57 protein-coding genes and 2 tRNA genes (2 of these 59 cut by a window edge) are annotated in these 57671 nt (G+C 68.9%); 38 read left to right on the top strand and 21 right to left on the bottom strand.

Annotated features, from left to right (window positions below):
• On the bottom strand, positions 1-1005 hold the 5' portion of the coding sequence (locus H5411_RS02895) for a sensor histidine kinase (protein WP_101436726.1). Its footprint begins 321 nt before the window's first position; only the first 1005 of its 1326 coding nucleotides appear in the window; it begins with the start codon at positions 1003-1005; its stop codon lies beyond the left edge, outside the window.
• 119 nt (positions 1006-1124) lie between these two features.
• The gene (locus H5411_RS02890; protein WP_101436725.1) at positions 1125-2582 is read right to left on the bottom strand and encodes a CCA tRNA nucleotidyltransferase; all 1458 of its coding nucleotides are present in this window, start codon (positions 2580-2582) and stop codon (positions 1125-1127) included.
• A 101-nt stretch (positions 2583-2683) separates the two neighbouring features.
• Here H5411_RS02890 and H5411_RS02885 point away from each other — a divergent pair, with 101 nt between their 5' ends.
• The 9 genes from H5411_RS02885 (at position 2684) to H5411_RS02845 (ending at position 13834) form a co-directional block, all read left to right on the top strand.
• On the top strand, positions 2684-3190 hold the full coding sequence (locus H5411_RS02885) for an NUDIX hydrolase (RefSeq protein WP_101436724.1): 507 nt from the start codon (positions 2684-2686) through the stop codon (positions 3188-3190).
• Positions 3191-3204: 14 nt separating this feature from the next.
• A complete protein-coding gene (locus H5411_RS02880; protein ID WP_101436723.1) occupies positions 3205-5364 on the top strand; it encodes a DUF6049 family protein in 2160 nt (719 codons plus the stop codon).
• 638 nt (positions 5365-6002) lie between these two features.
• Entirely contained in the window at positions 6003-7805 is a 1803-nt protein-coding gene (murJ, locus tag H5411_RS02875) for a murein biosynthesis integral membrane protein MurJ (protein WP_460431617.1), read from the top strand.
• A 79-nt stretch (positions 7806-7884) separates the two neighbouring features.
• A complete protein-coding gene (locus tag H5411_RS02870) occupies positions 7885-9486 on the top strand; it encodes a protein kinase family protein (RefSeq protein ID WP_101436722.1) in 1602 nt (533 codons plus the stop codon).
• A 31-nt stretch (positions 9487-9517) separates the two neighbouring features.
• The gene (gene sigM / locus H5411_RS02865; RefSeq protein WP_101436721.1) at positions 9518-10183 is read left to right on the top strand and encodes an RNA polymerase sigma factor SigM; all 666 of its coding nucleotides are present in this window, start codon (positions 9518-9520) and stop codon (positions 10181-10183) included.
• Positions 10180-10977 (top strand): hypothetical protein, encoded by a 798-nt coding sequence (locus H5411_RS02860; protein WP_101436720.1) that lies wholly within the window; start codon positions 10180-10182, stop codon positions 10975-10977. Before sigM ends, H5411_RS02860 begins: the two co-directional genes overlap by 4 nt.
• A gap of 95 nt (positions 10978-11072) precedes the next feature.
• A complete protein-coding gene (gene trxB / locus H5411_RS02855) occupies positions 11073-12065 on the top strand; it encodes a thioredoxin-disulfide reductase (RefSeq protein WP_101436719.1) in 993 nt (330 codons plus the stop codon).
• Between the two features lie 28 nt (positions 12066-12093).
• Complete coding sequence (gene trxA / locus H5411_RS02850) at positions 12094-12417, top strand: thioredoxin (RefSeq protein WP_009085330.1); 324 nt, start codon at positions 12094-12096, stop codon at positions 12415-12417.
• A gap of 268 nt (positions 12418-12685) precedes the next feature.
• Positions 12686-13834: an N-acetylmuramoyl-L-alanine amidase gene (locus H5411_RS02845; RefSeq protein ID WP_009085332.1), complete on the top strand. Its 1149-nt coding sequence runs from the start codon at positions 12686-12688 to the stop codon at positions 13832-13834.
• Positions 13835-14655: 821 nt separating this feature from the next.
• Here H5411_RS02845 and H5411_RS02840 read toward each other — a convergent pair.
• Positions 14656-15300 carry a GNAT family N-acetyltransferase gene (locus H5411_RS02840; RefSeq protein ID WP_101436718.1) on the bottom strand — a complete coding sequence of 215 codons (645 nt, stop codon included), beginning with the start codon at positions 15298-15300 and terminating at the stop codon, positions 14656-14658.
• Positions 15301-15483: 183 nt separating this feature from the next.
• Here H5411_RS02840 and H5411_RS02835 point away from each other — a divergent pair, with 183 nt between their 5' ends.
• Both H5411_RS02835 and H5411_RS02830 read left to right on the top strand, forming a co-directional pair.
• Complete coding sequence (locus H5411_RS02835) at positions 15484-16803, top strand: aminotransferase-like domain-containing protein (protein WP_101436717.1); 1320 nt, start codon at positions 15484-15486, stop codon at positions 16801-16803.
• Positions 16804-16833: 30 nt separating this feature from the next.
• On the top strand, positions 16834-17784 hold the full coding sequence (locus H5411_RS02830) for a D-alanine--D-alanine ligase family protein (RefSeq protein WP_101436716.1): 951 nt from the start codon (positions 16834-16836) through the stop codon (positions 17782-17784).
• Between the two features lie 130 nt (positions 17785-17914).
• Here the strand turns inward: H5411_RS02830 and H5411_RS02825 are convergent, their stop codons facing one another.
• The 8 genes from H5411_RS02825 to rpmH all read right to left on the bottom strand — a co-directional run bounded on the left by H5411_RS02825 (position 17915) and on the right by rpmH (position 23826).
• Positions 17915-18931, bottom strand: a complete 1017-nt coding sequence (locus H5411_RS02825; protein WP_101436715.1) for a ParB/RepB/Spo0J family partition protein — start codon at positions 18929-18931, stop codon at positions 17915-17917.
• Complete coding sequence (locus H5411_RS02820) at positions 18928-19851, bottom strand: ParA family protein (protein WP_101436714.1); 924 nt, start codon at positions 19849-19851, stop codon at positions 18928-18930. Before H5411_RS02820 ends, H5411_RS02825 begins: the two co-directional genes overlap by 4 nt.
• Before the next feature lie 86 nt (positions 19852-19937).
• On the bottom strand, positions 19938-20618 hold the full coding sequence (gene rsmG / locus H5411_RS02815; protein WP_101436713.1) for a 16S rRNA (guanine(527)-N(7))-methyltransferase RsmG: 681 nt from the start codon (positions 20616-20618) through the stop codon (positions 19938-19940).
• 538 nt (positions 20619-21156) lie between these two features.
• On the bottom strand, positions 21157-21696 hold the full coding sequence (locus H5411_RS02810) for a Jag family protein (RefSeq protein WP_101436712.1): 540 nt from the start codon (positions 21694-21696) through the stop codon (positions 21157-21159).
• 28 nt (positions 21697-21724) lie between these two features.
• Entirely contained in the window at positions 21725-22891 is a 1167-nt protein-coding gene (gene yidC, locus H5411_RS02805; RefSeq protein WP_101436711.1) for a membrane protein insertase YidC, read from the bottom strand.
• A gap of 4 nt (positions 22892-22895) precedes the next feature.
• Entirely contained in the window at positions 22896-23222 is a 327-nt protein-coding gene (gene yidD / locus H5411_RS02800) for a membrane protein insertion efficiency factor YidD (RefSeq protein ID WP_101436710.1), read from the bottom strand.
• A 6-nt stretch (positions 23223-23228) separates the two neighbouring features.
• Positions 23229-23660 (bottom strand): ribonuclease P protein component, encoded by a 432-nt coding sequence (gene rnpA / locus H5411_RS02795; RefSeq protein ID WP_101436709.1) that lies wholly within the window; start codon positions 23658-23660, stop codon positions 23229-23231.
• A 22-nt stretch (positions 23661-23682) separates the two neighbouring features.
• Positions 23683-23826 (bottom strand): 50S ribosomal protein L34, encoded by a 144-nt coding sequence (rpmH, locus tag H5411_RS02790; protein WP_037363527.1) that lies wholly within the window; start codon positions 23824-23826, stop codon positions 23683-23685.
• A 601-nt stretch (positions 23827-24427) separates the two neighbouring features.
• On the opposite strand from rpmH, the gene dnaA reads away from it, so the two are divergent.
• The 18 genes from dnaA to H5411_RS02700 all read left to right on the top strand — a co-directional run bounded on the left by dnaA (position 24428) and on the right by H5411_RS02700 (position 42265).
• Positions 24428-26107 (top strand): chromosomal replication initiator protein DnaA, encoded by a 1680-nt coding sequence (dnaA, locus tag H5411_RS02785; RefSeq protein ID WP_101436708.1) that lies wholly within the window; start codon positions 24428-24430, stop codon positions 26105-26107.
• 911 nt (positions 26108-27018) lie between these two features.
• The gene (gene dnaN, locus H5411_RS02780) at positions 27019-28152 is read left to right on the top strand and encodes a DNA polymerase III subunit beta (RefSeq protein ID WP_101436707.1); all 1134 of its coding nucleotides are present in this window, start codon (positions 27019-27021) and stop codon (positions 28150-28152) included.
• Positions 28153-28201: 49 nt separating this feature from the next.
• Positions 28202-29092: a phosphogluconate dehydrogenase (NAD(+)-dependent, decarboxylating) gene (gene gnd, locus H5411_RS02775; protein WP_101436706.1), complete on the top strand. Its 891-nt coding sequence runs from the start codon at positions 28202-28204 to the stop codon at positions 29090-29092.
• A 19-nt stretch (positions 29093-29111) separates the two neighbouring features.
• On the top strand, positions 29112-30266 hold the full coding sequence (gene recF / locus H5411_RS02770) for a DNA replication/repair protein RecF (RefSeq protein WP_183122848.1): 1155 nt from the start codon (positions 29112-29114) through the stop codon (positions 30264-30266).
• 109 nt (positions 30267-30375) lie between these two features.
• Positions 30376-31011, top strand: coding sequence for a DciA family protein (locus tag H5411_RS02765; protein ID WP_183122847.1), 636 nt, complete (start codon positions 30376-30378; stop codon positions 31009-31011).
• 197 nt (positions 31012-31208) lie between these two features.
• The gene (gene gyrB / locus H5411_RS02760; RefSeq protein ID WP_101436703.1) at positions 31209-33176 is read left to right on the top strand and encodes a DNA topoisomerase (ATP-hydrolyzing) subunit B; all 1968 of its coding nucleotides are present in this window, start codon (positions 31209-31211) and stop codon (positions 33174-33176) included.
• A 50-nt stretch (positions 33177-33226) separates the two neighbouring features.
• Positions 33227-35845 (top strand): DNA gyrase subunit A, encoded by a 2619-nt coding sequence (gyrA, locus tag H5411_RS02755; protein ID WP_101436702.1) that lies wholly within the window; start codon positions 33227-33229, stop codon positions 35843-35845.
• Between the two features lie 35 nt (positions 35846-35880).
• Complete coding sequence (locus tag H5411_RS02750; protein WP_101436701.1) at positions 35881-36531, top strand: DUF3566 domain-containing protein; 651 nt, start codon at positions 35881-35883, stop codon at positions 36529-36531.
• 50 nt (positions 36532-36581) lie between these two features.
• A tRNA-Ile gene (locus tag H5411_RS02745) sits at positions 36582-36655 on the top strand.
• Positions 36656-36747: 92 nt separating this feature from the next.
• Positions 36748-38139, top strand: a complete 1392-nt coding sequence (locus H5411_RS02740) for a hypothetical protein (RefSeq protein ID WP_101436700.1) — start codon at positions 36748-36750, stop codon at positions 38137-38139.
• A 42-nt stretch (positions 38140-38181) separates the two neighbouring features.
• Positions 38182-38325: a hypothetical protein gene (locus tag H5411_RS02735; RefSeq protein WP_158242482.1), complete on the top strand. Its 144-nt coding sequence runs from the start codon at positions 38182-38184 to the stop codon at positions 38323-38325.
• 158 nt (positions 38326-38483) lie between these two features.
• Positions 38484-38654, top strand: coding sequence for a DLW-39 family protein (locus H5411_RS02730; protein ID WP_101436699.1), 171 nt, complete (start codon positions 38484-38486; stop codon positions 38652-38654).
• Positions 38655-38684: 30 nt separating this feature from the next.
• Positions 38685-38757: transfer RNA gene (locus tag H5411_RS02725), tRNA-Ala, on the top strand.
• 385 nt (positions 38758-39142) lie between these two features.
• Positions 39143-39655: a MarR family winged helix-turn-helix transcriptional regulator gene (locus H5411_RS02720; protein WP_183122846.1), complete on the top strand. Its 513-nt coding sequence runs from the start codon at positions 39143-39145 to the stop codon at positions 39653-39655.
• Between the two features lie 2 nt (positions 39656-39657).
• Positions 39658-40119: a hypothetical protein gene (locus H5411_RS02715; protein ID WP_101436697.1), complete on the top strand. Its 462-nt coding sequence runs from the start codon at positions 39658-39660 to the stop codon at positions 40117-40119.
• A 540-nt stretch (positions 40120-40659) separates the two neighbouring features.
• The gene (locus tag H5411_RS02710) at positions 40660-41355 is read left to right on the top strand and encodes an antibiotic biosynthesis monooxygenase (protein ID WP_220816372.1); all 696 of its coding nucleotides are present in this window, start codon (positions 40660-40662) and stop codon (positions 41353-41355) included.
• Between the two features lie 61 nt (positions 41356-41416).
• Positions 41417-42016 (top strand): GntR family transcriptional regulator, encoded by a 600-nt coding sequence (locus H5411_RS02705; protein WP_376772082.1) that lies wholly within the window; start codon positions 41417-41419, stop codon positions 42014-42016.
• A 63-nt stretch (positions 42017-42079) separates the two neighbouring features.
• Positions 42080-42265 carry an ATP-binding domain-containing protein gene (locus tag H5411_RS02700; RefSeq protein WP_376772081.1) on the top strand — a complete coding sequence of 62 codons (186 nt, stop codon included), beginning with the start codon at positions 42080-42082 and terminating at the stop codon, positions 42263-42265.
• Here H5411_RS02700 and H5411_RS02695 read toward each other — a convergent pair.
• Positions 42247-43446: a glycosyltransferase 87 family protein gene (locus H5411_RS02695; protein WP_183122844.1), complete on the bottom strand. Its 1200-nt coding sequence runs from the start codon at positions 43444-43446 to the stop codon at positions 42247-42249. The genes H5411_RS02700 and H5411_RS02695 overlap by 19 nt on opposite strands.
• Positions 43447-43467: 21 nt before the next feature.
• The gene (locus tag H5411_RS47330) at positions 43468-44286 is read right to left on the bottom strand and encodes a helix-turn-helix domain-containing protein (RefSeq protein ID WP_183122843.1); all 819 of its coding nucleotides are present in this window, start codon (positions 44284-44286) and stop codon (positions 43468-43470) included.
• Between the two features lie 97 nt (positions 44287-44383).
• Between H5411_RS47330 and H5411_RS02685 the strand changes: the two genes are divergently transcribed.
• On the top strand, positions 44384-45790 hold the full coding sequence (locus H5411_RS02685; RefSeq protein WP_183122842.1) for an amidase: 1407 nt from the start codon (positions 44384-44386) through the stop codon (positions 45788-45790).
• Here the strand turns inward: H5411_RS02685 and H5411_RS02680 are convergent.
• Genes H5411_RS02680 through H5411_RS02670 form a run of 3 tightly spaced genes read right to left on the bottom strand, consistent with a single transcriptional unit; the run spans position 45787 to position 49074 of the window.
• Complete coding sequence (locus H5411_RS02680) at positions 45787-48165, bottom strand: ATP-binding cassette domain-containing protein (RefSeq protein WP_183122841.1); 2379 nt, start codon at positions 48163-48165, stop codon at positions 45787-45789. The genes H5411_RS02685 and H5411_RS02680 overlap by 4 nt on opposite strands.
• A 44-nt stretch (positions 48166-48209) precedes the next feature.
• A complete protein-coding gene (locus tag H5411_RS02675; RefSeq protein WP_183122840.1) occupies positions 48210-48620 on the bottom strand; it encodes a VOC family protein in 411 nt (136 codons plus the stop codon).
• A 10-nt stretch (positions 48621-48630) separates the two neighbouring features.
• Positions 48631-49074 (bottom strand): helix-turn-helix transcriptional regulator, encoded by a 444-nt coding sequence (locus H5411_RS02670; protein WP_009085513.1) that lies wholly within the window; start codon positions 49072-49074, stop codon positions 48631-48633.
• A 107-nt stretch (positions 49075-49181) separates the two neighbouring features.
• Between H5411_RS02670 and H5411_RS02665 the strand changes: the two genes are divergently transcribed.
• Entirely contained in the window at positions 49182-50066 is an 885-nt protein-coding gene (locus tag H5411_RS02665) for a hypothetical protein (RefSeq protein WP_183122839.1), read from the top strand.
• On the opposite strand, the gene H5411_RS02660 is transcribed toward H5411_RS02665, so the two are convergent.
• Together H5411_RS02660 and H5411_RS02655 are read right to left on the bottom strand one after the other, a co-directional pair.
• The gene (locus tag H5411_RS02660) at positions 50063-50701 is read right to left on the bottom strand and encodes a pyridoxine/pyridoxamine 5'-phosphate oxidase (RefSeq protein ID WP_183122838.1); all 639 of its coding nucleotides are present in this window, start codon (positions 50699-50701) and stop codon (positions 50063-50065) included. The two genes, H5411_RS02665 and H5411_RS02660, sit on opposite strands and share 4 nt — an antisense overlap.
• 1 nt (position 50702) lies before the next feature.
• On the bottom strand, positions 50703-51377 hold the full coding sequence (locus tag H5411_RS02655) for a hypothetical protein (RefSeq protein WP_101440925.1): 675 nt from the start codon (positions 51375-51377) through the stop codon (positions 50703-50705).
• A 95-nt stretch (positions 51378-51472) separates the two neighbouring features.
• On the opposite strand from H5411_RS02655, the gene H5411_RS02650 reads away from it, so the two are divergent.
• Together H5411_RS02650 and H5411_RS02645 are read left to right on the top strand one after the other, a co-directional pair.
• Entirely contained in the window at positions 51473-52003 is a 531-nt protein-coding gene (locus H5411_RS02650) for a DUF2020 domain-containing protein (RefSeq protein ID WP_101436688.1), read from the top strand.
• A gap of 141 nt (positions 52004-52144) precedes the next feature.
• On the top strand, positions 52145-52597 hold the full coding sequence (locus tag H5411_RS02645) for a DUF6918 family protein (protein ID WP_101436687.1): 453 nt from the start codon (positions 52145-52147) through the stop codon (positions 52595-52597).
• A gap of 63 nt (positions 52598-52660) precedes the next feature.
• On the opposite strand, the gene H5411_RS02640 is transcribed toward H5411_RS02645, so the two are convergent.
• Positions 52661-53293, bottom strand: a complete 633-nt coding sequence (locus H5411_RS02640; RefSeq protein ID WP_183122837.1) for a hypothetical protein — start codon at positions 53291-53293, stop codon at positions 52661-52663.
• Between the two features lie 205 nt (positions 53294-53498).
• On the opposite strand from H5411_RS02640, the gene H5411_RS02635 reads away from it, so the two are divergent.
• A complete protein-coding gene (locus tag H5411_RS02635; protein ID WP_183122836.1) occupies positions 53499-54023 on the top strand; it encodes a peptidylprolyl isomerase in 525 nt (174 codons plus the stop codon).
• Positions 54024-54066: 43 nt separating this feature from the next.
• On the top strand, positions 54067-55029 hold the full coding sequence (locus tag H5411_RS02630; RefSeq protein ID WP_101436686.1) for a rhomboid family intramembrane serine protease: 963 nt from the start codon (positions 54067-54069) through the stop codon (positions 55027-55029).
• On the opposite strand, the gene H5411_RS02625 is transcribed toward H5411_RS02630, so the two are convergent.
• Together H5411_RS02625 and crgA are read right to left on the bottom strand one after the other, a co-directional pair.
• Positions 55015-55395, bottom strand: a complete 381-nt coding sequence (locus H5411_RS02625; protein WP_312877402.1) for a PH domain-containing protein — start codon at positions 55393-55395, stop codon at positions 55015-55017. The genes H5411_RS02630 and H5411_RS02625 overlap by 15 nt on opposite strands.
• Before the next feature lie 133 nt (positions 55396-55528).
• On the bottom strand, positions 55529-55795 hold the full coding sequence (gene crgA, locus H5411_RS02620; RefSeq protein ID WP_101436684.1) for a cell division protein CrgA: 267 nt from the start codon (positions 55793-55795) through the stop codon (positions 55529-55531).
• 625 nt (positions 55796-56420) lie between these two features.
• Here crgA and H5411_RS02615 point away from each other — a divergent pair.
• The 3 genes in view from H5411_RS02615 to H5411_RS02605 are tightly spaced (each overlapping or abutting the next) and all read left to right on the top strand, a layout consistent with a single transcriptional unit that may run on beyond the window.
• Positions 56421-57374, top strand: coding sequence for a class E sortase (locus H5411_RS02615; protein WP_208637369.1), 954 nt, complete (start codon positions 56421-56423; stop codon positions 57372-57374).
• A complete protein-coding gene (locus H5411_RS02610; protein ID WP_009085537.1) occupies positions 57374-57532 on the top strand; it encodes a hypothetical protein in 159 nt (52 codons plus the stop codon). The genes H5411_RS02615 and H5411_RS02610 overlap by 1 nt, the downstream gene beginning before the upstream one ends.
• Positions 57502-57671: the beginning of an LLM class flavin-dependent oxidoreductase gene (locus tag H5411_RS02605; RefSeq protein WP_312877401.1), read on the top strand. The gene runs 826 nt beyond the window's last position; only the first 170 of its 996 coding nucleotides appear in the window; it begins with the start codon at positions 57502-57504; its stop codon lies beyond the right edge, outside the window. The genes H5411_RS02610 and H5411_RS02605 overlap by 31 nt, the downstream gene beginning before the upstream one ends.

Below are 57671 nucleotides of genomic sequence, written 5' to 3'. Positions count from 1 at the left end.
CGCACGCAGACCGTCGCGCGCCATCTCCGCGGCCAGCGCCGCGAGCTTCTCGCCAAGCGGCCGCGCACCCTCCTCGGCCCGCTGCGCCGCGGCGGTCTCGATGGTCTGCCGCAGCTCGATCGCCTGCGCGCGGGCCAGCCGCTGCACTTCGACCAGCCGCTGGTCCGGATCCCCGGGACCGCCGAGCGCGATCGCTTCCAGCGTCTGCAGCACCGTGTCGTGCAGCATCCGGTGCTGCCGCGCGCGTTCGGCGAGCCGCCCGTTGCGGATGCCGTACGCCAGCGCGAGCCGGATTCCGAGTCCGAGCAGGATCAGCGCGCCGACCGCGGTGAACAGGACGCCGAACATCGTCGGATACAGCGACGCGGCCTGCGCGAAATCGACCGTGCCGTGGTTGAGCAGGTCCGACAGCAACCGCACGGGCAGGCTGAGCGCGGCCAGGCCGATCCCGGACGGGATGCCGACGGCGAGAGTGAGCAGGGCGACGCTGCCGAGCAGGTGCTTGTCCGCGACCCCGACCGCGTCGTGGAACACCGCGGGCGAGACCGTCGCGCCCAGGAACAGCTCGAACGCGAGCGTGGCCACGAGGTCGACCAGCAACAGCCGACCCGCGAGATCGCTGCGGAACGGGGCCCGGCGCATCATCCAGAACAGGCCGAACGCGCTCAGCGCGACCGAGCACACGGTGACGATCGCGACCGACGCCAGCCCGGACGGCCCGTGCTTGACCGCATACGTCGCGAACGTCGCCGGCACCACGACCAGCCGGTAGACGAGCGGGACCAGCACCACGTACCGGGCCGCCCGCAAGAGCAATCCGTCATGGTGCCGTTCGTCGACCGGACCGGCCATCCGCGAAATCCGCTGCAGCGCGCGCACCGGGGTCGGATCGGCGATCTCGTCGGTCAACCCGGTCGTCGCCGTCGCCAGCGCGGGCGTTCCGCGCCGCAGCAAGGTGACGAGAAAGCTGGCCCCACGCCGGTCCCCGCCGTGCTGCCGCGTCATCGATCCCCCCATTCGGTTCGACACAGGGAGTATCTCGGCTGGCCGGACGATGATCCAGTGTTTGAAGGCGCCGACTTCGTCGCGGCGGGATCGCCTTTAAGTCCCGCGGTTCAGTTCAGTCAGTCCTGCGGTTGCTGGCCTGAGCCGAGGCCCTCCGCCGCCGCCCACTTCTTCAGCTCGGCGACCGCCTCGTCGTGCTCCAGCGGACCGCGGTCGAGCCGCAGCTCCTTGAGGAACTTCCAGGCCCGGCCGACCTCCGGGCCCGGCGGCAGGCCGAGCAGCCGCATGATCTCGTTGCCGTCGAGATCCGGCCGGACGCGGTCGAGGTCCTCCTGCTCCTTGATCCGCGCGATGCGGGCCTCGAGGTCGTCGTAGGTCGCCTGCAGCTGGGCTGCCTTGCGCTTGTTGCGCGTGGTCGAATCGGCGCGAACGAGCTTGTGCAGCCGGGTCAGCAGGTCGCCGGCGTCGGTGACGTAGCGGCGGACCGCCGAATCGGTCCACTCGCCGCCGCCGTACCCGTGAAACCGCAGGTGGAGGAACACGAGCTGGGAGACCTGCTCGACGATTTCCTTCGAGTATTTCAGCGCCCGCAAACGTTTGCGGGCCATCCGCGCACCGACCACCTCGTGGTGGTGGAAGCTCACGCCGCCGCCGGGCTGGAACTCGCGAGTGGCCGGCTTGCCGATGTCGTGCAGCAGCGCGGCCAGCCGCAGCACGAGGTCGGGCTCGCTGGTCGGCTCGTGCGATTTCTCGAGCGCGATCGCCTGCGCGAGGACGGTCAGCGAATGCTGGTAGACGTCCTTGTGCTGGTGGTGCTCGTCGATCGCCAGCCGCATCCCGGGCAGCTCGGGCAGCACGCGATCGGCCAGCCCGGTGTCGACCAGCAGCTCCAGGCCCGGCCGCGGATCGGGGGCCAGCATCAGCTTCGACAGCTCGGTCTGGACCCGTTCGGCGGTGATCCGGTCGATCTCCTCGGCCATCGATGTCATCGCCTCGACCACGCGCGGCGCGGCGGTGAAGCCGAGCTGCGCGGAGAACCGGGCGGCGCGCATCATCCGCAGCGGATCGTCGGCGAACGACTCCTGCGGCAGCGCCGGAGTGTCGAGCACCTTCAGCCGGAGCGCGTCGATGCCGTCGTGCGGGTCGATGAACGTCTTCCCGACCAGGTCGATCGCCATCGCGTTGACGGTGAAGTCGCGGCGAAGCAGGTCGCCCTCGATGGTGTCGCCGAAGGTGACCTCGGGATTGCGGCCGACGCGGTCGTAGCTGTCCGCGCGGAACGTGGTGATCTCCAGCGTCGTGCCGTTCTTGGTGACGCCGACGGTGCCGAACGCGATGCCGACGTCCCAGACCGCGTCGCCCCATTCGCTCACGATCTGCAGCACCCGGTCCGGGCGCGCGTCCGTGGTGAAGTCGAGGTCGTTCGACAGCCTGCCGAGCAGCGCGTCGCGCACGCTGCCGCCGACCAGGTACAAGCTGTGGCCGGCGCGCGCGAAGCGCTCGGCCAGCTCATCGGCCAGCGGGGACACTCGCATCAGTTCCGTCACCGCGTTCTGCTGGGCGACCAGGTTGTTCACTCGAATCCCACCACGAAAATGGCGCCAGTGCCGCTGGCGCCGCCGGACACGGACACGGAGAGCCAGAGTACCCGGGCGACCGTTTGCTCTAGCATCGCAGCATGTCTGGATCTGCCGGTCGCGCCGGACCGCCGACGCCGCGCCGGCGGCGACGGCGGCACCGCGGCAGGCGGCTGACCACGGTCGACGAGACCTCGGCGGGCGGACTGGTCGTCGACCCGGAGCGGGAACGCGCGGTGCTGATCGGCCGGCTCGACCGGCACGGCAGACTGCTGTGGTCGTTGCCGAAGGGCCACATCGAGGACGGGGAGACGGTGGAGCAGACCGCGGTGCGCGAGGTGAAGGAGGAAACCGGCATCTCCGCGCGCGTGCTGCAGCCGCTGGGCACCATCGACTACTGGTTCGTCGCGCAGCAGCGCCGGGTGCACAAGACCGTGCACCATTTCCTGCTCGAAGCCACCGGTGGCGAACTGTCGGACGAGGACGTCGAGGTGACCGAGGTCGCCTGGGTTCCGCTGGCCGAGCTGGAGACCACCCTCGCCTACGCGGACGAGCGCAAGCTGGTTCGCGGGGCAGCAGAACTTTTCGCGCCCGACGAGCGCGCCTGAGAGGGAGCACCCGAGTGAAGCGGCCCGCCGCCTTCTTGCTGTCCTTGCTGATCGTCGCCGCCACCGCGCTGTTCGGTGCGCCGGCGGGCGCGCAGGAGAATTCGTCCCCGGAACCGGCCCACCTGCGGCTCGACCTCGGCCAGCTGTCCCCGCGCGTGATCACCAGCACGGACCAGGCGATCACGGTGACCGGGACGGTGACCAACACCGGGTCCCGGCGGATCGTCAAGCCGATGGCCCGGCTGCAGATCGGCGAACGCCTCTCGAGCCCGCGCGCGATGGACTCGGTGCTCGCCGGGAATCCCGTGCAGGACACTCCGCTCACCGATTTCACGCTGCTCGCCGAAGAGCTGGAGCCGGGACAGAGCGCCCGGCTGAACATCACCGTGCCGCTCACCGGACCGCGCGGCGCCGGGCTGCGGCCGGGGGTCTACCCGCTGCTGGTGAACGTGAACGGCACCCCCGAGTACGGCGGTGCGGCCCGGCTCGCCGCGGTGAGCTTGCTCATGCCGGTGCTGTCGACGCCGGGGCACGCGAACAACCAGGCGACGCAGCGGCATTCGAAACTGGCGGTGCTGTGGCCGATCACCGACAGCACTCCGCACATCCAGTCCGCGCCGTTCGGCGTGCCGATGACGCTCACCGACGATTCCCTCGCCGACGAGCTGAGCCCGGGCGGACGGCTGTATTCGCTGGTCTCGGCGGCGCGGGCGGCGCAGGAGACGAATCCGAAGATCGGCGGCTCGCTGTGCTTCGCCCTCGATCCCGACCTGCTGCGCACCGTCGACGCGATGCGCGCCGGCTACCGCGTCAACGGCGGGGTGGCGGGCAAGGGCGCCGACGCCGCGTCGAACTGGCTGGCCGCGCTGCGCGCGCTGGTCACCGGGCGATGCGTGATCCCGCTGCCGTTCGCCGACGCCGACCTCACCACGCTGGGCAAGGTCCGCGGCGCCGACGGCAATCCCGACTCCGGCCTCATGACCACGGCGCTGAACGGCACCGCGACGATCCGCCAAGTGCTCGGCGTCGAGTCGAAAGCCGGCGTGCTGTGGCCGGGCGGGACGCCGGACGACAAGGCGCTGTCGGCGATTTCGCTGGGCGGCTTCCAGACCGTGCTGACCGACAGCGGCAAGCTGCGCGCGGGCGGTGACGACGAGACCGTCACCGGCGCGGCGACCCTTTCCGACGGCCTGCGCGCGCAGGCGACCAACTCGATGGCCACCGCCGGTCTCACCGGATTCACGCCGAGCGCGCAGACGCCGACCACGTACAGCGGTGCGTCGCAGCGTGCGGTCTCCACCCAGAACGGGCTCGCCGCGATCGCCTTCGAAGCCGGACTCGGCCGCACGGAGGGAGCAGACGGCGGGCCGATGCTCATCGCTCCGCCGCGGCGCTGGGACGCCACCACCGACGAGCTCAACGCCTTCCTGTCCGGGCTCGGCAAGCTCACCAACGCGGGCGTCACCGCCGGGGCGACGCTCGACGACCTGCTGGGCAGCACCCCCGAGGGCAGCGCTTCGCTGGTCGCGAGCACCCGGTCGGACGGCGGCGCGGCCGTCGCCGACCAGCTGTCCAGCCTCGACCAGGACGTCGCCGGCCTGATGTCCGCGATGCAGGTAGACCCCAGGAACCGGGTCGAACCGCAGGCGATCGTCGGCCCGGTGCGCGACGCGCTGGTCCGCGGCAGTTCGACCGCTTTCGGGCCGTCGGCGGTCGCGTCCGCCTCGGCGAACGCGACGGCCGAACTCGCCGCGATCCGCGACCAGGTGACCGTCGAACAGCCGAAGCAAACGATTGCGCTCGCGTCCGGGTCCTCGCCGCTGCCGGTGTACGTGCACAACGACCTGCCGGTCGGCGTCACCGCGCAGATCGCGCTGAGGAACACCATGGGCATCCGGCCGGAGCAGGCCAGCGACCTGCTTTTCCCGGCCAAGGGCGGGCAGACCAGGTACGTGCAGATCGAGGCGCTGCGGGCCGGTCACCTGTCGGTCGATGTGTCGTTGACCACCCCATCGGGCACAGATCTCGGCGCGACCGCGCGGTTCGAGCTGACCTCGACCGAATACGGCCCGATCACCATCATCATCACCGTCGCCGCTGGTTGCGCGCTGCTGCTGCTCGCGTCCCGGCGGATCTACCGGCGGATCAAGGAAAGCCGAGGCGGCACGCCCTGACATCCGCAAGGGGGCGGGTGCTCGCGCCCGTTCCCGATTACCCTGGGTCGGCGCTGCCACAATGGCAGGGAACCAGGGGACCGCCGAGGATTGGGCACGCGTTGGACAAAGAGCCGGGTCAACCACCCGAGCGTGCGGGTCGTCCCCGGCGGGACGACGCGGCGCCGAGGCGGAGCGACCAGCCTCGCCGCGCGGTGAGGGACGCCCGTCGCCAGCCGCCCCCTCCGCCGCCGCCCGCCGAGCGCAGGCAGCCGCCGCCCAACGGCACCCGGCGGATGCCGCTGCCCGACGAACGTCCGCCCGCTGACCGGGCCCAGCCGCGCCGGATCGACCCGCGCGGCGCCGAACCCCGCGAACCCCGGGAGCGCGCGCCGCGCCGCGTCCCGCCGCCGAACGGCCAGCCGCGTCCGGTCCCGACCAGGGCCGCGATGCCGCCGGTGCGCAAGCCGCCCCCGCCGCGGCCGTCCGGGCCGCCGTCCGGCCCGCAGCAACTCCCGCCGTCGGGTCCGCAACCGCTCCCGCCGGCGAACCAGCCGCCGAACCGCGGCCAGCTTCCGCAGCCGACGCCGCCGCCCGCCAACGTGCCGGGCCCGCAGCCGCCGGTGCATCGCGGCCGCGGCCCGCGTCCCGGCACGCCGATCCGGCCGTGGCAGGAAGAGGCGATGCGGGACCCGGACGCCACCCGGTTCATCCCGCGCACCGCCGGCGTCCCGCTGGCGGCCCCCTCGCGCTGGCCGACCGCCGACCCGGACGTCCTGCGCCCGTACGACGCGCTGGCCACCCAGGTCATGCCGCGGGTCAAGGACGCACCGCTCGCGCGTCCGGCCGAGGCTCCCGAGCAGCCCAAGGACGAGGGCCCCTCGGTCGCCAAGGCCTCCGGGCGGATGGCGATCGCGTCGCTGATCAGCCGGATCACCGGCTTCCTGTGGAAGGTGCTGCTGGTCGCGGCGATCGGTTCCGGGGTCGCGACCGACTCGTTCAACGTCGCGAACACGATGCCGAACATCATCTTCGAGCTGCTTCTCGGCGGCGTGCTCACCAGCGTGGTGGTGCCGCTGCTGGTGCGTTCGCAGGACGATCCGGACCACGGCCAGGCCTACGCGCAACGGCTGCTGACCACCGGCGTCACCGTGCTGTTCATCGGCACCGTGATAGCGGTGATCGCGGCACCCGCGTTCACCTCGCTGTACATCGATTCGTCCGGGCAGGCGAGCGCGGGCCTGACCACGGCGTTCGCCTATCTGCTACTGCCGGAGATCTTCTTCTACGGTGTGTTCGCGCTGGTCTCGGCGATGCTGAACGCCAAGCACGTGTTCGGGCCGACCGCGTGGGCGCCGGTGATCAACAACCTGGTGGTCATCTTCACCATCCTCGTGGTGTGGCTGATGCCCGGATCGATCGACGTCGACCACCCCGCGATCACCGATCCGAAGGTGCTCACCCTCGGCCTCGGCGTCACCGGCGGCATCGCCGCCCAGGCGCTCATGCTGATCCCGCCGCTGCTGCGGTCGGGCTTCCGCCCGCGCTGGCGCTGGGGCCTGGACAGCCGGATGAAGGAGTTCGGCGGGCTGGCGCTGTGGGTCGTCGGCTACGTCGCGGTCAGCCAGATCGGCCTCACGATCACCACCCGGGTGCTCACCAAGGGCACCTCGGGCGGGGTCACCGCCTACAACTACGCGTGGCTGCTGTTCCAGCTGCCCTACGGCGTGCTCGGGGTCTCGCTGCTGACCGCGATCATGCCGCGGTTGAGCCGCGCCGCCGCCGACGGCGACACGAAGAAGCTGGTCAGCGATCTGTCATACGCCTCGCGGATCTCCACGGTCACGCTCGTGCCGATCTCCGCGGTGATGACGATCGTCGGCACCTCGATGGGCGTCGCGCTGTTCGCGATCGGCAAGGGACCGCTGGGGAACGCCGAGCGGATGGGCCAGGCGCTGGCCATCACCGCGTTCGCGCTGCTGCCGTACGCGCTGGTGATGCTCCAGATGCGGGTGTTCTACGCGATGAAGGACGCCCGCACGCCGACGTTGATCATGATCGTGATGACCGTGGTCAAGGTGCCGCTGCTGTTCTTGTGCCCGGTGCTGCTGAACCCGGAGAACATCGTGCTCGGCGTGATGATGGTGAACGCGCTGACCTACGTGATCGGCGCGATGCTCGGCCAGGTGTGGCTGTGGGTGACGCTCGGCAACCTGCGCAGCAAGCGGGTGATCGGGGTGATCCTGTTCACGGTCGTGGCGAGCGTTCTGGGGGTCGGGGCCGCGTGGGTCGTCGGGCTGATCGTGCCCTCGTCGCTCGGCCCGGTTCCGCACGCCTGGATCGAGCTCATCCTGCAGGGAATCGTCGGGATCGCGGTCTCGTTCGGGGTGCTCATGGCGCTGAAGGTCGAGGAGCTGAAGCCCGTAACATCGAGATTCACCCGATTGATCAAGCGCGGGTAACGATTGATTCACGACTCACGACGCTTCTACGGCTGATGATCCGGGTACCCTCGGTGCCGGGAGCGAAGCGGGAGAGAGCGTGGACACGAGACGAAGCGAGCAGGCGGGGGACGCCGCGGGCATTCGCGCCCGGGGCGGATCGCTCGCGCCCGGACGCGTCGTAGGGGACGGCCGGTATCGCCTGCTTGCCCAGTTCGGCGTAGACGAGCGGGCCGCCGCGCACCTCTGGCGCGCGCGGGACGGGCAGCTCAAACGGGACGTCGCACTGACGCTGCTGGTCGGCGATCCGGCCGATCCGGAAGCGGCGCGGCAGGCCCGGCGCACCCTGGAACGGGCCGCGCACGCGTCCAAGTTCGGGCACGGCGGCGTCGCGCGGGTGCTGGACGTGCTCAGTCTCGGCAGCGGCGTCACCTCCAGCGAGGGACTGCTCGGTGTCGTGGTGGCGGAGTGGACCAAGGGCAGTGACCTGGTGGACCTGGTCGCGCAGCGGCCGGTGGCCCCTGCCGCGGCCGCGCGGATGGTGCAGGCGCTCGCGGAAGCCGTCGACCACGCCCACCAGAACGGCCTCGTCCTCGGCCTCGACCACCCGCAGCGGCTGCGGCTCACCCCGGGCGGCGCGCTCAAGCTCGCCTTCCCCGGCCCGTTGCCGGAAGCCACGCTCCGCGATGACGTCAAGGCGCTCGGCGCGGTGCTGTACCTGCTGCTCACCGGACGCTGGGCGCTGCCGGGCGGACCGCCCGCGATCCCCGCGGCCCCGCTCACCCCGCAGGGGCACGTGGTGCCGCCGCGGTCGCTGGTGCCCGCGGTGCCGCCGGAGCTGTCCTCGCTGGCCGTGCGCACGATCGAGGACGGCGGCAGCGGCGGGATCCGCACCAGCTCGGCCATCCTGCGCGTGCTCGGCCAGGTCGCCGAGCACGAGGAACGCACCCAGCTGATCAACGCGGTCGGCAAGGACGAAGCGGCGGCGGATCCCGACGGCACGATCTGGACCACGAAGAAGCCGGTGAAGGACGTCGCGCGGCGGCGGAAGCTGGCCTTCGGCGTCACCGTGCTGGTGGTGGCCACCGTGGTGATCCTCGCGTGGGGCGGGCTGATGCTGATCAACCTGTTCCAGGGCGACGGCAAGCCGACCGGTCCCACGATCAACGTCGCGGCCCCGCCCGGCAGTTCGGCCCCGGCCAAACCGGGCAACCAGGCCCCGCCGCCGGCGAACCAGCAGCCGGCGAGCCCGAAGGTCGGCGATCCGGTGGCTCCGAAGTCGGCCTCGCTGTACAACCCGGAGGGCTCGGGCGACAACCCGGGCCGGGTGAAGAACACGATTGACGGCGACCCGGGCACGATCTGGAAAACCGACCAGTACCAGCAGCAGCTGCCCGCGCTGAAGCCCGGCGTCGGCATCGCGGTCTCGTTCGACAACCCGGTGAACCTCGCGCAGGTGAAGATCAGCGCGGACAGCCCGGGCACGAAGGTCGAGATCCGGTCGGCGGACAGCAAGAACCCGCAGCTCGACGACACCAAGGTGGTCGGAAGCGGCGACCTGAACGGGCCGGACACCACGATCACCCTGCAGCAGCCGACGCAAAGCCAGTACTTCATCGTCTGGATCACCCAGCTGGGCGACAACGGCGGCAACGGCTTCGAGAGCCAGATCGGAGAACTGAGCTTCCTGCCTGCGGCGTGAGCTGCGCGCACGACTCAGTAGGCTCTGCCGGGTGACGGCTGCAGCTCCCACGGATGCGGATCTGATCGCGGCACACGCCGCGGGCGATCCGCATGCGTTCAGTGAACTGGTCCGGCGGCATCGAGACCGCATGTGGGCGGTAGCGCTGCGCACGCTGCGCGATCCGGAAGAGGCGTCGGACGCGCTGCAGGAGGCGTTCATCTCGGCCTTCCGCGCGGCGGGCAAGTTCCGCGCGGAGTCGCAGGTCACGACCTGGCTGCACCGGATCGTGGTGAACGCGTGCCTCGACCGGATCCGCCGCAGGCAGGCCCGGCCGACGGTGCCGTTGCCCGAGACCGGGGAGTTCAACGAACCGGCCGCGCCCGGCGATTCGATGGCGGAGAAGGAAACCAGCCTGCTGGTCCGCAAGGCGCTCGACGAGCTGCCGGAGGACCAGCGCGCGCCGATCCTGCTCGTCGACGTCGAGGGCTATTCGGTGGCCGAGACCGCGAAAATGCTCGGCATCGCCGAGGGCACGGTCAAAAGCCGGTGCGCGCGCGGGCGGGGAAAACTCGCGAAGGTTCTCGGGCATCTGCGGAACCCGGACGGCGGTGGCGGCGTCCCAACTAACGAAAGCAAACGCAAGCACGCCACTTCGGAGGGGTCCCGGAGTGCCGGGCGGGCCCAGCGCTCGCCGGGGAACGGGGAGGGACGATGACGGACGAGAGCCGGGGGGCAGGCGGAACCATCGGGCCGCCCTGGTCTGTCGACCTGCTCGCCGACCTCCACGCCGGGGTCCTCGACGACCGGGAGGCAGCTCAGCTCTGGCCGCGGGTGAACGCGGATCCGGAGGCGCGCGCGATCATCGAGGCCCTCGAGGCGACCACCGCCGACCTGTCCGCGCTCGCGGCGGAACCGGCCCCGCCGATGCCCGCCGAGTTCGCGGCCAGGCTCGACGCCGCGCTCGCCGCGGAGTCGGCGGCCCGGCAGGAGGCGACGTTTCCGGCGACCGCGCCGGGGCCTGCTGAGCACCCGGTCGCGCCGGTGGTGGACCTGTCGGCGGCGCGGAAACGGCGGAACCGGCAGCTCGGCTGGGGAGCCGGGATCCTGACCGCCGCCGCGGCCGCCGCGGTGGCCATCACGCTGTCGATTCCCGGTACGACCAAGACGGATACGCCCGGCGTGGCCGCGCCCGCACCGTCCGCGGTCGGCGGCCCGACCGTCGGCAGCGACGGCAGTGGTGCGGAAGCTCTGCTGGGCGGCGGCCTCGGCGTGCGGAACTACGGCCCGCTGCAGGACTCGAAGAGGTTCGACGCGTGCGTCGCCGCGGCCGGGATGGACCCGGCGGTGCGGCCGGAAGGCGTGCGGCCGGTGACCGTCGAGGGCAAGCCCGGCGTGGTGGCGATCTACACCACCGGCAAGCTCGCGCAGTTCCGGCTGGTCGCGTTCGGCGCGGACTGCGGACCGGGGAACCCGGACAAGCTGTTCGACAAGGTGGTCGGCAAGAAGTAGCGGCCCGGACGTAGCGGGCGTCACCGCCGGGAACACCTCCACCTACGATCGTGTTGAGCCTGGAGCACAGGTCACTACGAGCGGAGGGTTGACGGGTGGCTGCCGAGGAAATCAGGAACCTGATCGTCGTCGGGTCGGGTCCTGCCGGTTACACCGCAGCGGTCTACGCGGCTCGCGCACAGCTGGAACCGCTGGTGTTCGAGGGCACGCAGTTCGGCGGCGCGCTGATGACCACCACTGAGGTCGAGAACTTCCCGGGCTTCCGCGACGGGATCCAGGGTCCGGACCTGATGGAGGAGATGCGCAAGCAGGCCGAGCGGTTCGGGGCCGAGCTGCGCGCGGAGGACGTCGAGTCGCTTGAGCTGACCGGCGACGTGAAGTACGTCGTCGCGAACGGCAAGCGCTACGCCGCGCGCGCCGTCATCCTGGCCATGGGCGCCGCCGCGCGGTACCTGAAGGTGCCGGGCGAGCAGGAGCTGCTGGGCCGCGGCGTGTCCGCCTGTGCGACCTGTGACGGTTTCTTCTTCCGCGACCACGACATCGCGGTCGCCGGCGGCGGCGACTCGGCGATGGAGGAGGCGACGTTCCTGACGAAGTTCGCCAAGTCCGTGACGATCGTGCACCGCCGCGACGAGTTCCGGGCGTCGAAGATCATGCTCGAGCGCGCCCGTGCGAACGAGAAGATCAAGTGGCAGCTGAACTCGCAGATCACCGGCGTCGAGGGCGACGGGACGGTGTCCGGCCTGAAGGTGCGCGACACGAAGTCCGGCGAGGAGAAGACGCTCGACGTGACCGGGTTCTTCGTCGCGATCGGCCACGACCCGCGCAGCGAGCTGGTGCGCGGGCAGGTGGACCTGGACGAAGAGGGCTACGTGCTCACCCAGGGCCGCACGTCCTACACGAACCTGCCGGGCGTGTTCGCCGCTGGCGACCTGGTGGACCGCACTTACCGGCAGGCGATCACCGCGGCCGGCTCCGGCTGCAGCGCGGCGATCGACGCGGAACGATGGCTGGCGGAGCACGGCGACGCCGACGCGCACGAAGCACCGGAACTGGTCGGCGGCGGCTACGGCGCCGGCGAGCACTGACTTTCCCACCGAGTTGAAGGAGCAAGCGATGTCCGAACCCGTGAAGGTGACCGACAAGTCGTTCGTGGACGACGTCCTGACCAGCGAGAAGCCCGTTCTCGTCGACTTCTGGGCGACCTGGTGCGGGCCGTGCAAGATGGTCGCCCCGGTGCTCGAGGAGATCGCGAAGGAAAACGGCGACAAGATCACCGTCGCGAAGCTCGACATCGACGAGAACCCGAACACGGCGCGTGACTACCAGGTGATGTCGATTCCGACGCTGATCCTGTTCCAGGGCGGCAAGCCGGTGAAGCAGATCGTGGGCGCGAAGCCGAAGGCCGCGCTGCTGTCGGATCTCGCTGACGTGCTCTGAGCGGTCCACCTGCTGAGAACCCGGGCCAGCGGCGATCGACTCGCCGGTCCGGATTCTCGCACGTTCGGGAACCACCCGCACGGGGGTGTGCGCGCAGGTGCACTCGGCGTGTCTGTCCGGGGAGGAGGCACTCCTCCCGTGGCGCACCGACCGGGCCTGCGTCCTTACCGAGAGTTCACAGGGCACAATAGGTGCCTGGGTACACCCCTACCCGAGTTTCTGTTTCGCATCGAGCCGGTTTCGGTGCCTGAGGAAGAGCGAGGAGTGCATGCGGGTACTCCGCCGCGGTGACGCCGGTCCCGACGTCGCCGAGATCAGGTCGATCCTTGCCGGGATGGATCTGCTCCCGCCGGTGGCGGGGACCGAGCGGTACAACACGTTCGACGTCGCGGTGGAGCAGGCCGTGCGCGCGTTCCAGCAGCGCCGCGGGCTCATCACCGACGGCGTCGTGGGCCCTGCGACGTACCAGGCGCTCAAGGGTGCCAGCTATCACCTCGGGAGCCGCCCGCTCCAGTACCTTTTGTCGTCGCCGGTGCACGGCGACGACGTTTTCACTCTTCAGGAGCGGCTCACCGAACTGGGCTTCGACGCGGGCCGCCCGGACGGGTATTTCGGCCCGCAGACCGAACGCGCGCTGCGCACGTTCCAGCGCGACATGCGGCTGACGTCGGACGGCATCTGCGGCCCGGCCACGATCCGCGAACTGCACCGCCTGTCGTCGCCGCGCGCCCGCGGCGGCCGCCCGGTCTTCCTGCGCGAGCAGGAGCAGGTGCGCCAGGCCGGCCCGCGTCTGCGCGGCAAGCGCATCGTCATCGACCCGGGCCACGGCGGCGAGGACCTCGGTGTGGTCGCCGGCGGCCTGCGCGAAGCAGACATCGCCTGGGACCTGGCACGGCGGCTCGAAGGCCGGATGCAGGCCACCGGCATGGAGGCCCTGATCAGCCGGGGCCCGAACCACAGCCCGACGGACTTCGAACGCGCCCGGTTCGCCAACGACGCCGGCGCGGACCTGTTCCTGTCGCTGCACAGCGACGGCAACCCGTCGCCGCGCGCACAGGGCGTGGCGAGCTTCCACTTCGGCACCGGCAACGGCACGACGTCCACCGTCGGCGAGCTGCTGGCCGGCTTCATCCAGCGGGAAGTCGCCGCGCGCACCGGCCTGCTGGACTGTCGCACGCACTACAAGACGTGGGAAATCTTCACCCGCACGCGCTGCCCCGCGGTCCGCGTGGAAATCGGCTACCTGACCAACCCGGACGACGCCGCCCGCCTGGCCGACCCCGCCTTCCGCGACGTCGTGGCCGAGGGCATCCTCATCGCGGTGAAGCGCCTCTACCTCCTGGGCGAGGGCGACCAGCCGACCGGCACCTTCACCTTCGCCGACGTCCTGGCCCACGAACTGGCGAAGGCCGAATAGCCGCCCTTCTTCGTTCGGCCTCTGCTCTACCCCTAGCTGCCCCCTGATTGGCCTCTGCCCGGGACTTTCCTCCCTGAACGTCGCCAGGCTCGTTCAGCACGCCCCGAACCGGCACCGCCCTCTTCAGCCCCAGCGTGCCCAGCCGCCCGTTTAGCCGCGCTGACCAGAACTCACCCCAGCCAACCACTACCCACAGTCACGACTCGCCGCCCCACTCCCCGCGGAACCTCCCCGGCCTCCAACCCCCACCCCGGCGGCCCGCCACCCGTAGCCGCACCACCAAACAACCGGAGCACCCGCACCGCTTAACCGGCGCCACAAGAACTTGCGCCCCACTGCCGCAGCACCCACCACACCTGGGGGCAGCCCCCACCCGTCCCGGGGGGCGTCCCCAGATCCATTCTATCCATCCACAGCTTTTCCACGGCCTCTATCTGCAATCTGTGGATAACTCGGGGGTTCTTCCACAGTTGTGCACAGGTACCGGGAGTGGGTGTTTCCCGAGTGAATCCGCGGTGGTATGGGGCTCGTCGGACACGATCTCGCGACACCCGTGTTCAGGGTGGGGCGGCGGGGATCGAGTGGCCGCTGACCTCGGTCGATGCTGTTGAGAATGGGTGGTTTGCGGCACTCGCAGGGCGGATGAAGGTGCCGAGAAAACAGGGCGAGAGGCCGTGGATGCCGCAGCGGTAGATACGGAGAGTGACCAGCGAGTGGAAGCGGAGCTGGCCGTTGCCGAACTCGGCGACCTAGTCAGGCGGGTCGTTCAGGGTGGGTACCAGCCAGATCATTCTGGCTGATCTCCACAGCCCGGGAAGAAGTCAGGCTCGGCCGAGACTCGGTTCGGCGGTCGTGATCGTCACCTGGCCGAGCAGACGCTCCAGCGCGGCTTCGACGTCTTCCTTCCAGGTGATCGCCGAGCGCAGCTCCAGACGCAGCCGCGGGTACTTCCGGTGCGGGCGCACCGTTTTGAAGCCCACGCTTTGCAGGAAGGCGGCGGGCAGCACGCACGAGTGCTGGCCCAGCGGGTCCTCGTCGTCCGGGGTGGCGTCACCGAAGGCTTCGATCGCCCGGACGCCGCGTTTCGTGAGGTCTTTCGCCACGGCCTGCACCAGCATCCGGCCGAGGCCGCCGCCGCGGAATTCCGGCAGGACCTGGAAGGCGGTGAGCAGAACGGCGTCCGCGCTGGGCGGCGACGTCGGGAAGGCGAGCGAGCGGGGCACCGCGTTCGGCGGGGCGTAGAGGACGAAGCCGACCGGCAGCGTGTCGCTGTAGACGATGCGGCCGCAGGAACCCCATTCCAGCAGCACGCTGGACACCCAGGCTTCCTTCTCCACCTCGGTGGAGCCGTACTCCTCGGCCTGCGCCTTCAGATGCGGCGCGAGCTCCCAGTACACGCACTGGCGGCAGCTCTTGGGCAGGTGCTCGAGATTGTCCAGGGTGACGCCCACCACGCGACGTGACACCGGAAACCTCCCTGGAACCCCTCGACTCCGGCCGCGGCGCCCGCAAGAGCGCAGGCAGGACCGGAAGAACCACCCCGAGGATAGGCCGATGTGACAAGCGCCGGAAGAGCGGGGAGCTGGAAGAGGCCGCGGTTACACTCAATGGATCTACCAGCAGGTACCCGCCGAGCCCTCAGGTGTCCGATGACCGAGAACCGCCCCGCGAAGCCGCAGACCGGCCGCAACAATCTCGACCCGCATCTCGACCGGTACGCGGCGCGTACCGCCGGGATGACCGCATCCGAGATCCGCGCGCTTTTCGCAGTGGCAAGCCGGCCGGAGGTCGTCTCGCTCGCCGGCGGCATGCCGAACCTGGCCGCGCTGCCGCTCGACACCCTGTCGGCTCAGGTCGGCGAGATCATCGCCGAGGAGGGGCTCGTCGCCCTGCAGTACGGATCCGCGCACGGGATTCCCGCGCTGCGTGACCAGATCTGCGAAATCATGGCTCTCGAGGGGATCAAGGCGCACCCCGACGACGTCGTGGTCACCGTCGGTTCCCAGATGGGCCTCGACATGGTGACCCGGCTTTTCTGCGACCCGGGTGACGTCGTGATCGCCGAAGGCCCGTCGTACGTCGGTGCGCTCGGGTCGTTCTCCGCCTACCAGGCCAATGTCGTGCACGTCGCGATGGACGAGCACGGTCTCGTGCCCGAAGGACTGCGGGAAGCCTTGCGCCAGGCCGAAAAAGCCGGGCAGCGGGTCAAATTCCTTTACACTATCCCGAATTTCCACAATCCGGCTGGCGTTACCTTGTCGGTCGAACGGCGTCCGGAGATCGTCGAGATCTGCCGTGAGCACGGCGTGCTGATCATCGAGGACAACCCGTACGGGCTGCTCGGGTTCGACGGCCAGACCTACCCGGCGCTGCGCTCGCTCGACCCGGACAACGTCGTGTACCTCGGCTCGTTCTCGAAGACGTTCGCCTCCGGGCTGCGCGTCGGCTGGGTGCTCGCGCCGCACGCGGTGCGCGAAAAGCTTGTGCTGGCAGCGGAATCCGCCACGTTGTGCCCGCCGACCTTCAACCAGATGATCGTCTCGCGCTATCTCGCGACGCACGATTGGAAGGGCCAGATCAAGAAGTTCCGGGAGAACTACCGCGAACGCCGCGACGCGATGTTGTCGGCGCTGCACCAGTATCTTCCGCCCGGCTGCTCTTGGACCAACCCGGACGGCGGCTTCTACGTGTGGGTCACCGTGCCGGAAGGCGTTGACACCAAAGCGATGTTGCCGCGTGCGGTGACCGCCCGGGTGGCGTACGCGTCCGGCACCGGTTTCTACGCCGACGGTTTCGGCTCTCGCCAGATGCGGTTGTCGTACTGCTATCCGACGCCGGAACGCATCCGCGAGGGCGTGCGCCGGCTCGCCGCGGTGCTCGAGTCCGAAATGGACCTCAGCCGCACCTTCGGTAGCGTGAAGGCGCGCACCATCCCGGGGCCCGAGACCCCGTCTCCGGACACGGTCTGACCGGCCCTGCAACACTAAGGAGTTCCCACGGTGGTCGACCGTACCGTTGCCGTGCTCGCCGGCGGGCTTTCCCACGAACGCGACGTTTCGCTTCGCTCCGGGCGCAGGCTGTCCGCCGCGCTGCGGGCCGAGGGCCTCACGGTGGAGGAGTGGGACACCGACGCCGGGCTGCTGGAGCGGCTGCGCACGCAGCGTCCGGACGCGGTTGTCGTCGCGCTGCACGGCGGCGAGGGGGAGAACGGCTCGGTGCAGACCGTGCTGGAGATGCTCGACGTGCCGTTCGTCGGCACCCACTCGCAGGGCTGCCGTCGCGCCTGGGACAAGCCGACCGCGAAGGCGTTCGTGCAGCAGGCCGGGTTCTCGACGCCGGACTGGATTGTGTTGCCGCACAGCACTTTTCGCGAGCTGGGGGCCCAATCGGTCCTCGACGCGATGGTCGAGCGGCTCGGCCTGCCGCTGATCCTCAAGCCGGATCAGGGCGGGTCGGCGCTCGGCACCCAGGTGGTCCGGGAGGCGGCGGAGCTGCCCGCGGCGATGGTCGGCTGCTTCGCCTATGGCGACACCGTGCTCGCGGAACGGTTCGTGGACGGCGTTGAAGTGGCCGTCACGGTCATCGAAGGGGAGAACGGGCCCGAGGCCCTGCCCGCGGTCGAGATCGTGCCGGAGAACGGCGTCTACGACTACACCGCGCGCTACACCGCGGGTCTCACCGATTTCTTCACCCCGGCCCGGATTTCCGACGAAGCCGCGAAGGCGGTCGGTGAACTCGCCGTCGGCGCGCACCGGTGGCTCGGGCTGCGCGACATCTCGCGCACCGACGCGGTGATCACTCCGGACGGGGGAGTCCACTTCCTCGAAGTGAACCTTTCGCCGGGCCTCACCGAAACGTCGACGGTGCCGATGGCAGTCGAGGCCGCCGGCACCACACTCGGTTCGGTTTTCGCGGATCTCGTCGCGCGCGCCGTCGCTCGCGCGAACTGAAACCAGGCGGACGGGGCGGGCGGCGGTCTGCCGCCCTTCCCCGCGCCGGTCGATTCCGGCGGCCACTCCGGGTAACCGCAGCCGCCTCGAACCGCAATCATCACCGTGACGAAACGACCCTGGGTGATCCCTAATCGGTTTCGTCGCTCTGATTCGCCGATTTTTCCCCGGAATTCGCGTCGATGATCCCGACGATGCGCTCAAGATCATCCACCGACCCGAACTCGAGAACGATGCGTCCCTTGCGCCGGCCGAGGTCGACCTTCACCCGGGTGTCGAACCGGTCGGACAGCCGGTTCGCGAGTTCCTGCAATCCGGGTGCCTGAATCTGTTTGCGAGGAGCGGCCTTCGGCTTCGCCGGCTTCTCGTTCTTCTTCAGCGTGACGGCTTCCTCGGTGGCGCGCACCGACATGCCCTCCGCGACGATCCGCGCCGCCAGCTCCTCCTGGCTGTCCGGATCCTCCAGCGAAAGCAGCGCCCGCGCGTGCCCGGCGGAGAGAACCCCGGCGGCCACCCGTCGCTGCACGGGGAGGGGGAGTTTGAGCAACCGGATGGTGTTCGTGATGACCGGACGGCTGCGGCCGATCCGACCGGCCAGCTCCTCATGCGTCACCGCGAACTCGTCGAGCAGCTGCTGATAAGCCGCCGCCTCTTCGAGCGGGTTCAGCTGCACGCGGTGGATGTTCTCCAGCAGCGCGTCGCGCAGCATCGACTCGTCGGCGGTCTGCCGCACGATCGCGGGGATCGCCTCGAGCTCCGCCTGCTGCGAGGCCCGCAGCCGGCGCTCGCCCATGACGAGCTCGTACTGATCGTCGCCGAGTTCACGGACGACGATCGGCTGCATGAGCCCGAACTCGCGGATCGAATGTTCGAGTTCGGCGAGCGCTTCCTCGTCGAAAACCTGGCGAGGCTGCTTCGGGTTCGGCTTGACCGAGCTGACCGGGATCTCGCGGTACACCGCACCGGCGACCTCGCCGCCCGCGATCGGCTGGCCCGCGGCACCGTTCGCCGCGAACCAGCCTTTGTCCTCGCGCACCGCTTTCTCGGCAGCCGTGCTGCTTTCGGTCGCGGCCGGCGGAGGCGTTGCCGGGCCGGTCGGGATCAGGGCCGCCAGTCCGCGGCCGAGCCCTCCTCTGCGCTCAGTCATGTGGTGCTGCTCCTCTCGTTCACACCCCGCTCGGCGATTTCCTTCGCCGCGTCGAGATAGCTCATGGCACCACGTGAACCGGGGTCGTAGGAGAGCACGGTCTGGCCGTAGCCGGGTGCCTCGGACACCTTCACGCTGCGCGGGATGACGGTCTTCAGCACGGTGTCGCCGAAGTGATTGCGGACCTCATTGGTCACCTGGTCGGCCAGTTTGGTGCGACCGTCGTACATGGTGAGCAGAATCGTCGACACGCTCAGTTCGCGGTTGAGGTGCTGCTGCACGAGTTCGATGTTGCTGAGGAGCTGCCCGAGACCTTCCAGTGCGTAGTACTCGCACTGGATCGGGATGAGCACTTCCTGCGCCGCCACCATCGCGTTGACCGTGAGGAGACCGAGCGACGGCGGGCAGTCGATGAAGACGTAGTCGACGCCGATCTCGTCGAGCGCGCCGGACGACAGCGCCTCCTTGAGCCGCGTCTCACGGTTCGCCATGGAGACGAGTTCGATTTCGGCACCAGCGAGGTCGATCGTCGCGGGCACGCAGTAGAGGTTGGGGGACTGCTCGCTCTGCGCCGCGGCCTCGGCAATCGAGACCTCGCCGATGAGCACCTCGTAGATCGAGGGGGTCCCGGAGCGGTGGTCGATGTCGAGCGCGGTGCTGGCGTTGCCCTGCGGATCGAGGTCGATCACCAACGTCTTCAACCCGTGCACGGCGAGCGCCGCGGCCAGGTTGACGGTGCTCGTCGTCTTGCCGACCCCGCCCTTCTGGTTGGCGACGGTGAGCACGCGCCGGCGATCCGGTCGGGGGAGTACCCCTTCCTTGGGGTGGAGCACGCTCGCGGCGCGAACGGCTTCTTCAGCGATCGGCGTCCAGCCCATCTCCTGGCTGGCCTCCGCGGAGTCGGACGGCGGGGGATTCACCGGTCTCGACACCTCCTCCTGGTAGACGATTCGGGGACGTTCACGCCGCGTTGTTTCACGTGGAACGGCGCGGCTGTTGTCATGCGCTAGCTCCGTCTGCCGCGTGGCCGGTTCGGCTTCGGCGGCAGGCGACGGATCAGGACCACCGTGCTGGGGACTTCGAGTACCGCCTTCCCGCATTCCGCGACCTGTGGTTCGGCACCACCGGCCTTGCGCACCGCGTCGCGGTCACGGGAGATCTCTTCGGCGGCGCTGGCGCCTTTGAGGGCAACCAGTCGACCTTCGGGACGAACCAGGGGAAGGCACCAGCCCGCGAGCCGAGCAAGAGGGGCGACCGCGCGTGCGGTGACGACGTCTGCGCCACTCAGCTGCTCGCGTACGGACCGCTCCTCGGCGCGTCCACGGACGATGGTGATCGGGAGTTCCAGCTTCTCGGCGACCTCGGCCAACCAGTCAACCCGGCGAGCCATGGGTTCCAAGAGCACGATATCGAGGTCCGGTCGAGCGATCGCCAGCGGTACTCCCGGAAGCCCCGCACCGGACCCGACGTCGACCACGCGCGCCCCGGACGGGATCTGCTCGCCGATCACCGCGGAGTTCAGGACGTGCCGTTCCCACAGTCGGTCCACCTCACGCGGTCCGATCAACCCTCGCTCGACCCCATGGGTCGCCAGCAGCTCCACGTACCCGGCGGCTTGCTCGACGCGCTCCCCGAACACCTCCACCGCCGCGGTCCGGACCGTCCCGGTGGCGCCGTCCAAGCTCACTACTTCCACTCCTCGCTCCGCGCGTTTCACGTGAAACGCGCTCGGTTGATTGTCCCTGATGCCGACGGCAAATCGAGCCGACAGACCGCAACTGTGGACAAGTCCACTCGAGTCGCCGAGCGATCCACATGTCGTTTCACGTGAAACGCAGTCACCCGGGTGAGACGGCGGGCGAGTTTCACGTGAAACGCCACGCTTGTAATTCGCGCGGTCGCGCCACCCGCCGCGCCATTCCGAACGGAGAGCGCACCGTCCGACGAACAGGGGAGGACGCCGACCGAGTACGCACCTAACAGTGGAGCGGCACGCCGTCGCCAACGGGCGCCAGATGTCGTCGCTACATCCGGAGGTCCGTAACACCGGACGACGGCGCGACCCTGTTCGGCAAAGTGCCGTGAGCGCTCATCGAGATCGCGGCAGCGAAGGAGCCGGAGCGACCTGTCGGCGACACCCGCCCCAGCGGCAGACATAAAAGAAGCGGCCCACCGGAATCACTCCGGTGGGCCGCTTCGGCTCAGTGCTTTCCGCGTCCGAGGGCTCAGTCCTCGGGGAAGATCACCACGCGGCGCTTCGGGTCCTCGCCCTCGCTCTCGCTCGTGACGCCCTTGACCGTCGCGACCGCGTCGTGGACGACCTTGCGCTCGAACGGGCTCATCGGCTGAAGCCGAACCCGCTCGCCGCTCGCCAGGACCGACTCCGCGGTGGACCGGCCGAGCTCGCGGAGCTCCTCGCGGCGGTCCGCGCGCCAGCCGGCGATGTCCAGCATCAGCCGGCTGCGCGAGCCGGTCTCCTGCTGGACCGCGAGGCGGGTCAGCTCCTGCAGCGCTTCGAGCACCGTGCCGCGGGGGCCGACCAGCTTCTCCAAGTCGTCGCCGCCGTCGATGCTGACGATCGCGCGGCCGGCTTCGACGTCCAGATCGATGTCGCCGTCGTAGTCGAGCAGGTCCAGCAGACGCTCGAGGTAGTCGCCGGCGATGTCGCCCTCTTGCACGAGAGCGTCGTCACCGCCCGCCTTCTGCTCGGCCGGTGCGCTCGTCTCTTCCTGATCGGCGTCGATCGTGTCGACCGTCTCCGACATCTTCAGTCTCCTCTCCGAACCCGAAGCGTCAGCGACGCTTCCGGCCCGACTTCCTGTTCGAGTCCTTGAGGAGTCCGGGCACCCCGGTGCCGTTCTCCTTCGATCCGTTCTGGTTCGACGTCTGCTCCGGAGCGCTCTCCGCGCTGTTCCCGGATTCGGCTGCCTTCGCTTCGGACGACGTGCCGCCGTCGGACTTCGCGTTGCCGGACTTGCCGTCGGACGCGGTCTGCGCGAAACCGTGCGCGGAACCCGCCTTGGCCACCTTGCTCTGCTGACCCTGCTGGTTCTTCTTCTGCTGCACCGGCTTCTGCCCGACCTTCGGCGCGGTCGGCTTCTGGCCCGGCTTCGGGCCGAGCGACGCGCGCTTCTCGGCGGCCTCCGCCTTGCGAGCGGCCTCTTCCTTGTCGATCTTCGTGTAGACGAGGCGCTGCTGCATGAGCGTCCAGCCGTTGTTCGCCAGCCAGTAGAAGAGCAGGCCGAGCGGGAAGAAGGCACCGAACACGAGCACACCGAGCGGGAAGATGTACATGGTGAGCTTGTTCATGATCGCGGTCTGCGGGGTGCCCGCGGCCGACGCGTTCTGCCGGGAGACCGAGTGCCGCGCGGTGAGGTGCGTGGCGATCGAGGCGATGATCATCAACGGCAGCGCGACCGGGAGGACCTCCCAGTGCCAGCCGCCGTTCGCGACGTGGCCGGCGACGGCGCCGACGCCGTTGTTGACCGCCTCGCCCATGTTGACGCCGAAGAGCTTGGCGCTGACGTACGAGTTGACGTCGTGCTGGTTGAAGAAGTAGTTCTCGGTCTTCGGACCGCCGCCGGCCGGCGGCATGGTGAACGCGCGGAGCACGTGGTTCAGGCCGATGAAGACCGGGATCTGAAGGACCATCGGAAGGCAGCTGCCGAGCGGGTTGACGCCGTGCTCGCGCTGGAGCTTCTGCATCTCCTGCGCCTGGCGCTGCCGGTCGTTCGCGTACTTCTTCTGGATCTTCTTCATTTCCGGCGCGAAGTCTTGCATCTTCTTCATCGACCGGACCTGGTTCACGAACGGCTTGAACATGATGCCGCGGACGGTGAACGTCAGGAAGATGATGCCGAGGATCCACGAGATCGCGGTCGCTTCGCCGAAGACGAACCCGAAGACCTTGTGCCAACACCACAAGATGAAGGACACGGGGTAGTAGATGAAATCGAGCACTGAGCTACTCCTCGATCGGTGTTTCAGGCGTGCGGTGCCGCCACGAGAACTTCTCGGGCACCGGGTCGCGGCCGGGCGGGGTCCAGGGACCGCAGCGAAGCAGCCGGCGCAGCGCGAGGTAGGAGCCCTTGGCCGCGCCGTGGCGGGTCAGGGCTTCGACTGCGTACGCGCTGCAGCTCGGGTAGAACCGGCAGGCCGGAGGAAGAAAGGGCGATATCGCCTTGCGGTAGAACCGCACGGGAAGGAGCAGCACCCACGCGACCGGACCCGGCCGGGGCGGCGACTCACCCTCGGGTACTTCGGTGGCGCTGTGTTCGGAGGTGGCGTCCATGGCCGTTTACACCGCTGATCCGTGGTCGGGTGCCGCGCCCTGCTGACGCGGCTGCCGGGGAGCATCGGCCCCGGCCGGGCGGCCGGACGGCAGGAGGCCGAGCCGGCGCAGTGCGGCGTCGAGATCCGCGCCGAGCTCAGCACTCGACGCGGACGCTGCCGGAGGCAATGCCCGTACCACCAACGAGCTGCCCGCGGGCAGTGTTCCGAGACGTGCGAAAACCAGGTGCCGCAACCGCCGGGTCACCCGGTGGCGCACCACCGAGTTGCCGACGGCCTTGCTCACCACAAAACCCGCCCTGGCCGCGAACGAGGCGGCCACGGACGGGTCCGTGGTCAACGCATGGACGATGAGGCGGCGCCTGCCGGCTCGGGACCCCCGGCGGAGGACGACCCGGAAGTCCTCGCTCCGCCGCAGACGTGCGCCAGCGGGCAGCACGACGCGGTTGCGCGGAGCCGGATCAGGCGGACAGCTCGGCGCGGCCCTTGCGACGGCGCGCCGCGAGGATCGCCCGGCCCGCACGGGTCCGCATGCGCAGGCGGAAACCGTGGGTCTTCGCGCGGCGACGGTTGTTCGGCTGGAAGGTGCGCTTGCCCTTGCTCACTGCTTCTCCTGTGTCTCGGCCGTCGGGCGACGGCGGATTCCCCGGCGCCCGGCGTGTCGTGCGGGTCGCACGGAAGTTCGTGCTGTCTCCTACCACCGGGTGGCCTCGTCACGACGAGCGACGACATACGTAGGCACGCGAAACGCACCCGTCGCATACGGGAGACCTTACGAGGGTACGCACCCCGGTCGGGCAAGCCGCAGGCGCCCCTCCGCCACCCTCGGCAACCGACCCGGGAGACTGCCTTCCGGCACGGCGCGGCACCGAATGGCAACACGCCGTACACCGTGAAATGCTTGCGCAGCACCACGTCTTGTGGCAACGAGCAGGGCTTGTTAGCGTGCCTCTCTCGGCCTCCGGGCAGCACTGACGCGGCCTCGCCGGCGCCGGGGGGTGTGGAGGCGCCCGGGGAGTACGCCGAGCCCGCAGGGGGCGTGGCTGCGGACGGCCGTACATTAGTGCACAGCTGTGGACAACTTTGTGGATATCGCTGTGCCGTCGCGCGGGTGAGTCCGGACCGCGTGCTCGAGGCGAGCTTCCAGGACGTTCTCGGGGGTGGGACCGAGGCGTGCGCGCCGACGAGGGGAGGGGAGTCAGACCGGTGTCGGAGCACCAGCACAATCTGGGCGTCATCTGGGAGCAGGTGGTGCGGGAGCTGTCCGACGGCACCCTCTCCCCGCAGCAGCGGGCCTGGATGCGGGTGACCCGCCCGATCGGTCTCCTCGACGGCACCGCGCTGCTCGCCGCGCCGAGCGATTTCGCGAAAGAAGCCATCGAACGCGCGCTGCGCACCTCGATCACCGAAGCGCTGTCGCGGCGGCTCGGCCGTCCGGTGTCGCTCGCGGTGAAGGTCGACAGCGCCGAACCGGTCGCGCCGGCCCCCCGCTATGCGGCGTCACCCGCCCGGGTGGAAAACGATGTCCCGCGGCCCGAGCCGGTGCCGCCGGCGAGCCCGCACACGGAGAACGGCCAGGCCGACCACGTGCGCGCGGAGCGCCCGAAGCCGATGCCGCCGCCGCGCCGTCCGCAGGTCGAGGCGGCCGGTCTTCCGCCGGCCCGCGTCGAACCGCCGCCACCGCCTCCGCAGCAGCCGGCGCCCCCGGGTCTGGACGATGTCGAGGACCCGGACGAGGAAGTCGACGAAGAGGGCGAAGCTTTGGCGACCGCCAACGAGATCTGGCCCCGGTTCGCCGGGCAGCCGATCGCGGGACAGCCCTACACCGCGCCCGCGCAGCCGCAGACGTCGAAGACGAAGCTGAACGAGAAGTACAACTTCGACACGTTCGTGATCGGCGCGTCCAACCGCTTCGCGCACGCCGCCGCGGTCGCCGTGGCCGAGGCGCCTGCCCGTGCGTACAACCCCTTGTTCATCTGGGGCGAGTCCGGGCTCGGCAAGACGCACCTGCTGCACGCCGTCGGGCACTACGCGCAACGGCTGTTCCCCGGCATGCGGGTGCGCTACGTCTCGACCGAAGAGTTCACGAACGACTTCATCAACTCGCTGCGCGACGACCGCAAGGTCGCCTTCCAGCGGCGCTACCGCGACATCGACATCCTGCTCGTGGACGACATCCAGTTCCTGGAGGGCAAGGAAGGCACCCAGGAGGAGTTCTTCCACACCTTCAACACGCTGCACAACGCGAACAAGCAGATCGTGGTCAGCTCCGACCGGCCGCCCAAGCGGCTGGAGACGCTGGAGGACCGGCTGCGGACGCGGTTCGAATGGGGCCTGATCACCGACATCCAGCCGCCTGAGCTGGAGACCCGGATCGCGATCCTCCGGAAGAAGGCGGCCCAGGACCGGCTCGCGGTGCCCGGCGAGGTGCTGGAGTTCATCGCGTCGCGGGTCGAGGCGAACATCCGCGAACTGGAGGGCGCGCTGATCCGCGTCACCGCGTTCGCGTCGCTGAACCAGCAGCCGGTGGAAGTCGGGCTCGCCGAGATCGTGCTGCGCGACCTGATCCCGGATTCGCACACGCCGGAGATCACCGCGCCGACCATCATGGGCGTCACCGCCGAGTTCTTCGACGTGACGCTCGACGAGCTGTGCGGCCCGGGCAAGACGAAGGCGCTCGCCACGGCCCGCCAGATCGCGATGTACCTCTGCCGCGAGCTGACCGAGATGTCGCTGCCGAAGATCGGCCAGACGTTCGGCGGCCGCGACCACACGACCGTCATGCACGCGGACAAGAAGATCCGCAAGGAGATGGCCGAGCGCCGGCGGATTTACGACCAGGTGCAAGAGCTGACGTCCCGGATAAAGCAGCGCGCGCGGCAATAGCCGACCGCTGCTTCTGGACACTCGCTTGTAGACAGTCCTGCTTCGACACGAAAGGGCACCACGGACTCCCCGTGGTGCCCTTTTTGTTGCCCCGACTGGCTTCTCGCCCGTACGCAGCTGAAGCGTGCGTACGGAGCGGCGTGGGAGCGAAGCACGCGTACGTATCCACAGACATCCACAGCCTGTGTACGCAGAAATTCCGAAACTTATTGATACACAAGGGGTTTTCCCCAGGGTGTGGGCACTTTGCCCACAGTGCCAACGGATCTCGGAGCTGCGACGATCCGGATTTGATCCACATCCCGCTCACACCGAATCCACAGGTTGTCCCCAGGCTTGTCCACGCGGATTCCCCAGGTTGCCCACAGGTCATCCACACCTGTGGGTCGTCACTCACCAGGGCGATCCCGGCCGCTTCGGCTGCCCCCAGAGCCTGGGTACAACTCGGCCCCAACCTGGGGACAAGCCTGGGGACAACCAAGGCCAACTGTGGATGAATCGTGGGTGGCGCGAAACCATCCACGGATCGCCCGAACCATCCACCGATCCGCCACCAGGGCTGCCCACAGGCCGCCGCGCGCCACGACCAGCGCGAACGACCGCTGTCCACACAATCCACAGCCCCTATTACTGCTACTGGTTTTTCATCTCTTCTAAGAAAGAACAGAACAAAAACAGGCGGAGGACGAAACTGAGGACAAGCCGAGATTCGTGTCGTCTTGTCGACAAAGTGAAGGGGAGGCCGAGGTGACGGCACCCCCGGCGACGGCCTAACGTGGATGTCTGCAGCTGGTCCGTTCCCGCGCGGGGCGGACCGGACCGGCGGGGACCCGGTCGCGCGGGGTGCTCACGACTGGTGCCCGGCGACCCCTTCACGAGCCGAGGGGCTCGGCTGTCGAAAGGAAGCGCGCATGAAGATCCGCGTCGAGCGCGACGGGCTCGCCGACGCCGTCGCGTGGGTGGCCAGAAGCCTCCCCTCCCGGCCTCCGGTGCCGGTGCTGGGCGGTGTTCTCCTCGACGCGGGCGCGGACGGGGAGTCCGACGCGCTCACGGTCTCCGGCTTCGACTACGAGGTCTCGGCCACGGTCGGCGTGCCCGCGACCATCGCCGACGGCGGGCGGCTGCTCGTCTCCGGCCGTCTCCTCGCCGACATCACCAAGGCGCTCCCCGCGCAGCCGGTGGAGATCTCCGTCGACGGCGCCCGCGCCACCATCACGTGCGGCAGCGCCCGGTTCAGCCTCCCGACCATGCCGGTCGAGGACTACCCGCAGCTGCCGTCCCAGCCCGCGCACGCGGGCGAGCTCACCGGGGACGTCTTCGGCCAGGCGGTCACCCAGGTCGCCACGGCGGCCGGCAAGGACGACACGCTCCCCATGCTCACCGGCATGCGGCTGGAGATCTCCGGCGACACGCTCACCCTCGTCGCCACCGACCGGTTCCGGCTCGCCATGCGCGAGTTCACCTGGAAGCCGGCCGAGGGCATGTCCGACGCCGCGGTGCTCGTCCCGGCGCGCACGCTCGCCGAGGCCGCCAAGACGCTCGGCGGCGCGGGCACGACCGTGCAGCTCGCGCTCGCTTCCGGCGACGGGCTGCTCGGCCTGTCCGGGGCCGGTCGCTACACGACCACCCGGCTGCTCGACGCCGAGTTCCCGCCGTACCGCCAGCTGCTGCCCGCCAACCACACGTCGCGTGCGGTCATCGACGTCAGCGCGCTCACCGAGTCGATCAAGCGCGTGTCGCTGGTCGCCGAGCGCGGCACCCAGGTGCGGCTCGAGTTCAGCGACGGCTCCCTGCGGCTGTCCGCGGGCGGCGACGACGAGGGCAGCGCCGAAGAGGAACTGCAGGTCGACTACGAGGGCGAGCCGGTCACCATCGCGTTCAACCCCGGCTACCTCGTCGACGGGCTCGGCGCGCTGCACAGCGACCGGGCCGAGCTGACGTTCACCACGCCCAACCGTCCGGCGCTGATCAAGCCCGCCGACGCCGAGGGCAACGTCGTCCCCGGATATCTCTACCTGCTCATGCCGGTGCGGCTGCCGGGCTGAGCACCGCGCGTCCAACCGAGGAAAACCGATCCAATCCAAAGGGGATCTCATGGTTCAGCTGGGTCTCGTCGGCCTGGGCAAGATGGGCTTCAACATGCGCGAGCGGCTGCGTGCCGCCGGGCACGAGGTGGTCGGCTACGACCGCAACCCGGACGTCAGCGACTCGACCTCGCTCGAAGACATGGTTTCGAAGCTGTCCGGCCCGAGGATCGTGTGGATCATGGTCCCGGCCGGGGAGCCGACCAGGCAGACCGTGACCGAGCTCGGGCAGCTGCTGTCCGAGGGCGATCTGGTGATCGACGGCGGGAACTCGAAGTTCACCGACGACAAGCTGAACGCCGAGCTGCTCGCTTCGCACGGCGTCGGATACCTCGACTGCGGCGTCTCCGGCGGCGTGTGGGGCAAGGACAACGGCTACGGCCTGATGGTCGGCGGCGCGGCGTCCGACGTCCAGCGCGCGATGCCGATCTTCGACGCGCTGCGTCCGGAGGGCCCGCGCGAGGAAGGCTTCTCGCACGCTGGCTCGGTCGGCGCCGGGCACTACGCGAAGATGATCCACAACGGCATCGAGTACGGCATCATGCAGGCCTACGCCGAGGGCTTCGAGCTGCTCGAAGCCGCGAAGACCGTCGACGACGTGCCCGCCGTGATCAAGGGCTGGCAGCGCGGCACCGTGGTCCGTTCCTGGCTGCTCGACCTGCTGGTGCGCGCGCTGGACGAGGACCCGGAGCTGGACGACCTCGAGGGCTACGTCGAGGACTCCGGCGAAGGCCGCTGGACGCTGGAGGAAGCTGTCAACAACGCGGTGCCCGCCCCGGTGCTGTCGGCCGCGCTGTTCGCCCGGTTCTCCTCGCGGCAGAAGGACTCCGCCGCGATGCGCGCCGTCGCCGCGCTGCGCAACCAGTTCGGCGGCCACGCTGTGAAGAAGGCCGGGAGCTAGCTCCCGCGGTTCCCCGCCCGTGTATCTGCGACATCTCCAGGTCACCGACTTCCGGTCCTGGCCGCTGGCCGACCTCGCGCTCGAACCGGGGCCGGTCGTGCTCGTCGGCCAGAACGGCCGGGGGAAGACGAACCTGCTCGAAGCGATCGGCTACGTGGCGACCCTCGGTTCGCACCGGGTCGCCACGGACGCCCCGCTCGTCCGCCACGGCTGTGAGCGCGCGCTCATCCGGGTCGCGGTCGTCAACGAGGATCGCGAGCTGACGGTCGAACTCGAGATCACGCCCGGCCGCGCCAACCGTGCCCGCGTGAACCGCGGCGCGGTCGGCAAGCCGCGTGACGTGCTCGGCATTCTGCGTACGGTGCTGTTCTCTCCGGAGGACCTCGCGCTCGTGCGCGGCGACCCGAGCGAACGCCGTCGGTTCATGGACGAACTGCTCGTGCTTCGCGCGCCTCGGTACGCAGGCGTGCGCGCGGACTACGAGAAGGTGCTTAAGCAGCGCAACGCGCTTCTCAAGACAGCGGGCAAACGCCGTACTGGCCGGGAAGACCCGTACGCACTGTCGACGCTCGACGTGTGGGACGACCATCTGTCAGTGGCTGGCGCACAGTTGCTGGCAGCACGGTTGAACCTGATCGCGGACCTCGCGCCGTACACGGCTGACGCCTATATGGGAGTCGCGCCCGACTCTCGTCCGGCGAAGATCGCGTACAAGTCTTCGCTCGGCGAAGCGCTTCCGCCCTCGTACGGAGTGCCTGGCGGAGAGCGTGCCGAGGCAAACGTACTGCGGGAGCTGTTGCTGAAGGCGTTGGCCGACACTCGGCGGCAGGAACTGGAGCGAGGCATCAGTCTCGTCGGCCCGCACCGGGACGAGTTGGAGCTGATCCTCGGCGAAGCGCCGGCGAAGGGATACGCGAGCCACGGCGAATCGTGGTCGTTCGCGCTCGCGTTGCGGCTCGGAAGTTACGAGCTTCTGCGTGCCGAAGCGGGCGAACCGGTCTTGTTGCTGGACGATGTATTCGCCGAACTCGACCGCAAGCGCCGGGCCCGGCTGGCCGAGGTCGCCGCGGGCGCCGAGCAGGTGCTCATCACCGCGGCGGTGGCCGAGGACGTGCCCGAGGAGCTCGCCGGTGCGAGGTTCACGGTGGCCGACGGGGAGGTGAACCGTGTCTGAACAGCCGCAACGACCACGCGGGGTGACCGGGGTCACGCGGGTTGCCCACCGATCTGGGGACAAACCTGTGGACAGTGTGGATAAACCCGGAGCCGCGTTATCGCCGCGCGTGACGAACCGGCCGGATGGCGGTCTTGACACCTCGAAAGCGGACGACGCTTCCCGAAATCCCGCGCGTGGCGCCACTGAGCGTGACAGTTCCACTGGGCCGAACGAGACGTCCGCTGGGGACAAACCAAGCGGCCGCGACCTCGCGCACGCCGCTCTCGAAGCGGCGAAGGCGAAAGCCCGCGAACGCGGAGCCCCGCCGAACCTCCGGCGCGGCCGGATCACCGGGGGCGGCGGGCAGAACCGGGCGCGCCGTCGCTGGTCCGGTCCGGGCGCGGATCCGCGCGACCCGCAGCCGCTCGGCAGGCTCGTGTCGCGGCTGGTCTCCGACAGCGGCTGGCAGGACACCGTCACCAACGCGCGCGTGTTCGGGCAGTGGGCCCGTCTCGTGGGCGAGGACGTCGCCGAACACGCCCAGCCGGTGGCGCTGAAAGACGGCGAGCTGACCGTCCGCGCGAGTTCCACCGCGTGGGCGACGCAGCTGCGGTTGCTGCAGGGCAAGTTGCTGGCGAAGATCGCCGCGGGCGTCGGCAACGGCGTCGTCAAGCGGATGCGGATCCAGGGTCCGACCGCTCCGAGCTGGCGAAAAGGGCCCCGGCACGTGCCCGGCCGCGGGCCGCGTGACACGTACGGCTGACGGGGGTTGCGCTTCGGCGGGTGAGTTCCCCGAGAACCGGGCCGCGCAGGTGCAGATACGAGATGACTCAACTGAGGGTGATTTCGTCCCTCTGCGACCGGCTGAGGGGTGTCCTAGCCGCATGTGAGCGCGTGCGGCCAAGTACACTGTTGTAGTAGCGGACGTCCGCTCGGGCGAGACGAGGAGAAACAACGCCGGTGACCGAGAACAAGAGCGAGTACAACGCGTCGTCCATCACCGTGCTCGAAGGCCTCGAAGCAGTTCGCAAGCGCCCCGGCATGTACATCGGTTCCACCGGTGAGCGCGGTCTCCACCACCTGGTCCAGGAGGTGGTGGACAATTCCGTGGACGAGGCGATGGCGGGGTACGCCACCAAGGTCGAGGTTACTCTCCTCGCCGACGGCGGGGTGCGAGTAGTCGACGACGGCCGCGGCATCCCGGTCGACATGCACCCCAAGGAGAAGAAGCCGACCCTCGAGGTCGTGCTGACGATCCTGCACGCGGGCGGCAAGTTCGACAGCGATTCCTACGCGGTGTCCGGCGGTCTGCACGGCGTCGGCGTGTCCGTGGTGAACGCGCTGTCGACGAAACTGCTCGCCGAGATCAAGGTGAACGGGCGCAGCTGGCGCCAGGAGTACCTCAACCAGGTCCCGGGTCCGCTCGAGGACCTCGGCCCGGCGACCGACACCGGCACCACCATCACGTTCTGGGCCGACGACAGCATCTTCGAGACCACGACCTACAACTTCGAGACCATCTCGCGCCGCCTGCAGGAGATGGCCTTCCTCAACAAGGGCCTCACCCTGTCGCTGCGGGACGAGCGCGTCGCCGACGAGGAGACCGAAGAGGACGCCGCGGGCAAGCAGGCGCGGGTCAAGGAAGTCGTCTACTGCTACCCGGGCGGGCTCGAGGACTTCGTCAAGCACATCAACGGCAGCAAGGACCCGATCCACGAGAGCGTCATCTCCTTCGACGCCAAGGGCGCGGGCCTCGAGGTCGAGGTCGCGATGCAGTGGAACACCGGGTTCACGCCGTCGGTGTACACCTTCGCCAACACGATCAACACGCACGAGGGCGGCACGCACGAAGAGGGCTTCCGCGCCGCGCTCACCCGCGTGGTCAACGCGTACGCGCGCGAGAAGAAGCTGCTCAAGGAGAAAGACGCCAACCTGACCGGCGACGACGTGCGCGAGGGTCTCGCCGCGATCGTGTCGATCAAGCTGGCCGAACCGCAGTTCGAGGGCCAGACCAAGACCAAGCTGGGCAACAGCGAGGCCAAGACGTTCGTGCAGCAGCAGTCGAACGAATGGCTCGCCGACTGGTTCGAGCGCAATCCGAGCGAAGCCAAGACGATCATCAACAAGTCGATCTCGTCGGCGCAGGCCCGGCTCGCCGCCCGCAAGGCGCGCGATCTGGTGCGGCGCAAGGGCGCGCTGGAGATCGGCGGTCTTCCCGGCAAGCTCAAGGACTGCCGTTCGAACGACCCCGGCGAATGCGAGCTCTACATCGTGGAGGGCGACTCGGCGGGCGGTTCGGCCAAGGAAGGCCGCGACTCGATGTACCAGGCGATCCTGCCGATCCGGGGCAAGATCATCAACGTCGAGAAGGCCCGCATCGACCGCGTCCTCAAGAACACCGAGGTCCAGTCGCTGATCACCGCGCTCGGCACGGGCATCCACGACGATTTCGACATCTCGAAGCTGCGGTACCACAAGATCGTGCTGATGGCCGACGCCGACGTCGACGGCCAGCACATCACCACGCTGCTGCTCACCCTGCTGTTCCGCTTCATGACGCCGCTGATCGAGCACGGCCACGTGTTCCTGTCGCGGCCGCCGCTGTACAAGATCAAGTGGCCGCGGTCGGAGCCGGAGTACGCGTACTCGGACAGGGAACGCGACGCGGTCATCCAGGCCGGCGTCGAGGCGGGCCGCCGTCTTCCGAAGGACGACGCGATCCAGCGGTACAAGGGTCTCGGCGAGATGAACGCCGAGGAGCTGTGGGAGACCACGATGGACCCGGCGAACCGGCTGCTCGGGCAGGTCACCCTCGACGACGCCGCGCAGGCCGACGAGCTGTTCTCCGTGCTGATGGGCGAGGACGTGGAAGCGCGCCGCTCGTTCATCACGCGCAACGCCAAGGACGTGCGCTTCCTGGACGTGTAGGCGTCCCCTGCTAACCCGCTTCCCCAGGACTGCTCACCAAGAAGGACCCCATGACGGAAACCTTGCCGCCGGAACACGACCGGATCGAACCGGTCGACATCCAGCAGGAGATGCAGCGCTCCTACATCGACTACGCGATGAGCGTCATCGTGTCGCGGGCGCTGCCGGACGTGCGCGACGGCCTCAAGCCGGTGGCGCGCCGGATCCTGTACTCGATGTTCGACTCCGGGTTCCGCCCGGACCGCGGGTACAACAAATGCTCCCGCGTCGTCGGCGACGTCATGGGCAACTACCACCCGCACGGCGACTCGGCGATCTACGACGCGCTCGTGCGGCTCGCCCAGCCGTGGTCGCTGCGCTATCCGCTGATCGACGGACAGGGCAACTTCGGCTCGTCGGGCAACGACCCCGCGGCCGCCATGCGGTACACGGAGTCCCGGCTCGCGCCGCTCGCGATGCAGATGCTCGCGGACATCGAAGAGGACACCGTCGATTTCCGCGACAACTACGACGGGCGCACCCAGGAGCCCGACGTGCTGCCGTCGCGGTTCCCGAACCTGCTGGTCAACGGCGGTTCCGGGATCGCGGTCGGGATGGCGACGAACATCCCGCCGCACAACCTGCGCGAGGTCTCCGAGGGCGTCGTGTGGGCGCTGGAGAACCCGGACGCGACCGACGACGAACTGCTGGCCGCGCTGCTCGTGCGGATCAAGGGCCCGGACTTCCCGACCAAGGCGATGATCCTCGGCACGTCCGGCATCGAGGACGCCTACCGCACCGGTCGCGGTTCGATCCGGATGCGCGCGGTCGTCGAGGTCGAGGAGGACGCGAAGGGCCGCACCATCCTGGTCGTGTCCGAGCTGCCCTACCAGGTCAACCCGGACAACCTGGTGGAGAACATCGCGCACCTGGTCCGCGACGGCAAGATCACCGGGATCGCCGACATCGCGGACGAGACCAACAGCCGTTCCGGCATGCGGATCGTCGTCACGCTCAAGCGCGACGCGGTGGCGAAGGTGGTGCTGAACAACCTCTACAAGCACACCCAGCTGCAGCAGAACTTCGGCGTGAACATGCTGGCGCTGGTCGACGACGTGCCGCGCACGCTGCGGCTCGACCAGATCATCCGGCACTACGTGAAGCACCAGGTCGACGTGATCGTGCGGCGCACCAAGTACCGGCTGCGCAAGGCCGAGGAACGGGCCCACATCCTGCGCGGTCTGGTCAAGGCGCTCGACATGCTGGACGAGGTGATCGCCCTGATCCGGCGGTCGCCCTCGGCCGACGAGGCCCGGCCCGGCCTGATGTCGCTGCTCGACATCGACGAGATCCAGGCCACCGCGATCCTGGACATGCAGCTGCGCCGGCTGGCCGCGCTGGAACGGCAGCGGATCATCGACACGCTGGCCGAGATCGAGCTCGAGATCGCCGACCTCAAGGACATCCTCGAGAAGCCCGAGCGGCAGCGGTCGATCATCCGCGACGAGCTGATGGAGATCGTCGACAAGTACGGCGACGACCGGCGCACCCAGATCATCCCGTTCGACGGCGACGTGTCGGTCGAGGACCTGATCGCCCAGGAAGACGTCGTCGTCACCATCACCCGCACGGGCTACGCCAAGCGGACGAAAACTGATCTGTACCGCTCGCAGAAACGCGGCGGCAAGGGCGTGCAGGGCGCGACGCTGAAGCAGGACGACATCGTCCAGCACTTCTTCGTGTGCTCCACGCACGACTGGATCCTGTTCTTCACGAACAAGGGCCGGGTGTACCGGGCGAAGGCCTACGACCTGCCCGAGGCCAACCGCAACGCGCGCGGCCAGCACGTGGCGAACCTGCTCGCGTTCCAGCCGGACGAGCAGATCGCCCAGGTCATCGAGATCCCGAACTACGAGGTCGCGCCGTATCTGGTGCTCGCCACGCAGCGCGGCCTGGTGAAGAAGACGAAGCTCACCGACTTCGACTCCAACCGGGCGGGCGGGCTGATCGCGATCAACCTGCGCGAGGGTGACGAGCTGGTCGGCGCGGTGCTCGCCGCGGCCGAGGACGACCTGCTGCTGGTGTCCGCGGGCGGCCAGTCGATCCGCTTCCACGCGACCGACGAGGCGCTGCGCCCGATGGGCCGCCCGACCTCGGGCGTGCTGGGCATGCGGTTCAACGAGGGTGACGAGCTGCTCGGCATCAGCGTGGTCAAACCGGACAAATTTCTGCTGGTCGCCACGGACGCCGCGTATGCGAAGCGGACGCCGATCGAGGACTATCCGGTACAGGGCCGCGGCGGCAAGGGCGTGCTCACCATTCAGCACGACAGCAAACGTGGCAGGCTGGTGGGGGCACTCATCGTCGACGAGGACGACGAGCTGTTCGCCATCACGTCCAGCGGCGGGGTCATCCGCACGCCGGCGCGGGACGTGCGCAAGGCGGGCAGGCAGACCAAGGGCGTTCGGCTGATGAACCTGGGTGACGGAACCACTCTTCTCGCGGTCGCACGCAACGCGGACGAGGGGTCGGACGTCGCCAATGGTGGCGAGGACTCCGCCGAGGAAGCTCCCGAGGCTTCCGAAGCAGTGGAAGCTTCGGAGGTTTCGGCCGAGACGGTTTCGGAGGAAGCGGCCGAGGCTACGCCAGAGGAGCCCACAGCAGAAGACGGCACGGCGCCGGAGCAGTGATCGGCGCCCCACGCACGGGTAAGGACTGACTCAACGTGGCACCATCCGACAAGGCCGACGACGCGTCGGCCAACCCGCCCTGGCAGCGCACCGCCAAGGACGGCGGCGGCGACTCCGAGGCCATGGCCACGGCGCGGATCGCGACCGAGGACGTGCCCACCGCGGCTGGCGAACCGGCCGCGGCCGAGAACGACTACCCGGTGACCGGCACGGCGGCGCCCCGCATCTTCGGAGGCGAGGCACCGCCGCCGGCTGCCGACGTGCCGGCCGCGGGCCGCACCCGGCCGACGCCGAGCGCACTGCGCCGTCCCGGCCGGGGCCCGCGACGGGCGAGCCTGCAGATCAAGCGGTTCGACCCGTGGTCGGTGCTGAAGCTGGCACTGGTGCTCGGCGTCGCGATGTTCTTCGTGTGGCTGGTCGCGGTCGGCGTGCTCTACACGGTGCTCGACGGCATGGGCGTGTGGGACAAGCTGAACGGCACGTACTCGTCCCTGGTCGGCGGCGAGGGCGCGAACGCGTCCCCGGAACCGCTGATCAGCGCCGGGCGCGTGTTCGGCATCGCGGCCATCCTCGGAGCGATCAACATCGTGCTGGTGTCCGCGCTGGCCACGGTGAGCGCGTTCATCTACAACGTGTCGGCGGATCTCGCGGGAGGCCTGGAGGTCACGCTGTCGGAGCGAGAGTAACCCGGTTGCGAGAGCGGATGAGGGGTCCGGTAGAGTTCTCCTCGTTCGACGGGCCCATAGCTCAGGCGGTTAGAGCGCTTCGCTGATAACGAAGAGGTCGGAGGTTCAAGTCCTCCTGGGCCCACATTCCCCGGAAGGCCGGTTCGCAGACCCTGCGGACCGGCCTTCCGGTATTTCGGGTGACTGCCGGGTGGTGTTCTCGCCAGAATCATCCGCGTGCAGACTCCAGGGCAGATCCGTGAGCAGCTGAGCCGCGGCGCGGCCAACCGGCGTTTTCAGTCTGGCTTGGCCGAGATCGAAGCCTGGCTCGCCGCGGCGAGCGCGCGCGAGATGCTGCGGATCGACTACTACGCCCGCCAGGCGCGTTATCCGGTGCCGGTGCTGGGACGGGCGAAGGAATGGAAGCTGAAGAACGCTACGCCGGTTGTCGCGGCGTTGGCTTCGATGCACCCGGACGGCCGTCTCCGGGAGCAGGCGGTTCGCGTGTTGTGCGCTTCGGCAGGTGCGGTGAGCGATCGGGCGTTGGCGGTCCGGGTTACCGACCATGTCGAGGTGGTCCGCGAACTCGCCGAAGGAGAGGTGCTGCGGCGTACGACATTGGCGCAGGCTGAGCAGATCGTGCCGTTGTTGCAGCGGATTTCGCGGCGCGGGCGCGGTTCGGGTGTTCTTGCGCGCTACCTGCGTGCGGTGGTCGCCGCGCAGGACGAGGCGTCGGTGTGGGAGACCTTGCGAAGTTCTGGTGACTTCGACTTACGGCGGACCGCGTTCCGGCGCAGTTTCGAATCCGGACTGCTCGGCTTGCCGGACGCGGTCCGGTTGCTGCCTCGGGAACGGGACCAGGTCGTACGGCGGCTGTTGATCGGGGTCATCGCTGATTCGGCGACGCCGGACGTCATCGCGGAGCAGTTGCTTCGAGGGCGGTCCGCGGAGAGCCGGGTGCTGGGATTGGTGAAGCTGACCGCGGCACAGCTCGATCCCGTTGAGGTGGAACAACTTCTGCTCGACCGGTCGGTGCTCGTGCGGCTGTGGGCACGGCTGCGCTGGCAAGAAATGGGACGGGATCCGGTGGAGGTTTATGCCGCGGTCGCACGTTCTTCTGCCACGCTGATGGTGCGGGCTCGGGCGTACGCCGGGCTTACGGAGAGCGGGACCGAGATTGACCGTGCGGAGATCGTCGAGCTTGCGCAGAGTTCGGATTTGGCCTTGAAAAAGACTGGATTGTCATTGCTCCGCGGCAAGGCTGTTGCTGAGGAAGTTCCTTGGCTGCTCACGGAAATGACCGGCGAGCACTCCCGGGTGGCCCGCTTGGCGGGCGAGGTGCTCAGCAGCAGTCCGCAGCTGTGGTCGGTAGAGGATTTGGCTGTGCTGAAGGATTCCGCGGACCCGGCGCTTCAGCTTCGGGGATGGTGGCTGCACCGTAGCCTCGGCGGATGGGAGGCGGTTATCGCCGACCTCGAGTCCGGGGTCCTTCGGGGCCGGCTGGTGCTGCCGATGTATTTCCAGCCGACTGCCGCGCAGCAGCAACGGATCTCGGATCTGCTCGACACGCTTTCCCTTGGCCGGAACCAGGTTTCGGAGATCATGTTCGCTGCCGGGCTCGCGAGGTGATCAGCGGGTCTGCCGTTACAGGTCGCGCAGCAGGGTTTTGGCATGGGTGACCGCGGAGCCGTTGCCGCTGTCCAGAAATGGGTCGGTGTGGCGGTTCGCGGGGCGGGTGCGGGCGAAGCCGAACTGGTCGAGCGGCGGCCCAAGACGAGTCAGCCCTGCCGGGAAGAGAAGGACCGGCAGGGCTGAGTGTTGCGCGGCCGCTCGGGGCCGTTTGATTCAACGGACCGCTCGCTCCGGATATTCCCGGTGTTCCACGTGGAACGAGAGACGGAACCGCTGGACGGGACGTGCGGCGGGTCCGGTAGCATCGTGGGGTAGCGCAAGCACTGAGAAGGGGGCTTCAGGTGAAGAAGCTGTTGGCACTCGCGGTCGTCGCGGGCGGCGTCCTGTTCGTCGTCAAGCGGAACAAGGCGGCCAAGGCCGAGGCTGACCTGTGGCGCGAAGCCACCACGCCTGCCGCCCCGTCGGCGAACGGCAGCACGCCGGCCAAGGCCGCGGACGCGTCGCGCAACTGACGTAATGCTTCGCGGACCTCGGTCCGCACCGGGCCTGTAGCTCAATTGGTAGAGCACCGCCTTTGCAAGGCGGGGGTCAGGGGTTCGATTCCCCTCAGGTCCACCCAGCAGGGGACGTGACAAAGGCCAGGTCAGCGGCTTATTGCCGGACCTGGCCTTCGTCGTTTCAGGCGGCCGTGTTCCCTCCCGTGCCCTTCCGCTTGGAAACGGGCCCATGTGCGGACCGGCCAGCGGGCCTACGCGATGTTGCCGCTCATCCCGGCCGCGAGCTCGCCTGCCGAAGGGTGCCGTGAGGGCCTGAGTATCGGGCCTGCCACCGGCCGGAGCGGAGCTGGCAGATACGGCCCTAGTCGCGGTATTTCTTTGCCCTCAGGCAGCCCTCCCCAGAGTCGATCCACTGTGGACGGTGTTCGCGCGGATGTAGTGGGCGAAAGGGGGTCACCGGTCGGGTGTGGCGACACGGAGACCCAATCTGCTAGCTTCGTTTCATGTCGCAACGAAATGACCGGCTGGAACTGGCCCGTTCGGTCATGGAACTCATCGACCAGGGACACCGCGGGATTTCCCGACGCCTGGACCTGACCCGGGTGCGGGTGTTGGGGACCATCGCCGCGCTCGGGCCGGTCCGCCCGAGGACGATCGCCGCCGAACTGGGTCTCACCGCGTCCGCGACCAGCCGGCACCTCGCCGCCCTGGAGCGCGCGGGGCACCTCGCGGTGGAACCTGATCCGGAGGACTCCCGGACGTTCCTCGCGCGGCTGACCGAAGAGGGTCATGCGGAGATCGACACCACGATCCAGGCTGGAGCGGCCGTGTTCGCTGACGTCATCTCCGACTGGCCGGACGAGGACGTGTCCACCGCGCTGACTCTGATCACCCGGCTCAACCAGGCCTGGAAACAACACGGCGACACATCCGGGGCCAAGTCCCGGACCGGCACCAGGCCCCGGTGGCTCCGAGCGCGAGGTCAAGTGAAACCCGGGGAAGCGGCGGAGGACTAGACATGCGACAACCTGTACAGGTCACGGCATCGCGGACCCCGACGCCCGTTCAGACGGCGCGGATACTGCTGACCGCCGTAGCGATCAGCCACCTGGTCGTGCCCTTGGTGATGGAGCTCAACCGCAGCACCTTGCGCGACCAGATCGCAGCTCAGCATCCCGAGTTCGGCGCGGCCGAGGTCGGCCGGTCAACCACCATCGCCGTGACTTCCGGAGCCGCCTTCCACGGCATCCTCCTGGTGCTTTGCGCACTCCTGGTATGGAAGCTGGCCACCGGGCGGCCGTGGACCCGTCGTCTCACCACGGTGTCCCAGCTGCTGTCCGTGGTGTTCAGCGTGGTGTCCTGGTCTTCCTCGCCGATGTTCCACACAACGATCCCGATCATCAGCGCCGCGCAGATCCTCACCGTCGTCCTGCTCTGGTTTCCTCCGACCGCCCGGGAGTTCTTCGCCAACCGCTCCTGAACAGCGGGGATCGTGCGTTCAGGGTCCTACGGGAGCTGCTTCAACCGGTCGATGATCTTCAGGACGACATCGAGCGCGGGCGGCTGGTAGTCCTCGCTGCGGAAAGCCGACATGGTGACCAGGTGGCGGCCCACCTTGAAGGACAGATCCGCGTGGCCGGGGTCATCGGAACCCAGCAGACGTCGCCGTCGCCCACCTTTTGTTGGAGGTGGCTTCCCTGGGCTGACCGCCTGGGCGGGCGACGCGCGGGTGGCAGGTCGCGTGGTTGGCGTAGATCGCGCCGTCCAGGCTGTCGTACGTCTCGACGCGGACCGTCAATCCGTCCAGTTTGCTTATGTCACCGGTGTTCGCGCGTTCGGCATGTTCCAGGGCGGCCCGAACCGGAAGTTGGACAGCCCGCCTGGTCGGGTCCGGCCGCCAGCAGCGCTGCCGGCGCGAAACAGCGCACAATCCTTGCCTGGTTGGAAACCATCAAGACCCCTGCCCTCGTGACAGTCAGAGTAGCGAGGGTCACGGCTGCTGGCTTGACTTCAACTTCCCTTGAAGTTCCATCCTTCGAGAGTCAGCACTGATTTCGAAGGGATATTCATGACTGTCAACCAGGTTGTGCGACCTGACTTCGCTCGCACGGACGTCGATGTTGAGCTAGTCGCCGAGACGACCGTCGGCGCGGCGGAGGTGCTTGCCCGGCTGGAGAAAGAGCCGTGGCCCACGGGGCTGATGTCGTTCAACGCATTGGCGAGTACCGACGGAGAGACGTCGCTGGTCTACACCCAATGGGCGGAGGGAGCGGCTGATCCCGGGCTTGTGCGCCGGGTTTCCGGGAGTGATCCGGTGGAATACCGGTTGTACCGCAGCGGAAACCGGGATAACTCGGCGATTCCGGGATGCATTGTCGTGGTGAGCGTCGAGTTCGACGGTGCGGATCCGCAGCGGCAGCGGCGCTGGGTGGACACCGTGTTCGATGCGTTGGCGAGCGAGAAAAAGCCCGCGCCGGGCGGGATATCCGGGCATTTCCATGTCAGCACCGACGGGACTCGCGTGCTCAACTATGCGGAGTGGACGGACGAACAGTCCCATCGCGACGCGCTGGCGCGGTCCGGACGAGGCACGGTCGGAGTGTCTGACGAATGGCGGAAGGTGCAGGAATTTCCGGGAGTTCGAGGCAGCGGGTTCCGACGGTATCGGATGGTGCGCGGCCTTTCGCTTGGCTTGTCCGCAAAGGAATCGGCGTAATTCCTCAGTTGGCTGGAGGAATCGCAACCGGTGCTGTAGTTCGATAAGCGTCTGTCGGGGCGTGGCCCTTTCACGGAGTGGACATCGAGGCGAAGATGGGTGCATGGTCGATTTCGTCGAGCCCGCGAGCAACATCCAGCGCAGCTCCCAAGCCAGACTGTCGCGCGCAGCCCGAGCGGAGAACCGGGCGGCGTTTCTCGCGGACGCCGGAGCCAACGGATTCGTTCCCTCCGCTTCCGTGGAAGTGCGGTTCGAGCAGGCAGATGCCGGTGTGGCGCAGCATCTCGCAATTGCCGAAGGTGCCGAAGTCACGGTGCGGGAGCGGGTTCTGCGAGCGGACGGGCAGGCGGTTCAGCTTTCGGTGTCACGCCTCTCGCGCGAGCTGACGCGCGGCACGGCGATCGAGGACGTCGAAACTGGCCCTGGCGGAACCTACGCGAGGCTCGAAGAGGCTGGTCATCGGCTTGGATCGTTCGTTGAGCACGTCGGCGCGCGGCTGCCGACCCCGGCGGAGGCGGCACTTCTGCACCTCTCCGAAGGAACGCCGGTCCTGACGGTGACCCGGGTCGCCCACGGTGAGGACGGTTCCCCGCTGGAAATCAACGACATGGTCCTTGCCGCTGACCGGTATCAGCTGTCTTATGCATGGCCGGCGGACTGAGTCACAGCACCGAAGACAGCCCATCCCGCAACATCCGATAAGCCGCCTCCGCTCGCGCCACCGGTGAGTTTGGCGAAGGGACTGGAGTACGACGCAGTCCTGGTGGTCGAACCGGCGCGCATCGTGGCGGCGGAAGAGCGTGGGCTGCAACGGTTGTACGTCGCGCTCACCCGAGCGGTCAGCACGCTGCACCTCCTGCATGCGGATCCGTTGCCGGAGCCGTTGCAGGCTCAGACCGCGGCGGTTTGACGGCGCGTCGAGTAGAACTGCCAGCCCAGAAAGCCCAGCGCCAGCAGCAAATAACTGTTGCCGACCACGTGCTCGACCGGGCCCCAGGACAGCTCCAGGTACCCGTTCTTCGGCAGCCACGAATGCGGTGCGATCACGAAAATCGCCGCTACGGCGGCCAATCCGGCGACGGCGAGCCGGGTGTGTGCGCGACCGGCGAACAGCACGATCGCGGGCACGATCCACACCCAGTGGTGCGACCACGAAATCGGCGAACACACCAGGATCGCCGCCGCGTTGAGCAGGAACGCCATCGGCGGGTCGGCGCGCAGCATCGCGGGAATGGTCAGCGCGAGCGCGGCCAGGGTCAGTACTGCGACCAGGATCAGCGTCGGGGTGTCCGGAAGCCCGAACCGGTGCACCGCACCCTGAATGGTCTGGTTGGTCGCGAAAATCGATCCGCTCATGCCGGACGCGCCGGTCAATCCGCCGCCGAACCAGTACTTCGTCGACGCTTCCGGCGCGACCACGAATCCGGCCACGCCGGCGAGCAGGAAGGTGACCACCGTGGTCACGGCCGCGCGGAAGTCCTTTTTCAGCAAGAAGAACAGCAGGAATCCGGCCGGGGTGATCTTCATGGCGGCGGCGAGACCCAGCAGGACGCCGCGGGGCAGCCGGGTGCGCGGGCCGAGGCAGTCGAGCACCACGAGCGCCATCAGCAGCAGGTTGATTTGCCCGAACCACAACGTTTCGCGGACCGGTTCGAAGGCCAGCGAGCCAGCACCGATCAGCAGAGCGGCCAGCAACGCGGTGCGCCGTTCGGTGCGCGGCCGGACCACGACGTAGACGGTTCCGCAGAGGCACGCGAGCGAGACGGCGAGCATCACCATCGCGCCCAGCGGCAGCGGCATCGCGGCGAACACCAGGAACACGACGGCCGCGAACGGCGGGTAGATGAACGGGAGGATCAGTCCGGTGCGGGTTGGCGGGAGCGGGCCGTAGACATCGTCGCCCTGCGCCAGCGCCCGCGCGCCGGAGCGGTAGATCTCCAGGTCGAGCGGCCACATCGTGCAGACGAGCCAGAGAATCGTCGCTGCCACCACGACCGCGGCGAGGACCAGTGCGAACACCGTCCGCCGCCGGGTGGCGGCGTCGTCTAGCCACCGGCGCAGCGCGACAGCAGGGGGCCGGATGGAAGTCACTCCGCGATCATGCCGGTGCGATCACCCGTTCGCGCAGCGGGGGCGAGACCAGGCAACCTCGTCGACCGCCAGCCACTGTGCGTCCGCAGCGGCCGCGGGGGTGACCCCGGTGAAGGCTTTGACCTCGTGGTGCAGGTGCGACTGGTCGACATATCCGCTCTCCGCCGCCACCGTAGCCGGGCTTTCGCCCGCGGCGAGCCGATGCACCGCGTGATCGAACCGGACCAGTTGCGCGGCACGTTTCGGACTGAGCCCGAGCTGCCCCCGGAACCGGGACCACAGCCGTTTCCGGCTCCATCCGGTCTCGTCGGCCAGCTGCTCGACCCGCACCTGACCACGCCGCGCGTCCATCCGCTGCCAGGCGAAGGCGACCTCCGGATCCACCAGACGGCCGGCTTCGTACCGTTTGCCTAACGCGGCTTCTACCAGGGCAAACCGGTCGTTCCAGGAATTGAGCTCACGCAGCTGGCCGGGCAGTTCAGTAGGCCAGACGTCCTCGAGGGACACGACCTCGCCGCTCAGCTCCGTCCCGAGCACCGCGTGCGCGACCTCGGGCGACAGCCGGATCTGCACACATTCGATGTCCTGTCCGCGCACGCGCATCCCTCGCGGCGCGAGCCCGGCGACGATGCTGCCGCGAATCACGTCGTTGACGAGCAGCCTCTCGCGCAGGTTGAGGAACAGCGTGACCGCCGGGTACGGGACCACCGTCAGGTCGACCAGGTCGACGGTGTCGCCGACGAACCCGGCCATCCGCACGCCCGGCAGCCTGCTCGGCCGGGATGGCACGGCGATGCCCCACACCGCTGCCCCGTCGCGAGCCCACTCGGCTGGTCGCATGCCGCCAGCGTAGCCAAAATCGGCGGCGCGACATTTCTCCAAGACCGGCGGCCCCTGCCCTGACCAGGATGAACGAGTATCGGAAAGGGGATCCGTCATGGTCAATCCGTTCAGCTCCGCCGTCGAAGTCGCCGCCGCTGTCCGCGCGAAGAAGGTGAGTCCGGTCGAGGTCGCCGACCGCTATCTCGGCCGCATCGCCGAGCTGGATCCGAAGTTCAACGCCTTCTGTTTCCGCGCCGACGACGAGGTCCGCGCCGCGGCGAAAGCCGCCGAGGACGCTGTGGTGCGGTCCGCGCCGGAGGAACTGCCGCCGTTCCACGGGGTCCCGTTGCCAATCAAGGACCTCGTCCACGTCAAAGGCTGGCCGACCACGTACGGCTCGCTGGCCACCGACCGTTCCCCGCAGCCGAAATCCGACCCGATCGTGCAGCGGTTCACCGACGCGGGCTTCCTCCCGCTCGGCAAGACCACGACCTCGGAGTTCGGCGCGGTGCCGTTCACCGAAAGCGAGGCACAGGGCATCTCGCGCAACCCGTGGGACCCGGACCGCACGCCCGGCGGTTCGTCCAGCGGTGCCGGGATTTCCGTCATCGCCGGAATGGCTCCGGTCGCGCACGCGGAGGACGGCGGCGGATCGATCCGCATCCCGGCGTCGTGCACCGGTCTCGTCGGGCTGAAGCCGACCCGCGGTCTGGTCACGAACGCGGTGGTGGAGGTCGAAGGGTTCGCGACCAGCGGCGTCGTCAGCCGGACGTTGGCCGACACCGCCGCCGTGCTGGACGTCCTCACCCGGCATGACCCGGGCGCGTGGTGGTCACAGCCGACTCCCACCCGGTCGCTCGCCGACGCCCTGGACACGGAATCGCCGACCGGCCTGCGGATCGGCGTCCTCACCACCTCGCTGATCGACGGCATCCCCGTCGACCCGGCGTGCCTGGCCGCGGTCGACAAAACCCTCCGCGCGCTCGAAGAAGCCGGACACCAGATTGTCGATAAATCGCTTCCGCTGCCGATGTCCGACGAGCTGATCTCGACGTTCATGAACGTCTGGAACGTCGCCAGCGCGGGCGTCCCGCTGGTCGACCCGGAGCGCGTCGAACCGCACAACCGATCCCAGCGCGAAGCCGCGAAGTCGGTCGATTCGTGGACCTACGCGGAGAGCGTGCACAAGACCCAGGTGCTGTCGCGGCGCATCGTCGAAGCCTTCACCGCCAGCTTCGACCTGCTGGTCACGCCGACCATGGCGTGCCTCCCGCCGAAGATCGGCGCGTGGCGAGCGGGCGGAAACCCGATGGCGGCCGCGTACCCGATGGGCGTCTTCACATCGCTGTTCAACGTGACCGGCCAGCCGGCGATCTCCCTCCCGCTGCACCACGACGAGGCGAGTGGCCTGCCGGTCGGCGTCCAGCTGGTGGCCGCGCCGTGGCGGGAAGACCTGTTGCTGCAGGTCTCCCGCACCCTCGAGCAGGCGCTGCCCTGGGCGGACCGGCGACCGCTCGACTAACCGACGTAGGCGGCCAGGTGCTTCCCGGTCAGCGTCCGCTTCTTCTTCACCAGCTCGGCGGGCGTGCCCTCGAAGACCACCTGGCCGCCGTCGTGCCCCGCACCGGGGCCGAGGTCGATGATCCAGTCGGCGTGCGCCATCACGGCCTGGTGGTGCTCGATGACGATCACCGACTTGCCCGAGTCGACCAGGTGGTCCAGCAGGCCGAGCAGCTGTTCCACGTCGGCGAGGTGCAGGCCGGTGGTCGGCTCGTCGAGGATGTACACGCCGCCGCCTCCGCCCATGTGCGTGGCCAGCTTCAGCCGTTGCCGCTCGCCGCCGGACAGGGTGGTCAGCGGCTGGCCGAGGGTCAGGTAGCCGAGGCCGACCTGCTCCATCCGCTCGAGAATCCGGTGCGCGGCCGGGGTTTTCGCGTCGCCTTCGGCGAAGAACGCGGCGGCCTGGGCGACCGACATCGCGAGCACCTCGCTGATGTCCCGTCCGCCGAAGCGGTACTCCAGGACCGAGGCGTCGAACCGCTTGCCCTCGCAGACCTCGCAGGTCGTGGCCACCCCGGCCATCATTCCGAGGTCGGTGTAGATGACGCCGTTGCCGTTGCAGTTCGGGCACGCGCCCTCGGAGTTGGCGCTGAACAGCGCGGGCTTCACGTTGTTGGCCTTGGCGAAGGCCTTGCGGATCGGTTCGAGCAGCCCGGTGTAGGTCGCCGGATTGCTCCGCCGCGACCCGCGGATCGGGGCCTGGTCCACCGACACCACGTCATCGGATTCCCGGATCGACCCGTGGATCAGCGAGCTCTTGCCGGACCCGGCGACCCCGGTGATCACGCACAGCACGCCGAGCGGGATGTCGACGTCCACGTCCTGCAGGTTGTGCGTGTTCGCGCCGCGGATTTCCAGCACGCCCGTGCGCTCCCGCACCGACGGCTTCAGCGCGGCGCGATCGTCCAAATGCTTGCCGGTCAACGTCTTGCTCGCGCGGAGACCGTCCACAGTGCCCTCGAAACATACCGTGCCGCCGTTCGTGCCCGCGCCCGGACCGAGGTCGACCACGTGGTCGGCGATCGCGATCGCCTCCGGTTTGTGCTCCACCACGAGGACGGTGTTTCCCTTGTCCCGCAAGCGGAGCAGCAGGCCGTTCATCCGCTGGATGTCGTGCGGGTGCAGGCCGGTGGTGGGTTCGTCGAAGACGTACGTGACATCGGTGAGCGACGATCCGAGGTGCCGGACCATCTTCACGCGCTGCGCTTCGCCGCCGGACAGCGTGCCCGCGGGCCGGTCCAGCGACAGGTAGCCGAGCCCGATCTCCACGAATGATTCGAGCGTCTCGTGCAGCGATTTCAGCAGCGGCGCGACCGACGGTTCGGACAGTTTCCCGACCCATTCGGCGAGGTCGCTGATCTGCATCGCGCACACGTCGGCGATGCTCATCCCGTCGATCTTGGACGACCGCGCGAGTTCGCTCAGCCGGGTTCCGTCGCATTCCGGGCACGTCGCGAACGTGACCGCGCGGTCCACGAACGCGCGGATGTGCGGCTGCATCGCCTCGACGTCCTTGGACAGATACGACTTCTGGATCCTCAGCACCAGACCCTCGTAGGTCATGTTGATGCCTTCGATCTTCATCCGCGTCGGTTCCTTGTACAGGAAGTCCCGCAGCTCGCGCTTCGTGTACTTGCGGATCGGCTTGTCCGGATCGACCAGTCCGGATCCGGCGTAGAGCCGGTAGTTCCAGCCGCCCGGGGTGTAGCCGGGAATGGTCAGTGCGCCCTCGGAAAGCGACTTCGAGTCGTCGTACAGCTGAGAAAGGTCGATGTCGTTGATCGAACCGCGGCCTTCGCAGCGCGGGCACATGCCGCCGGTGACGCTGAAACTGCGCCGCTCCTTGACCTGCTTCCCGGCGCGCTGCACGGTCACCGCGCCCGCGCCGCTGATCGAGGCGACGTTGAACGAGAACGCCTGCGACGACCCGATGTGCGGCGTGCCGAGCCTGCTGAACAGGATCCGCAGCATCGCGTTGGCGTCGGTCGCGGTGCCGACCGTCGAGCGCGGATCGGCCCCCATCCGCTGCTGGTCGACGATGATCGCGGTGGTCAGCCCGTCGAGCACGTCGACCTCGGGACGGGCCAGCGTCGGCATGAAACCCTGCACGAAACTGCTGTAGGTCTCGTTGATCAGCCGCTGCGATTCGGCCGCGATCGTGCTGAACACCAGCGAGCTCTTGCCCGAGCCGGACACCCCGGTGAACACCGTCAGCCGGCGCTTCGGGAGTTCGACGCTGACGTCCTTGAGGTTGTTCACGCGGGCGCCCTGCACGCGGATCAGGTCATGGCTGTCGGCGGCGTGCTCCGGCGCGGGCTTCCCCTTGGCCTTGGTCATCGTCTCTCCCTGTTTCTTTCCCCAGAGGTCCGGCTCGGACGTCTTCAGCTCGTCTGCTGGATGCGGATCAGGTTCCCGGCCGGGTCGCGGAAGGAGCAGTCGCGGACGCCGTAGGGCTGGTCGGTGGGCTCCTGCACGACCTCGGCGTCGCTGGCCTGCAACCGGTTGAACGTCGCGTCGACGTCCTTGGTCGCCAGGTTCAGCGCGGCGTAGGTGCCCTTGGCCATCATCTCGGTGATCATCCGGCGTTCGTCGTCGGTGATGCCGGGGAACGCGGCGACCGGCTGCAGCACGAGCGAGGTGTCCGGCTGTCCGGGCGGCCCGACGGTAAGCCAGGCCATGTCGCCGTACTTGACGTTGTTCCGCACCTCCCAGCCGAGGACGTCGCGGTAGAAGGTCAGCGTCGCTTCCGGATCGGTGTGCGGGAGGAAGCTCGCGTGAATGGTCAGGTCCATGCCGGTCACACTATGTGCGCGCCGAGCGGGGTGCTTCTCGATTCCTGATCGGTCGGGTGACCTGTTTCGCGACGCACGGAGCCATGCCCTCGGTCGCGCCGGTCTCCTCCTGGCGGTAGACGCTCGGCGGCTTCCCGACCAGCTCGGTGAAGCGCGTGCTGAACGTCCCCAGCGACGAGAACCCGACCTCGAAACACACCTCGGTGACGCTCAGGTCGCCTCGGCGCAGCAACGCCATCGCGCGTTCGATGCGACGGGTCATCAGATACGAGTACGGCGACTCTCCGTAAGCGGCGCGGAACTGCCGGCTCAGGTGCCCGGCGGAGACGTTGACGCTCCGCGCGAGCGCCTCGACGTCCAGGGGACGCGCGTACTCGCGGTCGATCCGGTCGCGCACCCGGCGCAACCGGGCGAGATCGGCCAAGCGCTGCGCGTCGTCCGGTTTGCTGGTCACTCCGGAATCGTGCCACGACGATCGCCCCAGCCCCAGAGATCCGCTCGTTCGGGCTGGTGGCCGATTCGTTCAAGAACGCCGCGCGGCGCCCGTGCGACGGTGTCCGGGTGACTGTGAACTTGGAGGCCGTCGCCCCGTTCCTCGCCGGGCACGGCCGGTTGCTGGACCAGCGGCGGTTCGAGCTGCTGCACGGAAACGGGCGGGCGGAGGAGGTGCTCGCGGCGGTCGCGGCCTATCGGAATCCGGACGGCGGCTACGGCTGGGGCCTGGAGCCGGATCTGCGCGCGCCGGAAAGCCAGCCGGGCGGTGCGCTGCACGCGTTCGAGGTGTTCGCCGACGTCGCGCCGGTGACCACGCCGCACGCGGTGCGGTTGTGCGACTGGCTGGAGTCGGTGTCCTTCCCGGACGGCGGACTGCCGTTCGCGTTCCCGGTCGCCGACCCGACCGCCTGCGCTCCCTTTTGGACCGGAGCCGACCCGACGGTGTTCTCCTTGCAGAGCACCGCGTTCGTGACGTCGGCGGCGTGGCGGGTCGCCGAACACGACCCGGCGGTCGCGGCGCATCCGTGGCTCGCGCGGGCGACCGAGACGTGCCTGCGGGCGATCCAGGACATCGAGGAGATGCCGCACGCCATCGAGCTGAGCTTCGCGATCCACCTGCTCGACGCCGCGTACGACCGGTATCCGGAAGCCGAGGAACTCCTGACGAAGCTGGGGAAGTTCTTGCCGGAGAGCGGAATCGTCCCGGTACAGGGCGGGTCCGAGGGCGAGGCGCTGCGTCCGCTGGACTTCAGTCCGGTTCCGGGTCCGTCGCGGCGGCTGTTCACCGCGGAGGCGATCGAAGCGGACCTGACCCGGCTGGAACAGGGCCAGCAGCCCGACGGCGGCTGGACGGTCGACTTCGCCAGCTTCTCCCCGGCGGCCGCGCTGGAATGGCGCGGCTACGCCACCGTCGGGGCGATCTCCAAGCTGCGCGCCAACTCCCGGCTCTAGGGCCAGAGGCGTTCGCGGACCCAGCCTGAGGGTTCGCGGCGGTAGCGGACCCGGAGGTGCTGCCGGTCGTGCGAAGCCTGCCAGAACTCCACCGATTCCGGCTGGATCAGGTAGCGCGTCCACGTTTCCGGTGCCACGTCCGGGTTTTCCGCTACCCAATCCGCGGCCGCCTCGGCGGCTTCGGCGAGCTTCGCCGGATCGGACAGCACCTCCGACTGATGCCCGACGTACGCCTCCGCGCGCGACGCCGGCGGCCGGTCGAGAAAGTCGGCGGCGGATACCTCGGGCGCGGCCGGAACCACCAGACCGCGCACGCGCACCTGCCGTCCGCGACCGGGCCAGAAGAAGGTCAAAGCGGCGCGTGGGTTCGCCGCCAGCTGCTGGCCCTTCGGGCTTTCCGAGCTGGTCGCGACCGCCCAGCCGTCCTCGTCGACGTTCTTCAGGATCACCACGCGAGCGTCCGGCGCTCCGTCCGCGTCCACTGTGGACAGAGTGACGGCATGCGGAGCCAGTACGTGCTCGCCCGCTTCGGTGAGCCAGGCGAGGAACAGTTCCTCCGGCGTTTCCGGAGTGTGGTCCGGATCGAATTCGGGAAGCTGTTCGGGAAACGACTGCCAGCCGCGCAACGAAACCATGTCACCGACCGTACGGCGGTTGCCCCGGCGGCGGGTAGTGCGGCGGCTGCGGCCCGGCCGGACCCGCGGCGGGCGGGGGAGACGTCTGCGGCATCGGCCCGGACGGAATCTGCCCGGGGAACCCGCCGGGACCGGACTGCGGGGGCTGACCGTAGGCGGCCTGCTGCTGCGCTTGCCATTGCACCTGCTGGAAAGCCTCGCCCGGCTGAGGGAAACAGAACGTCAGCTTCGCGTTGATCGCGCCGTGCATCGCCGCGCCCCACAGCTTGCCGCCGGTGAACGCGTAGGTCATGCCCGCGTACGGATCCACCGCGACCATCCGGGTTTCGCCGCCGAACTGGTTGCTCGTCTTCGCGCTCGCCAGCTGCGCGGCGTCCTGGTGCACGCGTCCGACCAGCCCGCAGATCACCACCGACGCGGCGGTCCAGCCGATCGTGCCCTGCACGTTGGCGCGGGCGTGCTGGGTGGCCATGCCGGTGAACTGGTGCAGCGTCGCCGCGTCGACCTCCGGATAAGCCCCGGCCACGACGCAGTAGTTCATCGTGGACAACATGATCGACTCGGTGAACAGGCCGACCGCGGCGGTCACCGGTCCGATCTGGACGGTGTTGAGCCTGCCGCCGGTGCGCACCACGCGTTCGGCGACGACCTGCAGGTACTGCTCGGGCGTGAGCACGTCCGCGACCTCCCCGGGCTGAGCGGAATCCGCGGTCATCGTCGCACGCGCCGCCTTCGCACGGACTTCACCGGGCATGGTTGACTGTGCCCGCCATGCGCCGACTTCTCGTTCTCGCCCCAGCCCTGGTCCTGCTCGCCGGCTGCCACCCGTCGAGCCCGGCGAAGGAGACCCCGTCGTCTTCGGCGCCGGCGAGTTCCGCGTCGGCCTCCGCGGGGCTGCCGCCCGATCCGCAGCCCGTGCGCACCGCGGAGTGTCCGTACCTGTCGAACGAGACAGTGCAGGACGCGAACGGACAGCACGTCACCAAGGTGAGCGTGTCCGACGACGAGCCGCATCCGGCGTGCTTCTTCTACCGCCCGGACGGCAGCCTTCAGCTGACCGTGCGCGTGTACGTGGGCAAGAGCGACGTCGCGACCGCACTGGTCAACAAGGCCGCGCCGGTGGACACCTCGAACCCGGCGTCGGATCCGGCGGGATGGAAGGGCGGCTACCAGCCGTCCGGCGACGGAGTGGTCTATGCCGTGGCCAAGGGTGACGCCGCGGTCATCGTAACGAGCAACCAGAAGCAGAGCATCAAAGCACGCACAGTGGCGAAAAAGGCTATCGCTGCCCTGAAGCTCTGAGTAATGGGCTCCGCACGGGTGAGTGAAGTTGATCTTGTATTACTCTAAGCAGCACGCGCGGTCCCCCCAACACTCGCGCGCCGGGTGCCCGTCCGGCACCGAATACTTGGTTACCCCCTTATCGACGACAAGGACAGATTCGTGGCTGACACCCTCAAGGAAATCCTGCTTGACTCGAGCCGTCGCCCCAGCGTGGTCACCGACTTCGCGGAGCTCGTGGACGCCGAGGTCGCCGACAAGGGCGGGGTCTCCGGCGCGGTCGTGAAGACCGGCTTCGCCGCCGTCAAGAAGATCAAGCCGGGCATCATCCCGTCCGCGATCGACAGCCTGCTGGACGACTTCTCCGCCGCCCTCGAGCCGTTCTACGGCGACTTCCGCGCCCAGGGCGGCAACGACTTCGGCGCCTACCTGAGCGGCCGCTCGGACGAGGCGGCGGACGCGCTGCTCGGGGTCACCGACAGCCGCGCCGAGCGCAGCAGCCGCGACAGCATCAAGAAGGTCTACTCGAAGCTGCGCCCGAACGGCAAGAAGAACGTCGAGGAGGCGCTGCCGCGTCTCGGCCAGCTGATCGACAAGCACGCCGCCGCTGCCTGAACCGGCTGAGCGACCTACGAAAAAGGGCCCCGGGACGCGCTCCCGGGGCCCTTTTTCGTACGTTCAGTTCTTTTTCTCGGCGGGCGACGGGCTCGGCGCCTTGCCGTTCGTCTTCGGCTCGCCCGGCTTGGCGTCCGCCGCGTCCTTGGCCTCCGCGGCCGGCTTCGCGGGCGGGGCAGCCGGGGTGGCCTTCGGCGGAGCCGGGGCGACCGGCGGCTCCTGCTGCCGCGACTTCAGCGCGACGGCGGCGCCGACCGCGACCGCGCCGAGACCCAGGATCCACGGCCAGCGGCGACGCTTGCGAGCGCCCTTGGCGGCGGTCTTCGCCTCCTCCAGCGCGGCGCGGAACTCCTTCTTCGCGGCCTTGAAGTCCTTCTTGCCGCGGCGCTTCGACTCGCCGGCCGACGCGGCGGCCTTGATCGCGGCCTTCTTGGCCTTGCGGCCCGGCTTCTTCATCTCGGCGAGGCGGGCGAGTGCTTCCTTGCGCGCCGCGGCGGAGCTCTTCTTCAGCTCCTTGCGGGTCAGCTCCGTCTTCTTCGCCAGCTCGCGCTGGGCCCGGCGGCTCCGCTTCCCCAGCTCCTCCGCGCCGGCCTCGGCGGCCTTCGCGCCCGCCTTGCCCGCCTCGACGACCAGCTTCCGCAGGTCCGTCGAGCCGGACTTGACCGACTCGCCGACCGATTCCACGGCCCGGGTCATGGTCTTCACCTCATCAATCGTTGTGAAACAGATCTGTTGCTTGACATCATCCTGCCCTTTTTCCGCTCGCACCGCTGCGGCTTCCCGCTGCGGGCGTCGCGGAAACCTCGGGAAAGTGTCTTCTTCCTGGGCCCGCGTCCGGCGCGACGGGCCGGGACGGCCCCCTGAACCCCCCATTTGTGCGAAGGGGTGGCACGATGGCGGCGTGACTGAAAGCGCCCGAAAGGCCACCCTGCACACCAACCAGGGTGACATCCACGTGAACCTGCTGCCCGACCACGCGCCGAAGACCGTGGCGAACTTCGTGGGGCTGGCCACCGGCTCCAAGGAGTACACCCAGCCGAACGCGAAGGGCGGCAACTCCGGTCCGTTCTACGACGGCTCGATCTTCCACCGGGTCATTGACGGCTTCATGATCCAGGGCGGTGACCCCACGGGCACCGGCCGCGGCGGCCCCGGCTACAAGTTCGGCGACGAGTTCCACCCGGAGCTGCAGTTCTCCAAGCCGTACCTGCTGGCCATGGCGAACGCCGGGCCGGGCACCAACGGCTCGCAGTTCTTCATCACCGTCGCGCCGACCTCGCACCTGAACTTCCGGCACACGATCTTCGGCGAGGTGGCGGACCAGGAGTCCCGCAACGTCGTCGACGCCATCGCGACGACCGCGACCGGACTGGCGGACCGTCCGCTGTCCGACGTGGTCATCGAGAAGATCACCGTCGAAGACTGACGCGCCGCAGGCAGGGATGGGGTTTCGGTAGGTTGGAGTCATCGTGAGCCAACCGCCGAACCCGTCCGCGCCGTCCCTTCCCGGTTGCTGGTGGCATCCGAACCGCCCGACCGGTCTCAGCTGTGCCCGCTGCGGGCGTCCGGCCTGCCCGGACTGCCTGCGCGAAGCCCCGGTGGGGTTCCAGTGCACGGACTGCGTGCAGACCGGGGCGCACCAGCAGAAACAACAGCAACGGCAGTATCGCGACGCCGGAATGGGCTCCCGCACGATCGCCGGGGCCCGGCCGTCGAACTCTCCCGTCGTCACCGCGACGCTGATCGCGGTGAACGTGGTGGTCTTCCTGATCACCGTCGTCCAGGCGAAGAGCCTGTTCAACAACCAAGTAGCCCCCGTCGAGCAGGCGGGCGTTCTCTGGCCGTCGGCCGCGCTCGGCGGCGGCGAGTTGTGGCGGATCTTCACCTCCGGTTTCCTGCACTACGGGCCCATTCACATCGCGGCGAACATGTTCTCGCTGTGGATGATGGGCCGTGCTCTGGAGCAGGTCTTCGGCAAGGTCCGGTACTTGGCGCTCTACTTCGTGTCGATGCTCGGCGCTTCCACCGCGGTGCTGCTCTTCCAGGACATCAACGGGGCCACCGCAGGTGCGTCCGGAGCGATCTTCGGGCTGCTCGGCAGCTACGCGGTCATCGTGCTGAAGCTTCGGCTGAACCCCTCCGCGCTGCTCGTCAACCTGGCGATCAACGCCTACGTCACCTTCGCCATCCCCGGCATCTCGATCTGGGCGCACGCGGGCGGCCTCATCACCGGGGCACTGGTGACGGCCGCGATGCTCTACGCCCCCGCTCGGAATCTGGTCCGGTGGCAGGCGATCGGCACGGTCATCGTCGCGGTCGCGCTCGCCGGGGTGATCGGCTGGCGGGCCACCCAGCTCCCGACGGTGTCGTGCGGTTTCCACCAATCCCAGGGCCAGGCCTATTACGGCTGCGGGACGTCACGCTCCAGCTGACCGGGCCCGCAGCTCGGTAAGCACGTCCAGCACGTCGCGAGGATCCTCGCCGAGGTCGGTCTGCCCGAAGATGAACAGCTCGTCGTCGTGCTCCAGCTCGAGCGTCACGCCGTCGCGGCCGAGGCGGCGCGTGCTGCGCAGCCGAACCGTCGTGCCTGTCCAGGGGAGCCGGTGGGCGCCGTTGAGCGTGCGAGCCCGCAACCCGTCCAGATCCGCGGACAGCCGCGGCCGCACCACCGTCCAGTGGACCGCGAACGCGCCGACGGCCAGCGTCGCGAGGCCGGTGAGCAGCGCGCCCTTGCCGTCGCCGAAGAACCCGTCCAGGACCGTTCCGACCAGCAGCAACGTGGTCAGGCCCCACGCCACTGCCACGAGGCTTCGGCGCGGGGCCCAGGAGACCTGGTGGTTATCCACAGGGGTTATCCACACTGGGGATGAGTCACACCGGTGTGATTCGGTGTCAATCGGCCGTCCGGAGCAAAGCCGAACCGGCGGATGGTCAGCGCCACCGCATCGTCATCAGCAGGCCGGCGATCATCGCGGCGAATCCGATCGCGAAATTCCAGTTTCCGAGCTGGCTGAGGAACGAAACCTTGTCGCCCGCGATGTAGTTCACGACCAGCCACACCAGCCCGAGGAGCATGAGGCCGAACATGACGATCTTGTAGAACAGGTTCGACGGTCCCGCGGCCTGGACCTTCACCGGGGTGCGGCGGTCGACAGGCGGGGTGTACGCGGTCTTTTTGCGGACCTTCGACTTCGGCATCGTTTCCTCGCGTGCTCTCGGGCATTCCTGGTGGCGGCATCCTGGACGAGGTCCCGCTGTCGGGGTGCGCAACCAGCGCCACGTGCACACGTTAACGTAAAGGACGGCTCCGCAGCACCGGGCGGGAGCGGTCGGGTTTCTCAGACTGTGACAATAGCGCCACCTGGAGTGCCGAGGGGGACTCCGGCCGGGCGCGGGAGGAGCTTGCGTGACGCCGCAAGATTGGCCGGGCGAGGACGACCGCCGCCCCGGCACGGGACCTGACCGCCCGGTCCGCCGCCAGCCACCGCCGCCGCGAAGGCAGTCCGGGGACACCCCGCCGCGGCGAAGAGTGGCCGGGGACCCGGGCCGGAGATCACCCGAACAGCGCACGCCGATCGACCGGGACGGACCGCGCGGCGAAAACCGGCCGGCGCAGGGACGAGCGGGCGAAGGCAGGCCCCGCGAGGAGGACCCCCGCGGCGGTGATTTCGGCAGTCCTGCTGCACCCCGCCGAGCCGCTGAGGACGCCCCGCGCGGCGAAGGAAGCCCGCGCCGTACCGGGGAATTCCGGGCCCAGACCGGGGATCCGGCTCGCCGTCCGCGTGGCGGAGAGTCCCGCCCTCTGCCGGAAGAAGGCCGTCAAATGCCTCGCCGGGTGGGCGCCGCGGCCCCGGATCCGTCGCGGCGGCGGATGACCGGCCCGGAGTACGTCGAGCAGCCGACCGAGGTGTTCTCCGCGGTCGCGGTCGCCGACAAGGACGACAAGAAGGCCAAAAAGACCCCGCCGCCGCTGGGCAAGGGCGGGCTCGCGATCCGCACCGCGGGCGAAATCTTCATCACGCTCGGCGTGATCGTGCTGCTGTTCATGGTCTACGAGGTGTGGGTCACCGACCTGTTCTCCGCGGAGAAGCAGCACACCGCGAGCGACCAGCTCGACGGCGACTGGTCGAAGGACCGCACGCTGCACCCCGAGCTGATCGACGGCAAGGCGTTCGCACGCATCCACATCCCGTCGTTCGGCGCGGACTTCAACTTCACCATCCAGGAAGGCACCGGCGAGGATTCGCTGGCGGTCGGTCCCGGCCACTACAAGGGCACCGCGCTGCCGGGCGAACCGGGCAACTTCGGCATCGCCGGACACCGCGTCGGCAAGGGCGCGCCGTTCAACGACCTGGACAACCTGAGTTCCTGCGACCAGATCGTGATCGAAACGCACACCGATTTCTTCATCTACCAGGTGCTGCCCTACGACGACGAGATCAAGGGCTGGAGCAGCGGCAAGGGTGCGCAGCCGGAGTGCAAGGGCGTGTCGACGCTGCGCGACCCGAGCATCCCCGGCGGCGGACCGTACGACGAGACGTTCGGCCGCAAGGTCGTCCAGCCGAGCCAGGGCGACGCGGTGAACCCGGTGCCGTACAAGCCGGCTGACATTCTGCCGAAGGCGCAGCAGGCTTCGCTGCTCACGCTCACCACGTGCCACCCGCAGTTCTCCGCGAAGGAGCGGCTGATCATCACCTCCGTGCTGACCCGCCAGGTGCCGAAGACGCAGGTGCCGGATTACACGACGTTGCTGAAGAAGATCGGAGTCGCGTCCTGATGTACGGCTGGCTCTGGCGGCATCTGCCCGGTCCGTTCGCGGTGAAGTTCGTGATCGCGCTCGTGCTGGTGCTGGGAATCGTGGCGTTGCTGATGTTCGTGGTGTTCCCGTGGCTGGACCCGCTGCTGTGGTTCAACAACGTGTCGGTGAACAACTGAGGTTCGGCGCCTTCCTGGTCTCGGGCCGCTTCCCGGGCCAGGACGACGCCGCGGTACTGCGGCGCACAGTCCGCGCCGCCCGCGCCGCCGAGGCCGCCGGTTTCGACGACGTGTGGCTGGCCGAGCACCACTTCATGCC

The organism is Amycolatopsis echigonensis (genome assembly GCF_014174495.1).
GTDB lineage: Bacteria > Actinomycetota > Actinomycetes > Mycobacteriales > Pseudonocardiaceae > Amycolatopsis > Amycolatopsis echigonensis.
The sequence above is the reverse complement of the archived record's forward strand: the minus strand, read 5'-3'. Positions and strand labels throughout refer to the sequence as shown.

Bases quoted from the DNA above. Each gene is read 5' to 3' on its own strand.
- H5411_RS02860 (WP_101436720.1), top strand. From the start codon at position 10,180: ATGACGGACGAGAGCCGGGGGGCAGGCGGAACCATCGGGCCGCCCTGG.
- H5411_RS02825 (WP_101436715.1), bottom strand. From the start codon at position 18,931: ATGACTGAGCGCAGAGGAGGGCTCGGCCGCGGACTGGCGGCCCTGATC.
- dnaN (WP_101436707.1), top strand. From the start codon at position 27,019: ATGAAGATCCGCGTCGAGCGCGACGGGCTCGCCGACGCCGTCGCGTGG.
- H5411_RS02835 (WP_101436717.1), top strand. From the start codon at position 15,484: ATGACCGAGAACCGCCCCGCGAAGCCGCAGACCGGCCGCAACAATCTC.
- H5411_RS02685 (WP_183122842.1), top strand. From the start codon at position 44,384: ATGGTCAATCCGTTCAGCTCCGCCGTCGAAGTCGCCGCCGCTGTCCGC.
- H5411_RS02845 (WP_009085332.1), top strand. From the start codon at position 12,686: ATGCGGGTACTCCGCCGCGGTGACGCCGGTCCCGACGTCGCCGAGATC.
- H5411_RS02810 (WP_101436712.1), bottom strand. From the start codon at position 21,696: ATGTCGGAGACGGTCGACACGATCGACGCCGATCAGGAAGAGACGAGC.
- H5411_RS02735 (WP_158242482.1), top strand. From the start codon at position 38,182: ATGGGTGACCGCGGAGCCGTTGCCGCTGTCCAGAAATGGGTCGGTGTG.
- H5411_RS02680 (WP_183122841.1), bottom strand. From the start codon at position 48,165: ATGACCAAGGCCAAGGGGAAGCCCGCGCCGGAGCACGCCGCCGACAGC.
- H5411_RS02715 (WP_101436697.1), top strand. From the start codon at position 39,658: ATGCGACAACCTGTACAGGTCACGGCATCGCGGACCCCGACGCCCGTT.
- H5411_RS02650 (WP_101436688.1), top strand. From the start codon at position 51,473: ATGCGCCGACTTCTCGTTCTCGCCCCAGCCCTGGTCCTGCTCGCCGGC.
- H5411_RS02720 (WP_183122846.1), top strand. From the start codon at position 39,143: ATGTCGCAACGAAATGACCGGCTGGAACTGGCCCGTTCGGTCATGGAA.
- H5411_RS02675 (WP_183122840.1), bottom strand. From the start codon at position 48,620: ATGGACCTGACCATTCACGCGAGCTTCCTCCCGCACACCGATCCGGAA.
- H5411_RS02885 (WP_101436724.1), top strand. From the start codon at position 2,684: ATGTCTGGATCTGCCGGTCGCGCCGGACCGCCGACGCCGCGCCGGCGG.
- H5411_RS02615 (WP_208637369.1), top strand. From the start codon at position 56,421: ATGCCTCGCCGGGTGGGCGCCGCGGCCCCGGATCCGTCGCGGCGGCGG.
- gyrA (WP_101436702.1), top strand. From the start codon at position 33,227: ATGACGGAAACCTTGCCGCCGGAACACGACCGGATCGAACCGGTCGAC.
- gnd (WP_101436706.1), top strand. From the start codon at position 28,202: ATGGTTCAGCTGGGTCTCGTCGGCCTGGGCAAGATGGGCTTCAACATG.
- trxA (WP_009085330.1), top strand. From the start codon at position 12,094: ATGTCCGAACCCGTGAAGGTGACCGACAAGTCGTTCGTGGACGACGTC.
- H5411_RS02610 (WP_009085537.1), top strand. From the start codon at position 57,374: ATGTACGGCTGGCTCTGGCGGCATCTGCCCGGTCCGTTCGCGGTGAAG.
- crgA (WP_101436684.1), bottom strand. From the start codon at position 55,795: ATGCCGAAGTCGAAGGTCCGCAAAAAGACCGCGTACACCCCGCCTGTC.
- H5411_RS02660 (WP_183122838.1), bottom strand. From the start codon at position 50,701: ATGGTTTCGTTGCGCGGCTGGCAGTCGTTTCCCGAACAGCTTCCCGAA.
- H5411_RS47330 (WP_183122843.1), bottom strand. From the start codon at position 44,286: ATGCGACCAGCCGAGTGGGCTCGCGACGGGGCAGCGGTGTGGGGCATC.
- H5411_RS02640 (WP_183122837.1), bottom strand. From the start codon at position 53,293: ATGACCCGGGCCGTGGAATCGGTCGGCGAGTCGGTCAAGTCCGGCTCG.
- yidD (WP_101436710.1), bottom strand. From the start codon at position 23,222: ATGGACGCCACCTCCGAACACAGCGCCACCGAAGTACCCGAGGGTGAG.